This is a genomic window from uncultured Stenotrophomonas sp., assembly GCF_945952405.1.
GTDB lineage: Bacteria > Pseudomonadota > Gammaproteobacteria > Xanthomonadales > Xanthomonadaceae > Stenotrophomonas.
Window position 1 is genome coordinate 1 of sequence record NZ_CAMFIA010000026.1, and the last position, 49,361, is coordinate 49,361.

Below are 49,361 nucleotides of genomic sequence, written 5' to 3' on the forward strand. Positions count from 1 at the left end.
CCTCTGGGCGGATCCCCGGCCCGGCGCAGCGCGCCGGGCGTTCGCCGGCGGCGCGCGGTGCCTGTCGTCGCATTGATAGCCGCCTTGCGGGCGTATCTGTAGAGCCGAGCCATGCTCGGCTGCCTTGGGCCACGTTGCGGCGCCGCCCGGGCATCGGCCCGGTCGCTACGGATTATCGGTGTTCCCTGTAGAGCCGAGCCCATGCTCGGCTGCCGGCGGCCTTTTTCAGCCTTCCAGGATGAAGGCGGCCGCAACCTTGCGGCCTTCGCCGGCGAGGATGTTGAACGTGCGCGCGGCGGCCGGGTTGTTCATCACTTCCAGGCCAATGCCACGCGACAGGCAGGCGGCCATCACCACCGCCGGCGGGAATACCTGGCGGTCGCCGGTGCCAAGCACGATCAGCGCCGGATTGAGCGCCAGGATCGGCTCCAGATCGGCCAGCTGCAGCGCGGCGGCATGCAGCACCGGCCATTGCTCGACCAGCTGGTCCGGGGTCAGGAAGAAGCTGCTGCCCAGCACCTGGTCGTTGACCCTGGCCGAACGGCCGTCGGCGGCGCGCAGGCTGTAGGCGTAGTCAGGCGGTTCGTGGTTCAGCTGCATGGCAGTAGGGCGATCAGCCGCGCGGAAGCACGATCTGGCGCTGTTCCTTGCTCGGGCGGTACAGCACCGCGACGTGGCCGATGCGCTGTACCAGCGCGCTGTCGGTGGCGTCGACGATCTCGCCGATCATCACGTCACGGGCTTCACGGTCCTCGGCAGCGACCTTCACCTTGACCAGTTCGTGGCGCTCCAGCACTTCGTTCAGCTCAGCGATGAAGGCCGGGGTCACGCCCTTGCCCCCGGTCTGCAGCAGGGCCTTCAGGTCGTGGGCTTGGCCGCGCAGGAAACGGGTCTGGGAGGCGGTCAGGGCGATGGACATGCAGGAAAAGACGGTTGAATGGGGCGATCAGGGTATCATGAGGACCCCATCAGCCCCTATTTTCAATGGCTACCCGCAGCAAAAGCAGCCAGCGCTGGCTCAAGGAACACTTCTCCGACCCCTTTGTGAAGAAGGCCCAGGCCGAAGGCATGCGCTCGCGCGCGGCCTACAAGCTCGAAGAGCTGCTCGAACGTGACCGGTTGCTGAAGCCGCATATGGTGGTGGTCGACCTCGGCGCGGCCCCGGGCGGCTGGTCTCAGCAGGTTCGGAGACAGATTGGCGATACCGGCCGCGTGCTGGCCCTGGACATCCTGGACATGCCGCCACTGGCGGGCGTGGAGTTCCTTCACGGTGACTTCAGGGAAGAAGCCGTCCTATCGCAGTTTGAAGCCATGCTCGGGGATCAGCCGGTAGACCTTGTGCTGTCGGACATGGCCCCCAATAAGAGTGGTGTGGGCGCGGTTGACCAGCCGCGGATGATGCACCTGGCGGAGCTGGCCCTGGATTTTGCCGACAACCACCTCAAGACCGGTGGGGCATTCCTGATCAAGCTGTTCCAGGGTGAGGGCTTTGACGACTATGTGCGCGAAATGCGCCGCCGGTACGACAAGGTCTCCATCCGCAAGCCGGAAGCGTCGCGCAAGCGCTCTCCCGAGGTGTATGCCTTGGGTCAGGGAAAACGCGCCCACATGAAGTAAGCTCGCAACGTACGCAAGTTCGACCCCAACGCAACGCCAGCACTAAGAGGAACACCGGAGCCAATGAGGATGAACGACTTGACCAAGAACCTCCTGCTATGGGTGGTCGTCGCCGTCGTGCTGATGGTGGTCTTCCAGAGCTTCTCGCCGAAGTCCTCCGGGGCCGGGGCGCAGGGCGCGTCGTATTCGCAGTTCCTGGACCAGGTGGACAGCGGCAACGTGCAGAAGGTCGCCTTCGGCGGCGACATGCGCGGCGGCACCAGCCAGCTGACCTACACCACCCGCGGTGGGCAGTCGTCCACCATCACCGCGCCGTTCGATCGTGACCTGATCAACGTGCTGCGTACCAAGAATGTGGAGATCGTGCAGGAGGAGCCGTCCAGCGGCATCTCGCTGGGCGCGATCCTGATGAATTTCCTGCCGGTCATCCTGATCATTGGTTTCTGGTTGTTCATCATGCGCCAGATGCAGGGCGGTGGCGGCGGTGCCAAGGGCGCGATGTCCTTCGGCAAGTCGCGCGCCAAGCTGCAGGGCGAAGACCAGATCAAGGTCACCTTCGCCGACGTCGCCGGCTGCGACGAGGCCAAGGAAGAAGTGGGCGAGCTGGTCGACTTCCTGCGCGACCCGTCCAAGTTCACCAAGCTGGGCGGCAAGATTCCGCGCGGCGTGCTGATGGTCGGCCCGCCGGGTACCGGCAAGACGCTGCTGGCCAAGGCCATTGCCGGCGAAGCCAAGGTGCCGTTCTTCTCGATCTCCGGTTCGGACTTCGTGGAAATGTTCGTCGGCGTCGGTGCCAGCCGCGTGCGCGACATGTTCGAGCAGGCCAAGAAGCATGCCCCGTGCATCATCTTCATCGACGAAATCGACGCCGTCGGTCGCCACCGTGGTGCCGGCCTGGGCGGCGGTCATGACGAGCGCGAGCAGACCCTGAACCAGCTGCTGGTCGAGATGGACGGTTTTGAAGGTGGCGAAGGCGTGATCGTGATCGCCGCGACCAACCGTCCGGACGTGCTGGACCCGGCGCTGCTGCGTCCGGGCCGTTTCGACCGCCAGGTCGTGGTCGGCCTGCCGGACGTCAAGGGCCGTGAGCACATCCTCAAGGTGCACATGCGCAAGCTGCCGCTGGCCGACGATGTCGAGCCGATGGTGATTGCGCGCGGTACCCCGGGCTTCTCCGGTGCCGACCTGGCCAATCTCTGCAACGAGGCCGCCCTGTTCGCCGCGCGTGGCAACGAGAAGGAGGTCCGCATGGACCACTTCGATCGCGCCCGCGACAAGATCCTGATGGGTGCCGAGCGCCGCTCGATGGCCATGAGCGAGGACGAGAAGACCCTGACCGCGTACCACGAAGCCGGCCACGCCATCGTTGGCCGCCTGGTGCCCGAGCACGATCCGGTCTACAAGGTCACCATCATTCCGCGCGGCCGTGCGCTGGGCGTGACCATGTACCTGCCGGAAGGCGACAAGTACTCGATGAACCGCGTGGCGATCCAGTCGCAGCTGTGCTCGCTGTACGGCGGCCGCGTCGCCGAAGAGCTGATCTTCGGCGAGGACAAGGTCACCACCGGTGCCTCCAACGACATCGAGCGCGCCACCAAGATGGCCCGCAACATGGTCACCAAGTGGGGCCTGTCCGAGCAGCTCGGCCCGATCGCCTATGGCGAAGAGGACGACGAGGTGTTCCTGGGCCGTTCGGTCACCCAGCACAAGAGCGTGTCCAACGACACCGCACGCCGCATCGACGAGGAAGTGCGCAACATCCTCGACAAGGCCTATGCGCGTACCACCCAGCTGCTGACCGACAACATCGACAAGCTGCACGCGATGTCGCAGCTGCTGCTGCAGTACGAGACCATCGACGCGCCGCAGATCGACGCCATCATGGAAGGCCGCGATCCGCCGCCGCCGGCCGGCTGGAACAAGTCGAACAAGGACGGTGGCAACGACAAGGGCGGCGACGCCCGTCCGCTGCCGCCGATCGCTGGCCCGGCCGAATCGCACTGACGGCCTGCGACAGGTGACACCAGACGAGGCCGGGGCAACCCGGCTTCGTCGTTTTCGGGCCCCGGCCCATTCCGATGAACCGATCTGACGCTGGAGCCCGCATGTCCACCCCCAAGCCCGAACCGATTTCCCATACCGTCGAAATGGTCATCGCCACCGTGGTTGGCGTGGGCGTAGGCCTGGGTGCCGACAATCTGCTGCTGGGCTGCGTGGTGGGCATCGCGGTCGGCATCGTGCTGAGCATCGCCAAGACCCTGTACGTGGACCGCAAGCGCCGCCGTTGAGGCGTAACGGCCGACGGCAGGGCTGCGCGGTGGATCCACGCCATGCGTGGATGAATCTCCATCGAAATCGAATATCCCGGTATCTGTGAGATCTGGGCCGGGCATGGCTCGGCTCTACAGAATGCAAGCGTTGCCTGGGTTCTTGCCGGGGCCGCTGCCTCTGCCGGTGCAGGGCGCGGCCCTGCCCACTAAACTAGCCGCCGTTGTCCCTGCAGGATTACCCATGTTCGATACCTCGCCCCAGCTCGATTGCGCCGGCCGCATCCTGCACCTCGACCGTGCCCGGGTCATGGGCATCGTCAACGTCACCCCGGACTCGTTCTCCGACGGCGGCGCGCACGACACTGCCGAAGCCGCGGTCGCGCATGGCCTGAAGCTGGTCGAAGAGGGTGCCGATCTGCTCGACATCGGCGGCGAATCGACCCGCCCCGGTGCCGCGCCGGTATCGATCGAGGAAGAGCTGCGCCGGGTGATTCCGGTGATCGAGCAGCTGGCCGCGCGGACCGGGGTGCCGATCAGCATCGACACCTTCAAGCCGGAAGTGATGCGGGCAGCGGTGGCCGCCGGTGCCGGCATGATCAACGACATCTATGCCCTGCGCCAGGAAGGCGCGCTGGATGCCGCCGCCGAGACGGGCGTGCCGGTTGTGCTGATGCACATGCAGGGCGAGCCAGGCCATATGCAGGCCGACCCGCATTACGACGACGTGGTCGCCGAGGTGCACGGTTTCCTGGTGCAGCGGATGTTCGCGGCCGAGATGGCCGGTATCGCAAAGAAGAACCTGCTGGTCGATCTCGGCTTCGGGTTCGGCAAGACCACTACCCACAACATGACCCTGCTGGCCCGCTCCGAGCGCTTCCTGGAGCTGGGCGTGCCGATGCTGGCCGGACTGTCGCGCAAGCGCAGCCTGGGCGAACTGACCGGCCGCGACAGGCCGTCCGATCGCGTGGCGGCCTCGGTGGCTGCGCACCTGATCGCGGTCCAGCGCGGCGCGCGCATCGTGCGCGTGCATGACGTGGCCGCGACGGTCGATGCGCTGAAGATCTGGCGCGCGGTCGACGCCGTACCGGCCCCTCGTGCCGATGCCGCGCCGACAATCCGCTGGCCGGACGAAGACTGATGGCGATCGACCGGCGGCCGTTGGCGATCGCCGTGATGGGGCCGACCGCCAGCGGCAAGACCGCCACCGCGATCGCCCTGGCCCGGCAGCTGGACGGTGAGATCGTCAGCGTCGATTCGGCGCTGGTCTACCGCCATCTGGATATCGGCTCGGCCAAGCCCGATGCGGCCGAACGCGCGCAGGCCCCGCACCACCTGCTGGACCTGCGTGATCCGTGGCAGACCTATTCGGCGGCCGAGTTCGCCGCCGATGCCGGCCGCGTGGTCGCCGACATTGTGGCACGGGGCAAGATGCCGATCCTGGCCGGCGGCACCGGGCTGTATTTCCGTGCCCTGCTGCAGGGGCTTTCGCCCATGCCAGAGGCCGATCCCGGGCTGCGTGCGGCGCTGGCGGCCGAGGCCGCCGAGCGCGGCTGGGCGGCGTTGCACGCCGAACTGGCGCAGGTCGATCCGGCCGCCGCCGCGCGGATCCATGCCACCGATCCGCAGCGCATCCAGCGGGCGCTGGAGGTGCATCGCCTGACCGGCATCCCGATCACTGAGTGGCAGCGCCGTCCCGGCGTGGCGCCGCTGCCGGTGCGCACCCTCAAGCTGATCCTGGCCCCGCGTGAGCGCGCGGTGCTGCACCAGCGCATCGAGACGCGTTTCGACGCCATGCTGGCGCAGGGCTTCCTGGACGAAGTGCGGGCGTTGCGCGCAATGCCGCAGATGGCCGCCGTGCCGGCACCGCTGGACCTGCCAGCGGTGCGCGCGGTCGGTTACCGCCAGGCCTGGGAGTACCTGGACGGGGAGGGCGGCGCGGCCCGGTTCCGTGACAAGGCCATCTTCGCCACCCGCCAGCTGGCCAAGCGCCAGCTGACCTGGCTGCGTGGCGAGCTTGATGCGCGCTGGTTCGACCCCCATATCGACCAGGAGCGCCTGGCCGGCGCTGTGTCGACCTTCGTCGCACGCTGAACCCCCGCCAGCCGTGTAACATCATCGGTCGGCGGGTGGCTCGGGGGCCGTGGCAACCGTCGGCAACCCAATAAGAACAATAATCAGGAGTGTGCAATGTCCAAGGGGCAATCGCTGCAGGATCCTTTCTTGAACGCACTGCGGCGCGAACGCGTGCCGGTTTCGGTGTACCTGGTGAACGGCATCAAGCTGCAGGGCACGATCGAGTCGTTCGACCAGTTCGTGGTCCTGCTGCGCAACACGGTCAGCCAGATGGTCTACAAGCACGCCATTTCCACGGTGGTGCCCGCACGCAATGTGAAGGTCGGGCCGGGTGGTGGTTATGTGCAGTCCGGTGAAAATGGTCAGGCGGGTGATGAAGCAGACGAGTAATACCGGAGCGGTGAATGTTTGACCGCTCGAAAAAGGGCGAGCACGCCCTGCTGATCCAGCCCCATTTCGGCAAGCTGGAAGACGATGTGCTGGAAGAGTTTGGTGATCTGGCCCGCTCGGCTGGGGCCAGCATCGCCGCGACGATCACTGCGCGCCTGGACCGTCCCAACCCCTCGACCCTGATCGGCAGCGGCAAGCTGGACGAAATCAAGGCAGCGGCCGACGCCAGCGGTGCCGACCTGATCCTGGTCAACCATGCGTTGAGCCCGGGCCAGGAACGCAACCTGGAGCGCTTCCTCGAGCGCCGGGTGATCGACCGTACCGGCCTGATCCTGGACATCTTCGCCCAGCGTGCGCACAGCCATGAAGGCAAGCTGCAGGTCGAGCTGGCGCAGCTGCGCCATCTGGCCACGCGGCTGGTACGCGGCTGGACCCACCTGGAGCGCCAGCGTGGTGGCTCGATCGGCCTGCGCGGCCCGGGCGAGACCCAGCTGGAAACCGACCGGCGCCTGCTGCAGAAGCGGGTGGAACAGCTGCAGAAGCGGCTGGAAAAGGTCGAAGTGCAGCGCACCCAGATGCGCCGTGCGCGCGTGCGCAGCGAACTGCCGAGGGTGGCCCTGGTGGGTTACACCAATGCCGGCAAATCGACCCTGTTCAACGCCATGACCGGTGCCGAGGCGTACGCCGCCGACCAGCTGTTCGCAACGCTGGATCCGACCGTGCGTCGCATCGCAGTACCCGGTGGCAACGTGGTGCTGGCCGACACCGTCGGCTTCGTCCGCGATCTGCCGCATGACCTGGTCGCCGCGTTCCGTTCCACCCTGTCCGAAGCGCGCGAGGCGGATTTCCTGCTGCACGTGGTCGATGCCGCCGATCCGCACCGCGAGGAGCGCATCGCCCAGGTCGACGAGGTGCTGACCGCGGTCGGCGCCGGTGACCTGCCGCAGTTGCTGGTGTTCAACAAGATCGACCGTATCGACGGTGCCGAGGTCCGCCACGATGGCCAGGACGGCGTGCCCGACGAATCGCGTCGTGAGCGGGTGTGGATCTCGGCGCGCGACGGCCAGGGCCTGGAGCTGCTGCAGTCGGTGCTCGGCAAGCGCCTGGGCCTGCAGCACGTCACCGGGGAACTGCGGCTGCCGCCGGATGCCGGTCGCCTGCGCGCGCGCCTGCACCAGCTCGAAGTGATCCGCAGCGAACAGGCCGACGAAGAGGGCTGGCTGCTGCAGGTGGATCTGCCGATTGCTGAAGCCGAGAAGCTGGCGGCCAGTACCGACGGCGCGCCGATCCGCGCCCTGCTGCCGGAGAAGCTGCCGGAGTGGTGAACCAGCGCCGGGCGCTGCCCGGCGCTGACGTGCTGTGCGCCACCGCCATCGCGGCGGCCCGCGACATCTGCCTGTCATCTGCGGTACAACGTGCAGATTCTTCACCCCACCGTCATGCCGATGTCCATCCCCACCGACGCTGATCTCAACGCCCAGTCCGCCGCGCTCGGGCAGCGCCTGCAACAGGCCGCGCTGCAGCTGGTAACGGCTGAAAGCTGCAGTGGTGGCTGGATCGCCAAATGCATGACCGATATCGCCGGTTCCTCGGCGTTCTTCGACTGCGGGATGGTGGTCTACAGCTACGAAGCCAAGCAGCGCCTGCTCGGCGTGCGCGCGCAGACCCTGGAGCAGTTCGGCGCGGTCAGCCGCGAGACCGTGCTGGAAATGGTGTCCGGCGCGCTGGTCAATTCCGGTGCCGGCATCGCCGTGGCCGTGACCGGCATCGCCGGCCCGGGCGGCGGCAGTCCCGACAAGCCGGTGGGCAGCGTCTGGATCGGCTGGAAGCGCCGCGGCGGCTATGCGCGCGCCGAGCTGTTCCAGTTCGATGGCGACCGCGAAGCCATCCGCCGGCAGACCGTGGCGGCGGCATTGCGCGGTATCGACGCCCAGCTGTGACATGCTGCCCCGGTAAACGTCCGGAGCACGCATGATGTGGGAAACGCTGGGCACGGTCCGTGACCTGGGCCGACTGCAGGAAATCGCCGCCGTCCTGATCCGATATGGCTTCGGTGACGTGGTACGGCGCATCGGCCTGGCCACCACGCTGGAGCGGGCAGGGCGCCTGCTGCATTGGAACGAGGAGCGCCAGGAACTGCTGCGGATGACCGCGCCGGTACGGGTGCGCAGCGCGATGCAGGACCTGGGTCCTACCTTCGTCAAGCTCGGCCAGGTGCTGGCGACGCGCGTCGACCTGCTGCCGCCGGAATGGATCGCTGAACTGTCCGAGCTGCAGAACGCGGTGCCGGCGTTGCCGTACGCGGATATCCGCGAGCAGCTGGAGGCCGATCTCGGTGCGGCACCGACCGAAGTGTTCGCCTTCCTGGATGAAGTCCCGATGGCCGCCGCCTCGCTGGCGCAGGCACATCGGGCACGCCTGCATGATGGCCGCGAGGTGGTGCTGAAGGTGCGCCGCCCGGGCATCCGCGATGTGGTCGAGGCCGACCTGCGCCTGCTGGCGCGGCTGGCCGAGATCGTCGAAGCGCGCCTGCCGGACCTGCGTCGCTATCGTCCGGCCGAGGTCGTGCAGCAGTTCACCGTATCGCTGCGCCGCGAGCTCGATTTCGCCGCCGAATGCCGCAACGCCGAGCGCATCGCGCGCAACTTCAGTGGCCGCGATGACATCCTGATTCCGAGCGTGCACTGGCAATGGACCTGCGAGAGCCTGAACGTGCAGGACTTCGTCGACGGCATTCCCGGGCGTGACCTGGCCGGTGTCGACGCAGCAGGCCTGGACCGCCGCGAACTGGCCCGGCGCGGTGCCGACATCGTGCTGAAGATGGTGCTTGAGGACGGCAGTTTCCACGCCGATCCGCACCCCGGCAACATCATCTACCTGCGTGACGGCCGCATCGGCGTGATCGATTTCGGCATGGTGGGCGCGCTCTCCGAAGTGCGCCGCTTCCAGGTCGCCCAGCTGCTGCACGGGCTGGTCGAGCAGGACCCGCAGGGCGTGGCCGATGTGCTGCTGGACTGGGCCGGTGGCGTGGAAGTGGACGAGAACCGGCTGCAGCACGACATCAGCCAGTTCGTCGACCAGTACCGTGGCGTGCCATTGAAGGACCTGCGCATCGGCCTGATGCTGGGCGACATCACCCAGCTGCTGCGCAGCTACAGCCTGACCCTGCCGGCCGATCTGGCGCTGATGATCAAGGCTTTCCTGACCCTGGAGGGCATGGGCCGGCAACTTGACCCGGATTTCGACATGGCCAGTGCCGCGCGCCCGTTCCTGGAGCGGGTGGTGCTGCAGCGCTACGCACCGAAGGCGCTGCTCAAGCGTGGCCGGCGCAGCCTGCTGGGCCTGGTCGACTTCGCCGGTGAGCTGCCGCGCGACCTGCGCAAGCTGGTCCAGGCGGCACGCCGCGGGCGCCTGCAGCTGAAGGTGGAGACCAGTGCGCTACAGGGCTTCGGCGAGCAGGTGAACCGCGCCGCGAACCGGTTGGTGATGGGCATCGTCACCGCCGCGCTGATCATCGGTTCCTCGATCGTGATGCACAGTGTCGGCGGTGTTTCCAGCCGCTGGCTGCTGGCGCTGGGCGTGTGCGGTTTCATCGGCGCCGGTTTCTGCGGCGTCTGGATCCTGTTCTCGATCTGGAGAAGCGGTAAACACACGTAAGTGTGTTTACCGCAGCGGTTCCCCACGGGAACCGCGGAATCGCGCAGCGATTCCTGTAGGGCCGACCGCTGGTCGGCCGCTCCTGCGCCGCGCACGGGTCGGTTTCAGCCGGGATCACGACGCCCTCTGGTAGGGCCGACCGCTGGTCGGCCGCTCCTGCGCCGCGCACGGGTCGGTTTCAGCCGGGATCACGACGCCCTCTGGTAGGGCCGACCGCTGGTCGGCCGCTCCTGCGCCGCGCACGGGTCGGTTTCAGCCGGGATCACGACGCCCTCTGGTAGGGCCGACCGCTGGTCGGCCGCTCCTGCGCCGCGCACGGGTCGGTTTCGGTCGGGATCGCGACGCTCTCTGGTAGGGCCGACCGTTGGTCGGCCGCTGTCGCAGGGGTGTGTCGCACCCGGCACTTGCAGAGCCTGATGTTAGTAGTAATACTACTAACCATGGACCTGACCGACACCCAGCAGGCGATCCTGCAGTTGATCGCCGAGCGCATCGAGAGCGAAGGCGCGCCGCCGTCGCAGACTGAAATCGCACGTGCGTTCGGCTTCAAGGGCGTGCGTGCGGCCCAGTACCACCTGGAAGCCCTGGAGCAGGCCGGTGCGATCCGTCGCATCCCGGGCCAGGCCCGGGGCATCCGCCTGGTGCAGGCCCCGCCGCTGGAGAAGCTGGCCGAGCCGGGCCTGCCCGACAGTGTCCTGCGCCTGCCGGTGCTGGGCCGGGTCGCGGCCGGCCTGCCGATCGGTGCTGACATCGGCTCGGACGATTTCGTGGTGCTGGACCGGGTGTTCTTCTCGCCGGCGCCGGACTACCTGCTGAAGGTGCAGGGCGATTCGATGATCGACGAGGGCATCTTCGACGGTGACCTGATCGGCGTGCATCGCACCCGCGACGCCCACTCCGGGCAGATCGTGGTGGCCCGCATCGATGACGAGATCACCGTCAAGCTGCTGAAGATCGCCAAGGACCGCATCCGCCTGCTGCCGCGCAACCCCGATTACAAGCCGATCGAGGTGCTGCCGGACCAGGACTTCGCGATCGAAGGCCTCTATTGCGGCCTGCTGCGGCCCAACCGTTGACCCGTTCCAGTACGCATTACCCCGCGGTCTTTTGTGGCGATTCTCTGGTTCCACTGAGGTTGGTACGGATGTCCGATAATTCTTTTCAGAGCGCCGGGCAGAATCTCAGCCTGTGCGATACGTCCGACTTAAAGTGAACCCATGGCAAAGAAGACCCCCAAAGACAGCACCCCCAACGACATGACCTCTGCAAGGACCAATACGATGGACGAGAACAAGAAGCGCGCCTTGGCTGCTGCTCTGGGCCAGATCGAGAAGCAGTTCGGCAAGGGCTCGGTGATGCGCATGGGCGACCGCGTGGTCGAGCCCGTCGAAGCGATCCCGACCGGTTCGCTCATGCTCGACATCGCGCTGGGCATTGGCGGTCTGCCGAAGGGCCGTGTCGTCGAGATCTACGGTCCGGAATCCTCGGGCAAGACCACCCTGACCCTGCAGGCCATCGCCGAATGCCAGAAGCTGGGCGGCACCGCGGCCTTCATCGACGCCGAACATGCGCTGGACCCGATCTACGCCGCCAAGCTGGGCGTGAACGTGGACGATCTGTTGCTGTCGCAGCCGGATACCGGTGAACAGGCGCTGGAAATCGCAGACATGCTGGTCCGTTCGGGTTCGGTCGACATCCTGGTGATCGACTCGGTCGCGGCGTTGACCCCGAAGGCTGAAATCGAAGGCGAGATGGGTGATCAGCTGCCGGGCCTGCAGGCCCGACTGATGAGCCAGGCGCTGCGCAAGCTGACCGGCAACATCAAGCGTTCCAACACCCTGGTGATCTTCATCAACCAGCTGCGCATGAAGATCGGTGTGATGATGCCGGGCCAGAGCCCGGAAACCACCACTGGTGGCAACGCACTGAAGTTCTACGCCTCGGTCCGCCTGGACATCCGCCGTATCGGCGCGATCAAGAAGGGTGACGAGATCATCGGCAACCAGACCAAGATCAAGGTCGTCAAGAACAAGCTGGCACCGCCGTTCAAGCAGGTCATCACCGAGATCCTGTACGGCGAGGGCATCAGCCGCGAAGGCGAACTGATCGACATGGGCGTGGATGCCAAGCTGGTCGAGAAGGCCGGCGCCTGGTACAGCTACGGTGAAGAACGCATCGGCCAGGGCAAGGACAACGCCCGCGGTTACCTGCGCGACAACCCGACCGTCGCCGCCAAGCTCGAGGCCGAGCTGCGCGAGAAGTTCCAGCCGTCCGAAGCCGCCCGCGAGGAAGGCGACGACGACGGCGACGACGAGTAAGGCTTGCTGTGGGGCAGGGCGGCGCCGTCAGTGACGTCGCCCTGTCCCGCAGGTTCGAATCGCCCAGGGATGGGCAGGGCGCCACGGAGGGCGCCACCCTTGGAGCACCGATGTCCGACGCCGATGACATTCCCAGCGGCCGCAAGCGCCGGCCGCGCGAGCAGACCCCGGTACAGCGTGCGCTGGGCCTGCTGGTCCGCCGTGAACACTCGCGCAAGGAACTCACCCGCAAGCTGACCGCCCGCGGTATCGAGGGCGAGGCTGCGCAGGCTGCCGTCGCCAAGCTGACCGAGGCCGGATGGCAGGACGACACCCGCTTTGCCGAAAACCTGGTGCGGATGCGCGCCAACACCGGCTATGGGCCGATCCACGTCCGTGCCGAACTCGGTACCCATGGCCTGGACAGCGCTGCGATCGCTGCGGCGATGGACAGCTATGAGGGCGATTGGCAGGAAAACGCCCGCGATCTGGTCCGTCGCCGCTTTGGCGAGGCCGGTCCACAGGACCTGACGCAGCGGCGCAAGGCCGCCGATCTGCTGGCCCGGCGGGGCTTCGACGGCGACAGCATCCGCCGCGCGACCCGCTACGACCCGGATGACTGAGACTGGCGGCGCCGGGCCTGATACCCTTTAGGTTTTCGGCGGTCCCTCGCGACCCTGGCCAACGCGGCCGGTGGTCCGGGTCCGCCGGCCCGCAGACTGCCAGCCCCCAATGAACGCATCCGCCAAATTCACGACTTCCCAGATCCGCAGCGACTTCCTTGAATTCTTCAAGGGCAAAGGCCACACCATCGTGCCGTCGGCGCCGCTGGTGCCGGGCAATGATCCGACCCTGCTGTTCACCAACTCCGGCATGGTGCAGTTCAAGGACGTGTTCCTTGGTGCGGAGAAGCGCAGCTACGTGCGCGCGGCCGACGTCCAGCGCTGCCTGCGCGCGGGCGGCAAGCACAACGACCTCGATCAGGTCGGCTACACCGCACGCCATCACACCTTCTTCGAAATGCTGGGCAACTGGTCGTTCGGCGACTACTTCAAGAAGGACGCGATTGCCTGGGCGTGGGAGCTGCTGACCCAGGTCTGGAAGCTGCCGGCCGAGCGCCTGCTGGTCACCGTCTACCAGACCGACGACGAAGCCTATGCGCTGTGGCGCGACATGGTCGGCGTGCCGGAAGAGCGCATCGTGCGCATTGGCGACAACAAGGGCGCGCCGTTCGCCTCGGACAACTTCTGGCAGATGGCCGACACCGGTCCCTGCGGCCCCTGCACCGAGATCTTCTACGACCACGGCGACCATATCGCGGGCGGTCCTCCGGGTTCGCCGGATGAAGACGGCGACCGCTTCATCGAGATCTGGAACCTGGTGTTCATGCAGTTCGACCGCCAGCCCGATGGCACGCTGGTGCCGCTGCCGGCACCGTGCGTGGATACCGGCATGGGCCTGGAGCGCCTGGCGGCGATCCTGCAGCACGTGCACACCAACTACGAGATCGACCTGTTCCAGGCGCTGATCCGCAAGGCCTCCGAGCTGACCGGCACCGCTGACCTGGAGAACAAGTCGCTGCGCGTGATCGCCGATCACATCCGTGCCTGCTCGTTCCTGATCGTCGATGGCGTGCTGCCGTCCAACGAAGGCCGTGGCTATGTGCTGCGCCGTATCATCCGCCGCGCCCTGCGCCATGGCTGGATGCTGGGCGTTCGCCAGCCGTTCTTCAGCAAGCTGGTACCGACCCTGGTCGAACAGATGGGCGAGGCCTACCCGGAGCTGCCGGCGGCAGTGGATACCGTCACCCGTGCGCTGCAGGCGGAGGAGGAGCGTTTCGCCGAGACCCTCGATGCCGGCATGAAGATCTTCGAGGACGTGGCGGCCAAGGCCGGCAATGGCGTGATCCCGGGCGTTGACGCCTTCCGCCTGTATGACACCTACGGTTTCCCGCTCGACCTGACCCAGGACATCGCCCGTGAGCGCGACCTGACCGTCGACATCGCCGGCTTCGATGCGGCGATGGAGCAGCAGCGCGAGACCGCGCGCGCGGCCGGTAAGTTCGGCGGTGGCGTGACCCTGCCGGCGGAGCTGGTGGCGACCCTCAGCCCGACCCGGTTCCTGGGCTATGACCGCCTGCAGGCGGATGGCCTGACCGTGCTGGCCCTGCTCAAGGACGGCCGTCCGGCGCAGTCGGCCGATGCCGGTGATGCGGTGATCGTGATCACCGAGCAGACCCCGTTCTACGCCGAGTCGGGCGGCCAGGTCGGCGACACCGGCGTGCTGACCGGCAACGGCGTGCGCCTGGTGGTCGATGATACCCAGAAGTTCGCCGGCCAGTTCCATGGCCATGTCGGCACCCTGGCCGAAGGCGGCCTGAAGGTCGGCGACGTGCTGTCCGGCCAGGTCGATGGCGAGCGCCGCGGCGCCACCATCCTCAATCACTCCGCTACCCACCTGCTGCATGCTGCCCTGCGCGAAGTGCTGGGTACCCACGTGCAGCAGAAGGGCTCGCTGGTGGCGCCGGACCGCCTGCGTTTCGACTTCTCGCACTTCCAGCCGATCAGCGCCGAAGAGCTTGCGCTGATCGAGCGCAAGGTCAACCAGCAGGTGCGTGCCAACAACGCCGCCGAAGTGCACAACATGGGCATGCAGGAAGCGCTGGACTTCGGCGCGATGGCACTGTTCGGCGAGAAGTACGGCGAGCACGTGCGCGTGCTGAAGATGGGTGACTACTCCACCGAGCTGTGTGGCGGCACCCACGTCAACCGTACCGGCGACATCGGCCTGTTCAAGATCACCTCCGAGGGCGGTGTCTCCGCCGGTGTGCGCCGCATCGAGGCGGTCACCGGCCAGGGCGCCCTGGACTACGTGGATGCGGAGGAGGCCCGCCTGGCCGAAGCCGCCGAGCTGCTTGGCGGCAGTGCCGCCGACGTGGTGGAGAAGATCCGCGCCCTTGGCCAGCGCCAGAAGCAGCTGGAGCGCGAGCTGGAGGCCGTGAAGGCCAAGGTCGCCGCCGGTGCCACGGCCGACCTGTCCGGCCAGGCCGTCGAAGTTGCCGGCGTGAAGGTGTTGGCCGCCCGCCTGGAGGGCTTTGACGCCAAGGCCCTGCGTGACGCCGTGGACCGCCTGAAGCAGCAGCTGGGCAACGCAGTGATCGTGCTGGCCGGCGCCCAGGACGGCAAGGCTGCCCTGGTCGCGGGTGTGAACGGCAGCGCAATGGGCAAGGTCAAGGCCGGGGAACTGTTGTCCCATATCGCCGGTCAGATCGGGGGCAAGGGCGGCGGACGCCCGGACCTCGCCCAGGGTGGTGGCGAGGACGGGCCCGCCCTTGCCACTGCGCTGGCTGCAGTCGTCGAATGGGTCAGCCCCCGCCTGTGATGAACCCCGCCGTCCCCCTCCTTGTAGGAGCGGGACGGCTGACGGTACCATTGCGAAATCTTTTCCCTTTGTCGTGGTAGCGCTTCTTGACGGAGCGTCAAGCCGGTGGGGGATACCCTTCCACACGGTTCCATGGAGACTTACAAAAATGTTGATCCTGACTCGCCGCGTCGGCGAAACCCTGATGATCGGTGACTCGGTGAGCGTCACCGTGCTTGGCGTCAAGGGCAACCAGGTGCGTATCGGCATCACTGCGCCGAAGGACGTCGCTGTGCATCGCGAAGAGATCTACCAGCGCATCCAGCGCGGTGACGAAGCCGGTGGCACCGGTAGCGAAAATTCTGCCGAATAACGCTTTACCTTCGCACTCGATTAACGTTATGATTCACGCCCCGCTGAGGTGCAACGCACCAGACGCGGAGAAAACCCCGGAGTGATGCCCGAGTGGCCGAAGGGGCTCCCCTGCTAAGGGAGTATAGGGTCAAAAGCTCTATCGAGGGTTCGAATCCCTCTCACTCCGCCAGATACAAAGAAGCGCCTGCAGATCTCCGATCTGCAGGCGTTTTTCTTTGTGCGGAAACAGCCTGTGCGTCCACAAAGGGATGCGCCGGGAGTTGCGTGGGCCGGACAGCCGCCTCAGCCCGGAGGGTGCAGGGAGGCCGCCCGCTGACGACTCACGTGGCGTTCCCGTAGCAGAAGAAACAAGGGCAGCGCCAGCGACGGCCCTACCAGGAGAGCGGCCAGCGGAAGCCAGCGCTGTTTCATCGAAAGCCGTTGGCCTTCGACCAGTATGAACACCACCACGGTTGCCGCGGCCACGAGTACGTCGGCCCAGGCAAAGGCCGAGACGGGTGTGGAAACGGCGTGCGCAACCAGCAGCGGGATGTTCAATCCATGCGCACTCACCCAGGGAAGGAACTGTGAGAGTGGGAGCGCGGCTCCGACAATGCAGAGGAGGAGGTAGATCCGTTGCATGGCATTCCTTCGTCCAGAAAATCCATCGATGGCGGCCGGGATCAGGATGGCAGGTGCCTGCAGGTTACGCCCCTGCAGGCGTGCTTGCTGCAGGTGCCGCTCAGAGCTTCACGGTCAGCCCGACCTGGAAGCCGCGCCCGGGCAGCGGCGCGATGTACTTCAACGGCGAGTTGTGCGGCCGCGCTTCTTCGTTGAGCAGGTTGCTGCCGTTGACGAACACTTCCATGCCGGCGATGTAGCTGTTGCGCACCGGCAGTTCGCGGCTGAGCTGCAGGTCGACGAGGTTGAACGCCTCCAGCGGCACTTCCTCGCTGACGTTGCGACCGAGATATTTCTGCTTGCCGTAGTAGGTGCTGGACAGCTGCGCCTTCCAGCCCTGGCGCTGCCACTGCAGGGTGGCGCCGTAGCGGTTGGTGGGCATGTTCGGCAGGTACTCGCCGTCGTTGTGGGCGCGCAGTGAATCCGGGTGGTCGGCCTTGTTCTTGACCAGATCGGCAAACGCGGAGACGTTCAACGCGCCATAGCGGCCGAGGTCGACGGCCTGCGACGCGTCGATCTCGAAGCCCTTCACCGTGGTATCGGTCTGCTTCCAGTACTTCAGCGGCAGGCGGTTGGCGGTCTGCAGGCCGGAGTAGCCGAGGTACAGGTAGTTCTGGTACTTCATCCGGTAGGCGGTGGCCGACAGCTCGAAGCCACCGAGGTGGAACAGGCCGGTCAGCTCCAGGTTCTTGGCGCGCTCCGGTTGCAGGTTCTGGTTGCCTTCCTCCTGGGTCATCACCGAATAGTGCGCGTTGCTGGCATACAGCTCATTGATCTCCGGGGCGCGCTGCGACGACGAGTAGCGCAGCTTGGCGGCGAACAACGGGCCGAGTTCGACATACGAACCGAGGCTGTAGCTGTTGAGCCGGTAACTGCGGTCCTGCAGTTTCGTGTTGGCGGCATTGCGCGCGGTCTTGAAGCGGCTGGGCTGCAGTTCGTGGTCGATGCGCTCGTGGCGCACGCCGGCATCGAAGGTGGCCCAGCCGAAGTCCAGCGTCTCCTTCAGGAACACCGCATGGCTGCGGGTGTCGACGTCGGGCAGGTAGCGCTGCGAGCCGCTGCCGGTGACATCGCGCGACTGGTGGCTGAAACCGAGCACGCCACTGAGCGGGCCGACGCGCTGATGGCTCAGCAGCAGCTCGGCCTGGGTGCTTTCGAAGTCGTAGTCGTTGGCCTTGCTGGCACCCAGCCGCTCGCCCGAGGTGTTGTCCAGCCTGGAAACACGCAGCTCGGCACGCTCGAGATAGGGCAGGGGATCGCGCAGCAGCGCCTCCAGCGCGTAGCGCTGCTGCTTGATCACCACGCCCACCGGCAGTCCGTCGGCATAGTTCGAACCGAATGACAGGTTCTGCATCGAAAAGCCCGGCACGCCGTACTCGCTGTCCTTGGCATCGATGCTGACCCCGACGTAGCCGCGGTCGAAGAACAGGGTCGAGCCGAACGCCACCTGCGAATTGCGTGCGTAGCTGTTGCCGAGGCGGTGGTGGTAGTCCGGCGTGACATCGTTGTTGATCTGCTTCTGCACGTACGAAGGCGTGCCGGGGACGTAGGCCGGGTTGACCGGATTGATATAGGTGCGGCGCTGCCAGACCGAAGTCGGATTGTTGGTGTAGAAGGAGAAATCGCCGTCGGCCCAGTCCGGGTTCTCGGTCATGAACTGGTCGATGTAAGGCTGCGACGCCTTGTTGTAGATCTGCTGGACGCGCGCTTCCTTCTGGCAGCTGTCGGCGAGGGCCGAGTTGACACCACCGGAGGCCGGGAACAGCCCGCTGTTGCAGACGCCGGCCTTGCTGTTGCCGGGAATATCGTAATGCGAGATGCGCTGGCGCGAGACCTGCAGGTTGGTCGAGATATTGCGCTGGTTGTTGAAGTTCATGCGGAAGCCCTGCGCATCGGCGGCGTTGAAGCCCTTACGCAGGACCAGCTCCATCGACTGGTCCTTGTCTTCCATGCTGCGCGAGATCAGCCCCGAATCGATCTCCACGCTGCCGCCGATCGCGTTGCCGCCGTAGCGCACGGTATCGGAGGACTTGTTGACGGTGACGCTGCGTACGAACAGTGGATCGAACGGGATGTTGATGTCGCCGCTGATCGCGTTCATGCCGAGGATGGACTGGCCGTCCTGCAGGATCTGCACGCGGTTGCCGCTGAGGCTGCGGATGACCGGGGCGCCCGCATTCGGCCCGAAGGCGCTGTTCTGCACCCCGGAAACGTGTTCGAGCAGGCCGCCCAGGGTGCGGTTCTGCGCCTGCGGATTGTCGACGGTGACCCGGCTGTCGATAGGGGAAGGCTGGCTGGCCTGGACCTGGAGGGTGGGGAGGGTCGGTTCGTCCGCGGCGTAGGCGCTGTGGACGGCGAACAGAATGGCGGTAGCAAGGAGATGGCGACGCATGGCACGGTCCGTGAAATTGGTGTGAAATGTTATAACGTAACCATTTGTGTCGACAAGGGTGGTCCGGGCCTTGCGCGGAGGGCTGGATATGAGAATGGTTCGCATATGAAAATGGCGGGCGACTCTCCGCAGGACCCCCATGCACAGCCTCTCCCTTGCCGACCTCGATCGCCTCGGCCGCAGCAGCGGCTTCCGCTACCGGCTGCCCGCGACCGATATGCCGGGTGAGCGCTGCGTGGTGCAGGGCAGGGTGGAGCAGCGCTGCCTGCGCCCAGGCGTGACCCTGGCGCTGTCGGATGTGATCGCGCATCTGCCCTTCGAGGCCACCTCGGAGTCGCCACCGGCGTTCTCGGCGATCGTGATGCTGGAGGGCCGTGCCGGTGCGCGGTTGGCAGGGCAGCCCGTGCTGGGCATGGCTCCGGGAGCGGGTGCGAGGGTGCTGGCCGGCGCCGCGCCGATGACCGCCATCCATCCCGCCGGGCAACGGATGCGCAGCCTGAATGTGTCGGTGGACGCGCAGATGACGCGCGATGACCCGATGATCGCCGAGCTGCTGTCCGTCGCGCATTACGGTGCTGGTCAGGCGCTGCGCAACTGGCACGTGCCGGATCACCTGGAACGGGCCGCGGAGCAGGTGCTGTCCGGCACCTGGCATGGAGCGATGCATGCGCTGCTGTGCGAGGGCATTGGCCTGCAGATGCTGGCGTTGGCTGCACCGGTCGCGGACGCCACGCCGGACCTGCGTGTTTCAGCGCGTGACCGCCGCATGCTGCAGCGGGTGATCGACTGCCTGCAGGCCGCGCCAGCCGCCGACCACAGCCTGCAGGATCTGGCCCGGCTGGCCTGCATGAGCCCGAGCAGCCTGCGCCAGAAGTTCCAGCAGGTGCACCGCTGTTCGGTGTTTGCCTGGTTGCGCGAGCGGCGCCTGCAGCTGGCCTGCGAACAGCTGCGCCAGGGCTGCAGCGTGCAGCAGGCGGCCCATTTCGTCGGCTACCGGCACGCCACGAATTTCGCCACCGCCTTCCGTGCACGCTATGGCATCGCTCCCAGCCAGCTGCGTTGAATCCGGCTGATCGCTGGCAGCGTGCAAACACCTGCTGCGTTCGCGCATACGCGTGATCACGCTTAAATGACAATAATTCTCATCCAGCCTTTCCCTCCTGCTGGATCTTCCATGTCTGCCTGCTTCCGCCCCTGTGCCCTGGCAACCGCCATCGGCACCAGCCTGGCGCTGCTCAATCCTGCCCACGCCGCCGAGCGCACGCCCGCCGCGACGACCTCCCAGCTGCCGACCGTGCAGGTCATTGCCGACCTCGATGGCAGCACCGAAACGTCGCGTTCCTACACCACCGATTCGATGGGCAGGGCGACCGGCCTGTCGCTGACCTCACGGCAGACGCCGCAGTCGGTCAGCGTGGTCACCCGGCAGCAGATCGAGGACCGTGGCCTGCTCAGCACCGCCGATGCGCTGGCCACCGCTCCGGGTATCTCGGTCACGCGCAGCGATGCCAACCGCTACGCGTTTTCCGCGCGTGGTTTCGACATCGACAACTACCAGTTCGATGGCGTGGTGATGCCGGTGCTGTCGCCGTGGAATTTCGGCGAGAACAACCTGGACATGGTGGTGTACGACCGCATCGAGATCGTGCGCGGTGCCAATGGCCTGATGACCGGCGCGGGTAATCCTTCGGCGGCGGTGAACTACGTGCGCAAGCGCCCGCTGCGGGAGTTCGCCGCCAGTGGCGGCATCAGCCTCGGCAGCTGGGATGCACGACGCGCGTGGGTGGATGTGTCCAGTCCGTTGAGCCGGGAAGGACGCGTGCGCGGCCGTATCGTCGCTGCACAGGCCGAGGCTGACAGCTACACCGCTGGCCTGGACAGCACCGCCAGGACGCTCTACGGCGTGGTCAGCGTGGACCTGGGCGCGGACACCGGACTGATCGCCGGAATCTCCTACCAGGGCAATGACAACCGCGGCTTCGGCAGCGGCTTCGCGCTGTTCAACGCCGATGGCACGCGTACCCGCTTCGACCGCTCGGTATCGGCCACTGCGCGGTGGGCAAGGATGAACACCGATACCCGCAACGGCTTCTTCGATTTCAACCACCGCTTCGGCAACGATTGGCAGGCCCGCGTGTCCTACAGCCGCTCGCATACCGACATGGAGATGAAGCACCTCTATCGGGGCGGCTACCCCGATCCGCTCACAGGCGCCATGCCCAGCGGAAACAGCTTCACCCGCTATGACGGTCCGGTCCGGCGCGAGGCCGTCAGTGCCAGCCTGTCTGGTCCGTTCCAGCTGTTCGGCCGCCAGCACACCGCGTCGATCGGCTGGTCGCGCTCGCGCGACGAGATCGCGCTGGGCCAGTACCGCGCGCTGGCGCCTCTGCCGCCGTTGGCGAGCTATCTGGACTGGCATGGACCCGGCACGCCCGAGCCGGTGTGGGCCAGCGGCAAGACCCAGGCCGACGATCTGGACAACCAGCAGAGCGGTGCCTACGCGGTGGCCCGGCTGTCGTTGGCAGAGCCGCTGCATGTGATCGTGGGCGGTCGCCTGAGCGACTGGCAGACCGACCAGGTCTACTTCGGCGCCCAGCGCAGGTACCGCTACCGCAACGAGTTCGTGCCCTATGCCGGCGTGGTCTGGGACCTCAACGGCTACGCCAGCGTGTACGCCAGTTACACCGGCATCTTCAAGCCGCAGAACAACCGCGATGCGTCCGGGCAGATCCTCGAACCGGTCAGTGGCCGCAGCTACGAGCTCGGCCTCAAGGGTAGCTGGCTGCAGGAGCGTCTGAACGCTTCGGCGGCGCTGTTCCGTACCCGCCAGAACAACCTGGCCGAAGCCACCAGTGGGTTGGTCGAGGGCAGCACACAAGCGGCCTATCGCGCGGTGCAGGGAGCGACCGTGGATGGACTGGAGCTGGAGCTGGCCGGTGAGCCGCTGCCGGGCTGGAGCCTGGGCACCAGCTTCACCACCTTCATCGCGCAGGACGCGCAGGGCAGGACGATCAATACCGCCAAGCCGCGCAGCCTGTTCAAGCTGTTCACCACCTGGCGGCTGCCGGGTGCCTGGGACCGGCTGACCCTCGGCGCTGGCGTGGACTGGCAGAACCGCATGTACCAGACCGCCACCGCACCTGGAAACCGCAGGGTGCCGGTGCAGCAGCCGAGCTACGCGCTGGTCAACCTGATGGCGCGTTACCAGTTCAATTCCCATGTGTCGGCGGCACTGAACCTCAACAACGTGTTCGATCGCCACTATTACTCGCAGATCGGTTTCTACAACCAGGGCTGGTACGGCGCGCCCCGAAACGTGATGTTCACCGTGAAGGTCGGCTATTAAGTCACGGGGTTGCCGTTCATTCAGCGCCCCGCCTTGCGCCTGCTGCCGACGATCGGCACGATCACCGCACTGCACCCCACAACGCCTCACGCAGAGTCTTCTTCATTCAAACGGAGCCCCGTATGAAACTGTTGAAGCTGTTGACCGCTGTGCTGTTGTCCGCCCTTTCAGTGCCGGTCGCATCGGCGATGGCGGCGGAGGATTCACCTTCGCCGCTGCTGGGGCGCTGGTCGCTGGATATCTCCACCTCGGCGCTGCCGGTGGCGCAGCGCCCGAAACAGGTCGTGCTGGAGTTCAAGGATGCCGGCGGCGGGCGCTGGAGTTCACACGTGGACATCGTGCTGCATGACGGCAAGACCATGAAATCCGACGGCACGCTGGCATTGGATGGCACGCCCGGGCCGCTGTCCGGCAGTTACGGCGCGGACCGGGCCAACCTGAAGCTGCCGGCGCCGAACACGCTGGTGATGCAGCTGGTGGATCACGGCACGCCGGCCTCCACCCGCATCTACACTGTTGCCGCGGACCGGGCGACGATGACCGAGACCAAGGCGTTCTACGGCCATGACGGTACACCGATCCTGCAGACCAACCTGTTCAAGCGGATGCCGTAGCCGCACCGCCTGCGCCCCGCGCGTGCAGTGGCGCGCGGGGGGCAGGCGCTGGCTTACACCGCCGCCGGATCGCGCTTGCCGGTGTCGATGCCGTACTTGACGATGGCGTCCTGCATCCGCGAACGCTCGATACGGCCTTCATCGGCCAGCGACTTCAATGCCGCCAGCACGATGAAGTGGCGGTCCACTTCGAAGAACGTGCGCAGCGATTCGCGCGTGTCGGACCGGCCGAAGCCATCGGTACCCAGCGCGGTGAAGCGACGGTCGTTGATGAAGGGGCGGATCTGGTCGCCGACGATCTTCATGTAGTCGGTGGCCACCACGACCGGTCCTTCGTGGTCCTGCAGGCACTGCTGGACGTACGGCACGCGCGGTTCTTCGGCGGGATGCAGCAGGTTCCAGCGCTCGGCGGCCAGGCCATCGCGGCGCAGTTCAGTCAGGCTGGTCGCGCTCCAGACGTCGCTGGCGATCCCGAAGTCCTGCTGCAGCAGCTCGGCGGCGGCCAGCACTTCGCGCAGGATCGAGCCGCTGCCCATCAGCTGCACGCGCGGCTGGCCGGCGGCAGCAGCGCGCAGCAGGTACAGGCCCTTCAGGATGCCGGCCTCGGCCCCTTCGGGCAGCGCGGGGTGCGGATAGTTCTCGTTGAGCACGGTGATGTAGTAGTAGATGTCTTCCTGGTCGACATACATGCGGCGCAGGCCGTCATGGATGATCACCGCCAGCTCGTAGTTGAAGGTGGGGTCGTAGGACACGCAGCTCGGGATCACCGACGACAGCACGTGGCTGTGGCCGTCGTCGTGCTGCAGGCCTTCGCCCATCAGCGTGGTCCGGCCGGAGGTGGCGCCAAGCAGGAAGCCACGCGTGCGCGCATCGGCTGCGGCCCAGGCCAGGTCACCCACGCGCTGTAGCCCGAACATCGAATAGAAGATGTAGAACGGGATCGTCGCCAGCCCGTGGTTGCTGTAGGCGGTGCCGGCGGCGATCCACGAACAGATCGCACCGGATTCGTTGATGCCCTCCTGCAGGATCTGTCCGTCCTTGGCTTCCTTGTAGTAGCTCAGCTGGCCGGCATCCTGCGGGGTATACAGCTGGCCCAGGTAGGAATGGATGCCGATCTGGCGGAACAGGCCCTCCATGCCGAAGGTGCGCGATTCGTCGGGCACGATCGGGATCACCAGCTTGCCCAGCTCCGGATCCTTGAGCAGGGTGGTGAGGATGCGCACGAAGCCCATGGTGGTGGACTGGCCACGATCGCCGCTGCCCTGCAGCTGGGTGCTGAAGATCGACAGCGGTGGCAGCGGCAGGGGATCGACCCTGGCCAGGCGTGCCGGCAGCTGCCCGCCCTGGATGCGGCGGCGCTCGGCGAAATAGGTGGCCTCGGCGCTGCCCGGTTCCGGGCGCAGGTACGGCATCTCCTCCAGCTGTTCGTCGCTGACCGGCAGGTTGAAGCGGTCGCGGAACGCACGCACCGCATCGGCACTCATCTTCTTCAGCTGGTGGTTGATGTTCTGGCCTTCGCCGGCTTCGCCCATGCCGAAGCCCTTGACCGTCTTGGCCAGGATCACGGTCGGCCGGCCGCTGGTGCTGACCGCCTGCTGATAGGCAGCGAACACCTTCTGCGGGTCATGCCCACCGCGCGCCAGCGCCCAGATATCGTCATCGCTCAGGTGCGCGACCAGCTCCAGCAGTTCGGGGTAGCGGCCAAAGAAGTGCTCGCGTACATAGGCGCCGTTCTGCGACTTGAAGGTCTGGTAGTCGCCATCCACGCATTCCATCATGCGCTGGCGCAGCAGGCCGCTGTGGTCGCGGGCCAGCAGCTCGTCCCAGCCGCTGCCCCAGATCAGCTTGATCACGTTCCAGCCGGCTGCGCGGAACGTCCCTTCCAGTTCCTGGATGACCTTGGCATTGCCGCGCACCGGGCCGTCCAGCCGCTGCAGGTTGCAGTTGACCACGAACACGATGTTGTCCAGCCGCTCGCGGCCGGCCAGCGAGATGGCCGCCAGCGATTCGGGCTGGTCCATTTCGCCGTCGCCGAGGAAGGCCCAGACCTTGCGGCCCTGGTGCTGCTTCAGTCCGCGGTATTCGAGGTAACGCATATAGCGGGCCTGGTAGGCGGCGGTCAGCGGGCCCAGTCCCATCGATACGGTGGGGAACTGCCAGAACTCCGGCATCAGGCGCGGGTGCGGATACGAAGACAGCCCTTCGCGCCCGGCTTCGCGGCGGAAGTTGTCCATCCGTGCCGGATCGATGCGGCCTTCCACATAGGCACGGCCGTAGATGCCGGGCGCGGAGTGGCCCTGGATGTAAATCATGTCGCCATCGAAGGTGTCGGTGCGGCCACGGAAGAAGTGATCGAAGCCCACGTCGTACAGCACCGCGGCCGACTGGTAGGTAGCGATGTGGCCGCCGACGTTGGAATGCTTGCCGGCGCGCAGCACCATCACCATCGCGTTCCAGCGGATCATCGCGTTCAGGCGGCGCTCGATGGCCAGGTCGCCGGGATAGGCCGGCTGGCGCTCGGGCGGAATGGTATTGACGTAGGCCGTCCAGGCGCGGGTATGCAGGTCACCGTGCTGCTGGGCATCCAGGTCGCTCAGCTGATCGATCAGGTAGTGCGCGCGCGGCCGGCCGCCGGCCTGCAATACCGCCTCGAGCGATTCACGCCACTCGCGCGTTTCCAGCGGGTCGGTATCGAAAGGGATGAGGGCTTGGTTCATGGCTGTCTCCAGAGGGCGCCGGTCGGATCTCTGCCTGGGCGACAACACCGGCAGGGCGCACTGCGCTGGAGCGGGGTCGCAACGGCGGGGCCGTGACGCGAAGGGCGACCGTGGCGGCCACCGAGAACGCAAGCGTAGGCCTGGCCCTGCGGCTTCGATAGGCGGGCCCCGCTTGGATCTCTGGCAAGCAGGGCTTGGCGCGCAGCGCCGTATGATGGGCCGATGCGCTGGCCGCTGCCTGCGATCAGGCTGGGGACACGCCCGGGAAGAACATCGGGATGACCGCTACGCCGATGCCCAGCAGGCACCAGGCGACGATGGGCAGCCAGCCGGCGAGCTGCTGGCAGTATTCCGGCATGCGACGTCCCCCGATCCACAGCAGCAGCGTAAGCAGGCCCAGTGCGTATGCGAGGGCGACGACTACCGGATGCACGTGGATGACCCGGCTGGGCGACCACATCTGCTGCTGGTAGGCCGTGGTGTGCGCGACCAGCAGCAGGAACAGCAGGCTGCTGAGGGTGTTGATGGCGGTGCGTGCGTTCATTGAGGGGTACTCCTTGTACCGGCTGCCAGGACATTGCAGGGGGCGGCATTCTAGCGGCAGCGCCGCCGCGGCTGAAACGCCACTGTCATCAGCGGCCGTCACCCTGCGGGGCTTTCCAGCCTCGGGGTGGTTGGCCGGTCGTGAACAGCGTGAGGATCTGGGAGAAGAGCTATGCGCTGCGGCGTCGGCTGCTGCGTGGCTTCTTCCTGCGCCGCGGTTCCGCCAGCGAGGATGCTGACGACCTGGCGCAGGAGGTCTATCTGCGCCTGCTGCGCAGCACCGGTGAGCACGCTGCGGCGATCGAGAATCCGGAAGCCTACCTGTTCACCGTCGCGGCCAACCTGGCGCGCGAACACGCGCGCGCGCGATCGTCGCTGCCGCCGCTGGAGGACGTCGATCTGCTGGCTGAAGTGTTGAAGAGCGAAGAAGACATCGAGGGCGAGTTCGAGCGTGCACAGCGCTGGAACGGCATCCGCAGCACCCTTGCACAGCTGCCGGCCACCACCCGGCGGGTGATGGAACTGCATTACCGCGACGGGCTGGACTGCCCGGGCATCAGCCAGCAACTGCAGGTATCGGTGCACATGGTGCGCAAGCATATCGGCAAGGGTCTGGAAGCATGCAGGAAGGCGCTGGGCGCCAAGGAGCTGACATGAACCGGAATCCATCGCAGGCGCCCGGCGACGAAATCGCGGGCGAGGCGACCGAGTGGTTCCTGTGCAATCGCGAAGGGCCGTTGAGCGAGGCCCAGCGCCTCGCCTTCCTGGACTGGATGAAGCGTTCCCCCGAGCATGTGCGCGCCTACATGGGCGCCCTCGCATTGCACCGCCAGGTGGGTGAAGCGCTGCAGCTGCCCTTGCCCGAGGAGGCGCCGCCGCCGCCGCGGCAGGCGGCCTCGGCCAAGGTGGTTCCGCTGTTCGCCCGCACGCCGCCACCGGTGCGCGACCTGCCGCGCCGCCGCCGCACGCGCTGGATCGCCGTGGCCGCCGCGGCCTGCATCGCACTGCTGGCGGCTGGCCTGCTGCCGCAGGTGATGCCTGCCGAACAGATCTACAGTGCCGACCACGCGGAGCTGCGCGACCTGGTGCTGCCCGACCGGACCCAGGTGCGGCTCAATGCGGACAGCCGCCTGCGGGTACGCATGGGCTGGTTCAGCCGCAGGGTGGAACTGCTGCAGGGCGAGGCCACGTTCGACATCGCGCGCGACCGGCGTCCGTTCGAGGTCCGGGTCAACGGCCTGCAGATCCGTGACATCGGCACGGTGTTCGATGTGTCGCGCCGGCTGCAGGGCACGCGCGTCGGCGTGGTCTCCGGGCAGGTCGAGATATGGAGCCGGGGCGCCGGTGCCCGACGCCTGGCCGCGTTGGGCGAAGGCCGTGTGGTCGAGGTGGATGCGCGCAGCCATGCGGTGCAGTCGTTGGATATGCCGTTGTCGATGCTGTTGGACTGGCAGCAGCGCAAGGTGTCGTTCCTGGACGAGCGGCTGGATGAGGTGGCCGCCGCCTTCAACCGCCACAACGCGGTGCAGGTACGGGTACTGGACGAGGGTGCGGCATCGGCGCGGCTGTCGGGCAGCCTGGATGCACACCGCATCGGTGCGTTGCAGGCCTTCCTCGAGCGCGATCCGCGCTTTGTGGTCCGCCGCGAAGGCGACACGGTACGGGTCGGAAGTCGTTGAAGCCGGCCTGGCTGTGCACTGTCAGAAAAGATTCATCGAATCCGCGTTCTCCACTTCGGAAGAAGCGGGCTCTTACTTGGGAGAAGCCCCTGTCGAATCGTGCAGCGGCACTTGTTGCCCTCTCTCTTGCAAGGACCCGTGATGCGGAACACGCTCTACCTGTCGATCATCCTCGCCCTGTCTCCCTGCAGCGTTCCGCTGGCCTTCGCGGCCGGCGGCGATGGCCTGGATGCCCGTGTCTCCGCGCCGATCCCGGCACAGCCGCTGGCGCGTGCGCTGGAGCAGCTGTCGCGCGGTTCCGGCGTGCAGTTCCTGTACGCGGCTGGCAGTGACGCCCGCATTGGCGGTGCCGTGCCGCGCGGCGCCACCGTCAAGCAGGCGCTGGACGCATTGCTGGCCGGTACCGGCCTGGGCTACACGGTGGTCGACGGCAACGTGATTGCCATTGATCCGGCGCCGGCGCGGAGTGAGCCGAAGCCGGCCGCAGACAAGCCGCGCGAAGCCGAGGCGGTGGTGGCCCCGACCCTGGGTACGGTGAAGGTGATTGCCGCGCACGAAGTGATCGACCAGAAGAAGACCTCGCCGGTGATCAAGGACTCGGTGGTCTACGACGAGATGGACAGCTACGGTGACGAGACCCTGGCCGAGAGCCTGATGGCCGCGCCGGGTCTGAGCGCCGTGGAGGATGCCGGTGAACCCCGCTACGTGACCGTGCGCGGCGTGCAGGCCAACCTCAACTACACCACCATCGATGGCATCGCGATCGCCAGCGTGGGTGGCAGTGGCTCGGGTGAGCGCATGAACAACCTGCAGCTGATTCCCAGCGACATCGGCACCCGTACCGACATCTACAAGAGCTTCAGCGCTGAACAGGCACCGGATGCGATCGGCGGCGTGATCGACATCATCAGCCGCAGCGCGTTCGATCGATCCGGCAAGTATGTTTTCGCCGATGTTGCCGGAATCCACTCCACCGCGGAGACCAACGTCGAGCGCAGCGCAGGCGGCAATCACCAGACGCTCGGCCACTTCGGCAAGAGCGCCAAGATGGTGTTCTCCAACCAGTTTGGTGCCGACCAGGCGTTCGGCATCGTCGCCGTGGCGCGCTACGAGCAGCGCTCGCGCAACAGCATCAAGCGCTGGGTGGAATCGAACTACTACTACAACGATGCCGGCAAGTACCTCACCGACGGCAGCACCGGACCGGACCAGGCCAAGGGCTGGAATGGGCTGCGCGCACCCGGCAACTTCAGTACCGGCACCTACACCAACTTCATCACCAACTTCGGTGGCTCGGCCAAGCTGGAATGGAAGCCATCGGACGACCCGTTCTACGCGTCGCTGCTGCTGTACTCGTACCGGTTCTACGAGAACTCGACGATGAACAAGACCGACCTGTACGGCAATGCCAAGTTTCCGATCCGCAACCAGACCGCCGACAGCGGCACCACCCAGATCAACAGCATCTACATCAAGAACCGGCACGACCGCTGGGACCGCAGCAACCGGGGTGCCATCGCCAGCTTCAACTGGGACATCGGTGATCGCTCGCGGCTGACCCTGCGTGCAGGCCACACCGAGGAGACCTTCCACAACAGCCAGGTCTACTGGGGCGTGCGCGCCTACCCGAGCAATCTGTTCGTGGACTACGAGAACGACAGCCACGGCTTTCCCAACGCGGTGGCGGTCTCCGATTCCAGCCTGTTGACCACCTCGGCGTTCAAGCTCAACCCGGCACAGGCCTATGTCTCGCCGCGCGATGCCAAGGAGAGCATCGACAACCTGCGTGCCGACTTCAGCTACAACATCGATGCGGACGCACGCGGCTTCGGCCTGGCTGCCGGTGCCGAGTACCGCCATCTGAAGATCTGGCAGGACATCGATTTCGACTACTTCAAGAGCAGCGCGACGCTGAACGACTATCTGTATCCGGGATCGACCCTGCTGGGCAGCGTGCCGGGTTTCCCGCTGATCGACAACCGCAAGTGGAACGAGGAGCTGGTCCCCAGGCTGGGCAACAACAACGCGGCCTATCCGAATGCCAATTTCACCAGTGACTACAAATACGTCGAGGACATCAGCAACGCCTATGCGTCCGCGCACTATGCCTGGGACCGGCTGCTGCTGATCGGCGGGCTGCGTTACGACCACACCCGCTTCGATGCGTACAGCCCGTTCAGCAACGATGGTGGCACCACCTATACCTCGGCATTCCGCAGGACCGACGGCGGCTACAACAACCTGCTGCCGTCGCTGAATGCAACATTCAAGCTGAGCGAGGACCAGCGCCTGCGCTTCTCCGCCAGCCGCACGCTGGGCCGGCCGACGCCCAGCAACATCGCCCAGGCCAGCAGCACCAGCTGTGGTGATGACGAGGAGGGCAGGGGCTTCTGCACCATCAAGCAGGGCAACGCCAACCTGCAGCCGCGCCGCTCCACCAACATCGACCTGGCGTGGGACCTGTACTTCAACGGCAACAACGGGCTGGTCTCGGTCGCACTGTTCGACAAGGTGATCAAGGACGACATCTATACCCTGACCACCTTCGAGAACGTGGGGGATACCCGCTACCGGGTAACCCAGCCGATGAATACCGATGAATCGAAGCTGCGCGGCGTGGAGTTCGCGGTGGCCAACCGCAACCTGCAGTGGGGGCGCCAGCGCTTCGACATGTACGCCAACGCGACGCGCCTGCAGGGCCAGACCAACTACCGCATCAGCGACGGCAGCGAGCGCCGCCTGGACCGCCTGCTGTACCAGCCGGACTGGTCGCTCAATGGGTCGGTGATCTGGCGCATGCCGTGGAAGGGCGCGCAGCTGCGCATGTCCGGAACCTACCGCAGCAGGATGCTGGTCGATTTCGGCGATACCGAGTGGCTGGATTCGTACTACGACCCCTATATGACCTTCAACATGGCCTTCAGCCACAAGGTCAGCCGGCACGTGACGCTGAAGTACGAAGCCAAGAACCTGTTCAACACCCAGCCGACCTACAGCACCGGCCCGAACGGGCGCTTCCGTACCGAGATCGACGATTACGGCCGCTTCTTCTACTTCCACATCATCTACAACTGAGGAGCGCGCATGGATACCTTCAACCGCAGGCGCTTCCTGGCACTGGCCGGTCTTTCCGCCGCCGGCGCGTGGATGGGCACGGCGCGAGCACTGGCCGCGCAGAGCGATGCCACCGCGTTGAACCCACGCAATCTGCTGGCGTCGCCGCGTTTTGCCGATACGCCATTCACCCTCGGCGTGGCTTCGGGTGATCCCTCGGCCGACGGCATGGTGCTGTGGACGCGGCTGGCCACTGCACCCCTGCTGTTCGGCGGCGGCATGCCGACCCGGCCGATGCGGGTCGAGTGGCAGCTGGCGGCAGACGAGGGAATGCGCAAGGTGCTGCGGCAGGGCTCGGCGATGGCCCATCCGGAGCTGGGACATGCCGTGCACGTGGAGCTGGAAGGACTGGCACCGGGTCGGCCGTACTGGTACCGCTTCACGGTAGCGGGGCACGCCAGCGCGGTGGGCTGCACGCGTACGCTCCCGGCCGCGACCGCGGCGGTGGATCGCGTGCGCTTCGCGGTGGCCGGTTGCCAGCACTACGAAGAGGGCCACTACACCGCGTGGCGGCGTATCGCCGAGGAGCCGCTGGACTTCGTCTTCCACTATGGCGACTACATCTACGAAGGCGAGAGCCAGCCGGGCCTGCGCAGAATGAACGGCCAGCCGTTCACCAACCTGCGCAACCATGTCGGGCCGCAGACCTATACCCTGGACGACTACCGTCGCCGCTATGCGCAGTACAAGAGCGATGCCGACCTGCAGGCGGCACATGCCGCAGCACCGTGGTTCGTGACCTTCGATGACCACGAGGTGGACAACAACTGGGCCGGTGCCGAAGACCAGGACGATACGCCCAGCGAAGTGTTCCTGCTGCGCCGGGCGCAGGCGTTCCAGGCCTATTACGAGAACATGCCGCTGCGTCGCTCGGCATTCCCGCGCGACGGCCACATGCAGATGTACCGGCGCGCGCGCTATGGCACCCTGATGGACCTGCATCTGCTCGATACCCGGCAGTACCGCAGCAAGCAGGTGGACATGGCGCTGCGTGCGGTGGTGGAATCACCCGCGCGCAGCATCACCGGCACCCAGCAGGAACGCTGGCTGTTCGAAGGCCTGGCCGATGCGACGCCGCGCTGGCACACCATCGCCCACCAGGTGGCGCTCGGCAACTACATGCGCGAAAAGGACGGGGTGGTGCAGTCGTCCGAAGACCAGTGGTCCGGCTACCTGGACAGCCGCCGGCGCCTGCTCGATCACATCCAGACGGTTGGCTTCGGCAATGTGGTGACCACCTGTGGCGATGCCCATCGCCACTACGCCAGCGACCTGGTCCAGGACCATCGTGATTCCGGTGTGGTCTCCAGCGAGTTCCTCGCCACCTCGATCACCTCCGGTGCCGATGGCCAGGGTGTCGACGCGTATGCCGAGAACCAGCTGCGGCACAGCCCGCACCTGAAGGCGACCATCGACAAGCGTGGCTATGTGCTGTGTGACGTGACCCGCGATGCCTGGATCGGTGACATGAAGACGCTGCCGGCCGTGATGCAGCCGGACGCAGCCGTGCAGAGCTGGAAGCGCTACGCGGTTGAACACGGTCGGCCTGGCCTGCAGGAGGCCTGAACCGGCCACGCCTCCCTGTAGAGCCGAGCCAGGCTCGGCTCTACAGGCGGGGGTCAATCGTGCTCGAACCGTAGCGGTCCGCTGCCCATCGCCGGGTCGCTGGTGCCGGTGCGCCCGTCTTCGGCACGCCCGGCCAGGCGCAGCGTGCTTTCACCCGCGCTGACGTGCAGGTCATACCAGCCGGCGGTGGGGGCCGCATCCCATGCCAGCGTGGTTTCGGCATGGGCCGGCAGCGCAAGGGTCTGCTCGGGCATGTGCCCGGCATAGGCTGCGGCATGGATGTGCAGCGATTGTGCGCGGTCGCCAGGATTGCGCAGGCGCAACCGCAGCTGTCCATCCGCATGTTCGACCGTTGCCTGCACGGTGGGCGCGCTGGCGGCGCCCTGGAAGTGGCGGTGGAAGCCGTTGGGTCCGAGCAGCCACAGGTCATAGCGGCCCTGGGCATCCAGTGGCCAGCGCGCCTGCAGCGGCGTGCCCGGAATCAGCGTGTAGCGGCGTGGCACGGCCCCCAGCCGCAGCCGGTCGTAGACATGCAGCACCGCCGCCGCGCCGTCGCACGACAAGGTCAGGTCCAGGCCTGATTCATCGATGGCGGCGATCGCGGCCTGTGGCCGGTAGGGCAGGGCGCGCGCCGGGCGGACGCCGGGTTCCTGCTGGGCGGGGTGCAACCCTTCCGGCAGCGCCGGTACGGTGCGCCCCGGCAGGGCCGCGGCACGTGCCGCCACCGCGCTGATGTCGGGCAGGCCGCGCACGAACGGGCGGGTATCGCGCTGGGCGAAATCGAACGCGTTGCTCAGGTCGCCGCAGATCGCACGGCGCCACGGGGAAATGTCTGGTGCGGCGACGCCGAAGCGGCGTTCGATCAGGCGCAGTACCGAGGTATGGTCGTATACCTGCGAATCGACCCAGCCGCCCCGGCTCCAGGGGGAGATCACGTACAGCGGCACGCGCGGGCCGAGTCCGTAGGGGCGGCCGCGAAGCTCGGCGGCGTCATGCTTCTCGTCACCCGGTGCAGGATGGTGATGGTATTCCCCTGCGGTACTGACCGACGATGCACCTGCCCAGCCACCGGGCACGGCCGAAGGCGGCGCCGGCGGTGGCATGTGGTCGAAGAAGCCGTCGTTCTCGTCGAACATCAGCAGCAGGGCGGTGCGGCTCCAGACGTCCGGATCGGCGGTCAATGCATCCAGCACCCTGGCGGTGTATGCAGCGCCCTGGGCCGGGCTGGACGGGCCGGGATGCTCGCTGCCGGCTGCGTCGGCGATGATGAAGCTGACCTGCGGCAGGTGCCCGCCAAGCACGTCCTGGCGCAGCTGTGCCAGGCCCCGCGTGCTGATCCCGCGTGCGCGCAGCTGCGGGTCATGCCCTGGTGCGGCGCGATAGGCCTGGCGGAACGCTTCGAAGCCGGCGAGCGGATTGTCGGTGAAGTTGTCGGCCATGTCCTGGTAGATCTGCCAGGACACCCCTGCCTTCTGCAGCCGTTCGACGTAGCTGGTCCAGCGATACGATGCCGGATGCCCGCCATGCTCGGGGAAGTTGTCGTGCGAGTTGGCGATCACCGGTCCACCCGCGCGCGCGGCTGCATCGTTGTGGCCGGTCCACAGGAACACCCGGTTCGGGTTGGTACCGGCCTGCATCGCGCAGTGGTAGGCGTCACAGATCGTGAAGGCGTCCGCGAGGGCGAACTGGAAAGGCAGGTCGCTGCGCTGGAAGTAGCCCATCGAGTGGTTCTGCTTGGCCTTCGGCCACTGCCCCATGCGCCCGTGGTCCCAGGCACGCTGGGCATCGGGCCAGGTGTGCGGAGTGCCTTCCACCCGCATGTAGCCGAAATGCGCGGCGGTATCCAGCGGGAACGGCGCGATCGCGCGCTGGCCGCTGGCGTCGGGTTGCAGCCACAGGCTGCGCGTGCGGCCGCCGGGTTGCAGCGCCGACGCCGGCGCGACGAAACGATCGCCGAAGCCCCGTACACCCGGCAGCGTGCCGAAGTAGTGGTCGAACGAGCGGTTCTCCTGCATGAACACCACGATGTGCTGCAGGTCTTCGAGGCTGCGCGTCTGCGCGGCGGGGGCGATCGCCGCGGCCCGGGCGATGCTGGGCAGCAGCGGGGAAAGGCCGGCGGCAACGCCGGCCTGCAACAACCGGCGTCGGCCGATATCGGTCACGGGCTCACTCACAGGTCCACACGGAAGGAGATGCCGACGGTGCGCGGGGCGCCGATGAAGGCGTTGTCGCGGCCGTCCACCCCTGCAAGATACCGCTTGTCGGTGAGGTTGCTCACCACCAGGTTGGCACCCATACCCTTCAGCCGCGGCGAAAGTCCCTGCAGGTCGAAGCCGATGTTGGCATTGAACACGGTGGCCGAGGGCAGCTTGTTGACGTTGGCGGCATCGAGATAGCGCGTGCCCAGGTAGCGGCCGGACAGGCCGAAGTTCCAGTTCGCGCCCTGCCAGTCGGCCGACAGCACCAGGGTCTGCTCGGGTTGGCCGATCACCTTGGCACCGTCGACGATGCCCAGCTGGGTATCGCGGGCGGCATTGCCGCTGCCCAGGTACTTGGAGCGGTTGTAGGTGTAGGCCGCGTTGAGGCGCCAGCCGTTGTCCCAGCCGTAGCCGAAGGCCGCTTCGAGGCCATTGCTCTCGACGCCGCCGAAGTTCTCGTAGACGCCGTCGGTCTCACCCAGGTAGTCGATGCCGCTGACGAAGCCGGCCGGCAGGTAGACGATGCGGTTGTCGAACTTGATGTTGTACAGGGTGACCGAAGCGGTCAGCGGCCAGCGGCTGATGCGCATGCCCACTTCGATGTTGTCGGCCGTCTCCGGCTCGACATTGCGGAAGCGCTGCGGGTCGGTCTCGCCGAGCACGCCGGAGGGAATGGCGGCGAAGTTCTGCGAGAAGCCGGCGAACAGCTCCATGCCCTCCACGCCCGGTGCCCAGGTGAAGCCGGTGGACAGCAGCGGATCGGACTTGGAATCGGACTTCACATGCTCGCTGGCGCCGATCACGCGGCGGCGCGACTGGTCGACGAAGAACTGCTTCACGCCCAGGCGGGCGCTGAACGGCCCGAAGCGGGCCACGTCCTCGACGTAGTACATCTGTTCGTCGACCTTGTACTTGTCCTCGAACTGCACCCAGTACGGCTGGTGGTCGAAGCCGATGTCCTGGCCGACGTTGAGCAGGCGATGCCAGTCACGCCGCGCCGAACGGTCCAGCTTCTCCACCCACAGCCCGCCACGGATGGTGTTGTCGACCGCACCGAAGGCCTGCCGCCACTCGATGTCGGCGGTGACGCCCTTGCGGTTGTTGTCGTAGTGGGTATGGCGGTAGGACTGCGCGCCCAGCACCTTGCCGGCATAGCAGTTCGGATCGTACTCGGCACTGAAGCCCAGCCGCGGCGTGCAGCTGGCCAGGCGCTGTGCGGCGCTGCCATCGGGGTTCACGAAGAAGATCTGGCCGCGGTTGCTGCCGCCATACACGGTGCTGCCACCGAGGTATTCCGACTCGGGGCGGCCCGCACCGTCATCGCTGACCTGCGCCAGGTACGGCGGCAGCCAGTCGCCGCGGCCTTCCATGCGGTGCCCGTAGGCCGCGACCGAGGCCTTGAAGCCATTGCCGCCGTCAAAGGCCGCGCGCAGGTAGCCGAAGGTGTTCTCGCGCAGCGCACGTGAACCGGAACGGTAGTTCTGGTCCAGGTAGGGGATGCCGGTGAGGGTGCCGACCAGGTTGTCGCGGTCCGGATTGGTGGCGAAGCCCTTCGGCGAAACGCTGGTGTATTCCGGCTCGTCGGCATCGTTGTAGGACAGGTAGCCGGTCAGCGTCCAGCGGTCCAGTTCGGTGATGAACTTGCCGGCGATGTGGTCGTTGCTGGTGTGGCCGCTGCCGTCGATCCAGTCGTGCACGCGTGCCGAGGAGGCACTGACCCAGGCGCGGGTGTGGCCGCCGAGCATGCCGGTGTCGTAGCGCACATAGTACTTGCGTGCCTCGTTGTCGCCGGCACCGACCACGAAGCGCAGGCGGCTGTCCTGCAGCGGATCGCTGGTGAGGAAGTTGAGCGTGCCACCGAGGGCTTCGTTCGAGCGCGACGAGATATCGGCGGTGCCCTGGCTGACTTCCACCGTCTCCAGGTCCAGGGTGTCGATGTAGCGGTTGGCCAGCGAGCCGCCGCCGTAGCCGGAGCCACCATTGGGCAGGCCGTCGATGGTGGTGCCGATCTGCTGGGTATCGCGGTTGGTGACGAAGCCACGCATGCTGATCTGCGTGCCCCAGACCGAAGAACCGGTGGCATCAGCCTCGCTGACCACCACGCCCGGCACTTCATTGAGCGCATCGTTGACGCTGCTCATCACGGTCTGCCGGTTCAGCGTTTCCGCGCGCACCGAGGTCTTGGCGTAGCTGGTGGCCTGGCCGATCACCTGCACCTGGTCGAGGGTGCGCGCTTCACTGCCGCGCGTTTCCGCGGTATCGCCCTGCGGTGCTTCAGCCAGGGCGTCCAGTGCGGGGGCGATCAGCAGGGCAAGCAGCGAGACACGGGGAAAGCGCGCAGTCGTTCGCATCGAAACCGGACCTTCAGAGGAGGAAGCCCCGGAGTGTCGGCAGCGCCAATGACATGGGCATGACGTGGCGGCGCACGAACGATGGCACTGTGGGGGCGGTCACGACCTTCGGGTATGCTCGGCGCTTCAATGGACCTGAGGCGGTAGCGATGCAGAAGCGATCAAGGATCTGGCTGGGGGGCGCGGCACTGGTGCTGCTGGCAGGTTGCAACCGGGCACCCACGGGCGAGCAGGCCGTCGTGCCGGCGGCGCCTTCTGTTGCAGGCGAAGACGCCGCACCGGCGGCTGCAGCGTCCGCTTCTTCCGCAGCGGCCGACGGCGCTGCAGTGACCGACCGCGATGGCAAGGCGGTGCCGTTGGTGCCGTTCGACACCAGCAGCGTGCCGCTGAGCGATACCGCATTGGGTGCGCTGCCGTTCTTCAGCCTGCCACAGGGCTATGCAGCGCAGAACGCACCGAACGCGCGGGCATGGGCACGCTTCCCGTTCCGGATGGGGGAGGGCGTGCATTGGGTGGAAGGCCCAAGCTGGTCGGCACGTATCGTGACCGACAGCAAGACCGCGCCCGACAAGGCCTTTTCCGCGCTGGAAGTACAGCGCAACTTCGATGGCGTGATCACTGCCGCCGGTGGCCGCAAGGTGTTCGAAGGCAAGCTGCTGCGTGACATCTACTATGGCCCGCAGCTGGAAGGCGAGATCGGCGGGGGCTTCATCGATGCGGTGAACGGCGAACAGGAGGCGCCGACCACGGTCTACGTGCTGCGCCAGGCCAATCGCAGCGTGTGGGTGCAGCTGGCGGTGGACAGCAACGGTGCCGGCCTGGTGGTGGTGGATGAAGTGCCGTTCAAGGCCAGTGCGCAGTGGTCGGACAGCTTCCCGCACCTGTCACTGCCGGCCGGCTATCGCGACCGCAACAAGGCCCAGCAGCGTGACTTCGACGCCTTCCCGTTCTGGACCGGCGACCATTTCGAGCAGGTCGAAGGCCGTACCTTCGCGGTCGACTTCGACAAGGGCGAGCGCGAGTACTCGATGCACGAAGTGCGTCGCAACCTGGCGGCGATGATGGCCCAGGTCAACGCCACCCAGGTGTTCGAGGGGCGCATCCCGCGCGAGGCGGCCGAGGGCGTGCCGAAGCAGGTGCAGTCGACCTACGGCGACGCAGCCAGCTACAACTGGAACACCTACGACGCCGTGGTCTATCGCGTGGACCTGGCCGATGGCCGCCAGGTGTGGGTGCATGCCCGGCTGGAGTATCTGAGCGCGGGCTGGGTGGTGGCCGAGCGCAAGGGCTTCACCCAGACCGCGACGCTGCTGCCGGCTGACACGCTGAAGAAGAAGCTCGACAGTGATGGTCGGGTGGCGATCCAGGTCAATTTCGCCACCGACAAGGCGGAGATCCTGCCGAGCTCTGATCCGCAGCTGCTGCAGGTGCTGGAGCTGCTGCGTGCGGACCCATCGCTGAAGCTGTCGATCGAGGGGCACACCGACAACAGTGGTGCCGCCGCGCACAACCGCAGCCTGTCGGAGGATCGCGCCAGGTCGGTGCTGGCGGTGCTGACCGCGCGGGGCATCGCTGCCGAACGCTTGCAGGCGGCCGGCTTCGGCGCTGGCACGCCGGTGGCCGACAACGGCAGTGAGGAAGGCCGGGCACGCAACCGCCGGGTCGAACTGGTCAAGCGCTGAGCAGGCGCTTCCTCAGTACCGCGCGTCCTTGGGTTTCGGGTCGCGCGGCCAGTCCTTGCCCTTGTTGGCGAAGTCCGGCCGCGGCTGGTTGATGAAGTAGCCGGCGATGTCCACCGCATCCTGGTCGGGCATCACCTGCTGCCCCAGCGGTGGCTCACGGGTCACCGCCGGCGGCATGTTGTGCTTGATGAAGCCGGCGGCCTTGTACAGGCGTGCCATGCCGGCACCGATGTTGAAGCTGTGGTCGCCCCACAACGGCGGGAACGCGATGTCGCCACTGGCATCGCGGCGGCCTTCGCCGTTGTCGCCATGGCAGGCGGCGCACTGCACGGCGTACAGTGCCTGGCCGCGGATCGGGTCCGGCGTCAGCGTGCTGTCGATCGGCCCTTCGCTGGGCGCGGCAACGCGTGCACCCTCCGGCACCGGACGGTTCAGCCACGCCATGTAGTCGAGCATCGCGCGCATCTGCTGCGAGTCCTTCGGCAGCGGCTTGCCGTTCATCGAGCGCTGCAGGCAGCCGTTGATGCGCTCGGCCAGCCCGATCACCTTGCCCGGCCGCGGCATGTAGCGCGGATAGGCACCGCCACCGGTGTTGAAGTAGTGGTTGCCGAACGGCCGCTTGCCTTCGGCCATATGGCACGAGTTGCAGTTCAGATCGTTGCCGACATTGTCCGGCAGCAGCCGCGCGGTCTCGTTGAGGATGCGGCGGCCGAGCATCACCGATTCGGCATTGCCCAGCCCGGCGATCTCCTCTGCGCTGGGAGCGTGGTACTGGCCGACCACCGTGCCCTTCGCATCGAGGATGTCGAGCGTGCTGGCGACGGCGGCGTCCAGGTCCGGGTAGAGATGGCGATAGGCGAGGGTACCCACCGTGGCCAGCAGCGCGGCGGCGATGGCAGCGCCGAGCAGCAGGCGGGAACGTCTGCGTGAACGCTTCATCGTGCAGCCTCCTGCGGAACGTAGTGCACCGGTTTGTCGCGCACCACCCGGCGCATGCGCGCCACGTCGACCTCGCTCACCGCGCTGGCCTGGTTGCCCCAGCTGCTGCGGATGAAGGTGAGGATCTGCGCCAGCTGCGCGTTCGGCAGCTGCTCGAAGCCCGGCATGGTGAACGCCATGCGGTCGTGCGGGGTATGAGGCGTGCGACCGCCGATCAGGGTCACCTGCACCAGCGAGCTGGGATCATCGGCGAACACGATCGAGTTGCCGGCCAGCGCCGGATAGACGCGGGGCATGCCGCGGCCGTCGGCGCGATGGCAGGCCTGGCAGTGCTCGGCATAGGCCAGCGCGCCGGCCACACGGTAGTCACCGCTGCGCAGTGCTGCCGTGGTGGTGTCGGCAGCAGGTGACCACTGCGCGCTGCGGCCTTCGCGCGCCGGCAGCTGCTTCAGGTAGCGTGCCATCGCCAGCAGGTCGGCGTCGGACAGGTACTGCGTGCTGTGCTCGACCACGTCGGCCATGCCGCCAAAGGCTGCGGAGCGGTCGGTGCGGCCGGTACGCAGGAAGTCGACGATCTCGCCCTCGCTCCAGCTGGCCAGGCCGGTCGATTCGTTGCGCAGGTTCTTCGCGTACCAGCCCTCCAGTACCGAGCCGGACAGGAACTGGCGGCTGCCGTCGTCGGCCATTGCCTTTTCCTGGAAGGCCAGGCCGCGCGGCGTGTGGCAGGCGCCGCAGTGGGCCAGGCCTTCAACCAGTTCGGCGCCGCGCTGCTGGCCGGCGTCCAGCGACGGATCCGGGCTGAAGGTGCGCGGGCGTGCGAACAGCAGCTGCCACCAGGCCAGCGGCCAGCGCATGTTGGCCGGCCACGGAATCGTGCTGTCGGCGTTGCCCTGCTTCACCGGTTGTACCGAGCCCATGAAATAGGCATACAGCGCCTTGATCTCGGCATCGCTGGCGATCACGTACGAGGCGTACGGCATCGCCGGATACAGCGGCTGGCCATCATGGCGGATGCCACGGCGCACGGCGCGTTCGAAGTCGGCGTAGTCGTAGGCACCGATGCCGGTTTCCGGATCGGGCGTGATGTTGGTCGAGTAGATCGTGCCCATCGGCGTCTGCATGCCAAGCCCGCCGGCGAACGGCTTGCCGCCCGGAGCGGTGTGGCAGGCCGCACAGTCGGCGGCACGTGACAGGTACTGCCCCTGCGCGATCAGCGCCGGGTCGTGGATGTCGACCTGCGCCGTCTGGCGTGGCGCGAACCAGTAGGGCGTGGTGCGGGCGATGCCGTAGGCGGCGGCCAGCGTGGCGGCCAGGGCAATGGCGAGCTTGAACGAGGTGCGCATGGCGGCACTGTGGGCATTGCCGCGCGCGCGTTCATTGATCCGGATCAATGACTGAACGGATACAGGCTGTACACCAAGCTGAATCGTTCCTGCGTTGTCATCAAGCCGTCATCCGCGCGCGATAGATGGCGGGCCTGCGCGGCGTTAACGTCGCAGCCTGTCGGATTCACCCCTTTGACGTGATATGAAGCGCCTGCTGCTGCTGTTGCTGGCGTGCGCCGGCCTGTGGCTGGCTGCATGCTCCTCCTCGATCAATGCCTCATCCACCTCGCTCGCCGATCGCCTGATCGCGCCGGGTGGCGTGTCGACCCTGCTCGACCGTCCACGTATTGCCGCGGCCATCGCCGAGTTGCCCAACCGCCACGGCTTCGCACCGGGGCGCGATGGCGTGCCGATCTTCTGGCGCGTGTTCGATCCCGGCGACTACGGCGCACGCTACCGCTACCTGCCGCAGCGCCATGAGAATGGCCTGCCGCTGGATACCGGCCTGAGCCTGTCGGTGCCGCAGCCATTCCGTGCGCAGGCGCCGCGTGGCACCGTGGTGCTGCTGCATGGGTGGATGATGAACGGTGATTCGATGTTGCCGTGGTCACTGCAGCTGGCCGAATCCGGCTACCGCGTGGTCACCCTCGACCTGCGCAATCATGGCCAGTCAGGCTCAGGCCCGTCGGGCTACGGCACCTACGAATCGGATGATGTGGTCGATGTGATCGGCGAGCTGCGCGCACGCGGTGAAGTGACCGGGCCGCTGTACCTGTTCGGTGTGTCCTACGGTGCGGCTACTGCGGTGTTCACTGCCGACAAGCTGGGCGACCAGGTGGCCGGCGTGGTGGCGATGGAGTCATTTGCCAATGCAGGCGTGGCGATCCGCACGATGATCCCGCACCTGATGGGCTTGCAGCCGGAAGGACTGAAGGCGCAGGCGGTGGCGTCGTACGCGCGCTGGCGCTATGGCGGGCAGGACATCAACCAGGTGATCGCCGCCGCCAGCCGTCGTATCGATGTCGACCTGGACCGCGTGGACGTCGCCCGCGCGCTGGCCGATACCCGTGCCTGCGTGCTGCTGCTGCACGGGCAGGGCGACCAGCACATTCCGGTCAGTCAGGGCCGTGAGCTGGCTCAGGCCAACCCGCGCGCGCACTACATCGAGATGCGTGGCGAAGACCACATCACGTTGCCGCTGCGGCTGGACCTGCTGGCCGGGGTAGTCGATGACTGGATGGCCCGCGACGAACATCACCCGCAAAGCGCCTGCCCGGCCCCGCAGCTGCCGGCCCAGGCCGAATGGCTGGTGCACGGCACCGCCACCGCGCCCCCCGCCCGCAGCTGAAAAAAGGGGACGGAGGGGATTAAGTCGCAAATCGACAGGGCGAAAACGGCTTAATCCCCTCCGTCCCCTTTTTCTGTCAGGGCAGGCGGCGTGACAGGGTGTGGGCCGAGGCGGCGACGCCGAGCAGCAGTGCGGCGACGCACAGGAAGGCGAAGCCGAGGCTGGTGGCATGGGCCAGCGCACCGATCGCTGCCGGGCCGGCGAGGATGCCCGCATAGCCCAGCGTGGTGACGGCGGTGATGGCGATGCTCTCCGGCATCACCCGCTGCTGGCCGGCCATCGAGAACAGCGCCGGCACGATGTTGGCGCAGCCCAGGCCAACCAGTACGTAGCCGGCCAGCGCCACCGGGAACGACGGCACCAGCGTGGCCAGGGTGAAGCCCGCCGCAGCGGTGATGCCGCCGATGACCATCGTGCGGGTGCGGCCGAGGCGCTCGACAATGCCATCGCCGAACAGGCGCATCGCGGTCATCGCCAGGGTGAACAGCGCGAAGCCGGCGCCGGCCTGGTCGCGCGGTACCTGCCTCATCTCGGCCAGGAACACCGCGCTCCAATCCAGCATCGAGCCCTCGGCGAGGAACACCACGAAGGCCAGCACGCCGATGAACAGCACCACGCCATGCGGTACTGCCAGCAGCGGCCCTTCGTGCAGGATCCGCTGCGGCCGCCAGTGCGGTGCCGACAGCACTGCCACCAGCAGCAACGCCGCCACCGACAGCAGCGCGGCCAGCCAGAGCGGCGTGCCCAGGATCAGCAGGCCGGTCATGCAGCCAGCGCCGACGAAGCCGCCGATGCTGTAGAACGCATGGAAGCCGGACATCATCGCGCGCCCGGCGTCGCGCTCGACCGCCACCGCCTGCATGTTCACCGTGCAGTCCATCGCCCCCACGCCGGCGCCGAACAGGAACAGGGCGGCACCCAGCGCGAGCGGCGAGGGCGCCAGCGCCAGCATCGGCAGTGCCAGCAGCACCATCGCGCAGGTTGCGATCAGCAGTCGACGGCATCCCAGCCGTCCTGTCAATGCACCCGCCAGCGGCATCGCCAGCAGCGAGCCCAGGCCAAGGCACAGCAGCACGGCACCGAGGCTGGCATCGGACAGCCCGGCCTTGGCCTTGGCGTAGGGCACCATCGGCGCCCATGCCGCCGTGGCGAATCCGGGAATGAAGAAGGCGGCACGGGTCGCGTGCTGCTGGGCACGTGGGGATGAAGGCGTCATGCGCGATGGGAAGCTCCAGGGAACCGCCATGAAAACGTTTCCAGCGAGGATCGGCAAGTGCCATGCGGAGCATTGGGCAACGCATACGATTGCAGGGGTGAGAGTGACCCGGAGGCGTCACCAGTGATTGACGCCGCGCACGCACAGTGAGGGCACGGCCCGCATTCCGCCGGCCGCTGCCGGAGACCCGCACATGAGCACCACACCAACCATCCTCCTTGTCCATGGATTCTGGGGCGGGGCCGCACACTGGGCCAAGGTGATCCTGGAGCTGCATCGCAACGGCCATGACCGCGTGCAGGCGGTGGAACTGCCACTGACCTCGCTGGCCGACGACGCAGGACGCACCCGCGCCATGATCCGCCAGATCGACGGGCCGGTGCTGCTGGTCGGCCACTCCTACGGTGGCGCGGTGATCAGCGAAGCCGGCAACGAGGCCAACGTGAAAGGACTGGTGTACATCGCCGCGTTCGCCCCCGATGCCGGCGAGAGCCCCGGCGGCATCACCCAAGCAGCACCTGCCGGAGGCAGCACCGAACCTGGCACCGGACAGCGATGGTTACCTGTGGCTGCGCGTGGACAAGTTCCACCAGAGCTTCTGCCAGGACCTGAGCGACGACGAGGGCCGGGTGATGGCCGTGACCCAGAAGGCGCCGCTGGCCAGCACCTTCGGCGATGCGATCAGCGATCCGGCGTGGAAGCACCGGCCGAGCTGGTACCAGCTGTCCCGCCATGACCGCATGATCGCTCCCGGCAACCAGGCGGCCATGGCTGCACGGATGCAGCCCAAGCGGCTGCTGGAACTGGATGCCAGCCATGCCTCGCTGGCCTCGAAGCCGAAGGAAGTGACCGCGCTGATCCTGGAAGCCTGCGCCGCCATCGGCGGCTGAGCCCGCGGCAGCGGCGCGCACGACAGGCGCGGCGCAGGGGAGTACACTCCTGCGCCGCGGCCGTCCGGCCGCGTCCCTCTCTTCCCTCCAGCCGCCGCCAGAGGATCCCACCTGTTCGTGGAGGTCCCGTCGTGCTGCCTGTTGTCCGTGTTCCGTCCTCATTGCCGCGCCGCCGTGTACTGCCGCAGGCGCTTGCGCAAGGCCTGCTGATCGCCGCACTGGCCGGCAGTGGTATTGCCGCTGCGCAGTCCACCCCCGATCCGGACAAGGCGCCACCGGCGTCCGCATCACAGACCCTGCAGACGGTGCAGGTCACCGCCAACCTGCTCGGCACCATCACCGAAGGCAGTGGCGCATACACTCCGGGGACCATCGCCACCGCCACCCGCCTGGTGCTGACCCCGCGGCAGACGCCGCAGACCATCAGCGTGATCACCCGCGCGCAGATGGACGACTTCGGCCTGCATGGCATCGATGATGTGATGCGGGTGACGCCGGGCATCAGCATCGTCACCTACGACAGCGAGCGCACCGAGTACTACGCGCGTGGCTTCGCGGTGCAGAACTTCCAGTACGACGGCATCCCGATGTCGCGCAACTCGGCGTACTCCGCCGGCAACACGCTCAGCGACACCGCCATCTACGATCGCATTGAAGTGCTCAAGGGTGCGACCGGCCTGCTGACCGGCATGGGCGATCCGGGGGCGACCATCAACCTGGTGCGCAAGAAGCCGGGCAAGGATTTCGCCGGCAGCGCCACGCTCGGTGTCGGCCGCTGGGACGACTATCGTGCCGAGCTCGACGTGGGTGGCCCGCTGACCGCCGATGGCCGCGTGCGTGGTCGCGCGGTGGGGGCCTGGGAAGACAAGCATTCCAACCTCGATCACTACCAGCGCACCAGCAAGGTCGGCTACGCCGTGCTGGAGGCCGATCTGGGCGAGCGCACGCTGCTGTCGGTCGGTGGCGATGTGATGGACAGCGATCCGAAGGGCTCCACCTGGGGCGGCATTCCATTGCTGGACAGCGCCGGCAACTTCAACCGCATGCCGCGCTCGTTCAACAACGGCGCGCGCTGGGCGGGCTGGCGCCAGTATGTGCGTACCGGTTTCGCCACGCTGGAGCACACCTTCGCCAACGACTGGGTGGCCAAGCTGCAGCTCAACCACCAGGTCAACGGCTATGACGCGGCCCTGGCCGGCGCCGCCGCCGGCAACCCGGATCCGCTGACCGGCGAGGGCGTCAGCCTGTGGCTCGGCAAGTACGTCGGCAAGACCGTCAGCAATGCTGCCGATTTCTATGTAAGCGGCCATTTCGGCCTGTTCGGCCGCGAGCATGAGCTGGTGGTCGGTGGCAGTGCATCGCGCAAGCGCTGGACCAACACCGGCTATGGCCCGCAGCCGGGCTTCCCGGACACCGTGCCGGACTACCGCAGCTGGAGCGGCGATATTGCCGAGCCGCAGTGGCAGCGCAGCTACGACAACAACGAAGTGACCCGTGAGAACGGCCTGTACGTGGTGGGTCGCTTCGATGTGGCGGATCCGTTGAAGCTGATCGTCGGCAGCCGCCTGGCCAGCTACCGTTCTCCGGACACCCGCGAGACCGGCGTCTACGTACCGTATGCCGGCGTGGTCTATGACCTCGGCGAGCACTATTCGGTGTATGCCAGCTACAGCACCATCTTCAAGCCGCAGGGTGAGCGTGACGAGCAGGGCAGAACCCTGGACCCGCTGGAGGGCCGCAGCTACGAGATGGGCCTGAAGGCCGAGTTCCTCGATGGCCGCTTCAATGCCAGTGCGGCGCTGTTCCAGCTTGACCAGGACAACTTCGCGCAGGCCACCAGTGGCCGCACACCGTCCGGCGACATCGCCTATCGCGCGTTGATGGGGGTACGTACCAAGGGTTACGAGCTGGAGCTGTCCGGCCAGCTGGCCGAGGGCTGGCAGGTGCAGGGTGGTTTCGCCCACAAGATCGCCCGCCAGGCGGGCACCAAGGTGTCGACGCTGGAGCCGGAAAACCAGTTCAGCCTGCATACCAGCTACCGCCTGCGCGGCGCCTGGGAAAAGCTGACGCTGGGTGGCGGCGCACGCTGGCAGGACTCGACCTTCGGCGACATCACCGATCCGGCCAGCAAGGCGACGGTGGTGCATCGCACCGAGCCGTACTGGCTGCTGGATGCGATGGCGCGCTACCAGTTCAATGATCGCCTGTCGGCCACGATCAACGTCAACAACCTGCTCGACAAGCGCTACTACACCATCTTCAACTGGTACAGCACCTATACCTGGGGCGAGCCGCGCAACGTGCGGCTGAGCTTGAACTACAGGTTCTGATGCGGGTCTTGTAGAGCCGAGCCCACGCTCGCCTGGCTGTCAAACCGCAGCCGAGCATGGGCTCGGCTCTACAAATACGCCCGCGATGCGCTGCGGCATCGCGGGCGTTGTGGTTACAGCGGCAGGTCGAACACCAGTACTTCGGCATCGTTGCCGTTCTCCAGGGTCAGCTGCGCTTCGTCGCTGACCTGCAGCGCATCACCGGCTTCCAGGGTGATGCCATTGACCTGCAGCTGGCCACGAGCCACCTGCACATAGGCGCCACGACCGGTGCCGAGCGCGTGGTGCAGCTTCTGGCCGCCATCGAGGATGGTGGCGAAGATGCGGGCATCCTGGTGGATGCGCAGCGAACCATCGGCGCCATCCGGCGAGGCGATCAGGCGCAGCTGGCCGCGCTTGCTGTCCGGGGTGAAGTGGGTCTCCTCGTAGGACGGGGTGATGTTCTCGCTGTCCGGGAAGATCCAGATCTGCAGGAAGTGCACCGTTTCGTCGGCCGAGTGGTTGAACTCGCTGTGGGTGACGCCGCTGCCGGCACTCATGCGCTGCACGTCGCCGTAGCGCAGCACCGAACCGGTACCCATCGAGTCCTTGTGCTCCAGTGCGCCGCCCAGCACATAGGAAATGATCTCCATGTTGCTGTGGCCGTGGGTACCGAAGCCCTGGCCGCCGATCACCTTGTCTTCGTTGATCACCCGCAGCGGGCCGAAGCTGACGTAACGGGGATCGTAGTAGCTGGCAAAGGAGAAGGTGTGGCGCGAGGACAGCCAGCCATGCTCGGCCAGGCCACGGGTAGCGCTCTTGCGGATCTGCAGCATGATGGAATCTCCTTGTTCGATGGTTTCGATGGGGCGGGGTGGGCCGGTAGCCGCTGTGTTTCCCCGTTGAAGAGAAGTATCCGCTTGCGCCCTGGGTTTGAAAAACGGATAGTTTTGACAGCCATCATCGAAAAATTCGAATGCTCAAGCTCAGCCTCGATGCCCTGCAGATCCTGGATGCCATCGACCGCCGGGGCTCGTTTGCCGGCGCCGGCAAGGCCCTGCACAAAGTGCCTTCGACCATCTCCTACACCGTGGCCAAGCTGGAGGAGGACCTGGGCGTACAGCTGTTCGACCGGGTCGGTCCGCGCGCCGAACCCACCGAAGCCGGCCGGGCCCTGCTCGACGAAGGCCGGCACCTGCTGCGGGCGGCCCGTGAACTGGAGCTGCGGGTGCGCCGGGTGGCGTCCGGCTGGGAGACCGAACTGACCCTGGCGGTGGATTCGGTGTTCCCGACCTGGCTGCTGGGGCCGGATATTGCCGCATTCCGTGAGGCCGAGGCGCCGACCCGGCTGCGGCTGATCGGCGAGGCGCTTTCAGGCACCTGGGAGGCGCTGCTTGATCGGCGTGCCGATCTGCTGGTTGGTGCACCGGGCGAGGGTCCCAGTGGCGGCGGCTACGTGGTTGAGCCGCTGGGCACGGTGGAATTCGTGTTTGCGGTCGCACCCGATCATCCGCTGGCCGCGGTGCCGGGGGTGCTCGGTCGCGAGCAGCTGGTCGAGCATTGCGCCATCGCCGTCTCCGATTCGGCGCGCCGGCTGTTGCCGCGCACGGTCGGCCTGCTGATGGGGCAGGAGATGCTGACCGTGCCGGACATGGCCAGCAAGCTGAAGTTGCAGTGTGAGGGCGTGGGCTTCGGCTTTCTGCCAGAGCCCTGCGCGCGCGCGGCGGTGGCGCGTGGCCAGCTGGTGATACGCGAGGTGGAGGAGCACAAGCCGGAAGAAACGTTCTGGCTGGCCTGGCGCACCGGCGAGGATGGCGCGGCCCTGCGCTGGTGGCGCGAGCGCCTGCGCAGGCCGGAGCTGCTGTCGCAGTGGTGGCAGGCAATGGCAAGGGGGTAGGGGTACGGCAGGGCTGCGCCCTGCACCCGCTACGAGCTGGAGCAACAGCAACAGCAACAGCAGAAGCTGGTTTGCTGTGGGGACCCACCCCGCCTTCGACAGATCTCCGCAAACGGTCTGCACGTCTGTAGAGCCGAGCCATGCTCGGCTCAGATCTCACAGATAGCGAAATAGTCGAACTCGATGAAGATTCATCCACGCATGGCGTGGATCTACCCGATCGCGGAAATCTGTCAGAGGTGGGGCGGTATGGGTAGGCAGGACCGTTGGCGGCATGGATGCCGTCATCGAGCCCCCATGGATGGGTTTACGGCGTGTCCTGCCTACCCATACCGTCCCACCATCCCACGAAACCCCAGCTTCTGCTGATGCCGTTGCTCCGGCCGTTGCTCCGGCCGTTGCTTCGGCGGAGGCAGGGCGCAGCCCTGCCGAAAAACACGCATAAAAAAAACAGCAGGCCGAGGCCTGCTGTTTCGGTGTAATGGTGCGCCCGGAGAGATTCGAACTCCCGACCGCCTGGTTCGTAGCCAGGTACT

Annotated in this window: 37 protein-coding genes, 1 tRNA gene and 1 pseudogene; 27 read left to right on the forward strand and 12 right to left on the reverse strand. The window is 66.8% G+C overall.

Features of this window, described 5'->3' with window-relative positions; translation table 11 throughout:
* Positions 1–225: 225 nt before the first annotated feature.
* Positions 226–600 (reverse strand): Mth938-like domain-containing protein, encoded by a 375-nt coding sequence (locus Q0P60_RS18620; protein WP_294996975.1) that lies wholly within the window; start codon positions 598–600, stop codon positions 226–228.
* Between the two features lie 13 nt (positions 601–613).
* On the reverse strand, positions 614–919 hold the full coding sequence (yhbY, locus tag Q0P60_RS18625) for a ribosome assembly RNA-binding protein YhbY (protein ID WP_294996977.1): 306 nt from the start codon (positions 917–919) through the stop codon (positions 614–616).
* 65 nt (positions 920–984) lie between these two features.
* Between yhbY and rlmE the strand changes: the two genes are divergently transcribed.
* The 15 genes from rlmE (at position 985) to Q0P60_RS18700 (ending at position 16,208) form a co-directional block, all read left to right on the forward strand.
* On the forward strand, positions 985–1,617 hold the full coding sequence (gene rlmE, locus Q0P60_RS18630) for a 23S rRNA (uridine(2552)-2'-O)-methyltransferase RlmE (protein ID WP_006431652.1): 633 nt from the start codon (positions 985–987) through the stop codon (positions 1,615–1,617).
* A gap of 69 nt (positions 1,618–1,686) precedes the next feature.
* The gene (ftsH, locus tag Q0P60_RS18635; RefSeq protein WP_164171323.1) at positions 1,687–3,621 is read left to right on the forward strand and encodes an ATP-dependent zinc metalloprotease FtsH; all 1,935 of its coding nucleotides are present in this window, start codon (positions 1,687–1,689) and stop codon (positions 3,619–3,621) included.
* 101 nt (positions 3,622–3,722) lie between these two features.
* Positions 3,723–3,905 carry a hypothetical protein gene (locus Q0P60_RS18640; protein ID WP_294996982.1) on the forward strand — a complete coding sequence of 61 codons (183 nt, stop codon included), beginning with the start codon at positions 3,723–3,725 and terminating at the stop codon, positions 3,903–3,905.
* A 223-nt stretch (positions 3,906–4,128) separates the two neighbouring features.
* Positions 4,129–5,025: a dihydropteroate synthase gene (gene folP, locus Q0P60_RS18645; RefSeq protein ID WP_294996984.1), complete on the forward strand. Its 897-nt coding sequence runs from the start codon at positions 4,129–4,131 to the stop codon at positions 5,023–5,025.
* Positions 5,025–5,978 (forward strand): tRNA (adenosine(37)-N6)-dimethylallyltransferase MiaA, encoded by a 954-nt coding sequence (gene miaA / locus Q0P60_RS18650; RefSeq protein ID WP_294996986.1) that lies wholly within the window; start codon positions 5,025–5,027, stop codon positions 5,976–5,978. The genes folP and miaA overlap by 1 nt, the downstream gene beginning before the upstream one ends.
* A 96-nt stretch (positions 5,979–6,074) precedes the next feature.
* Positions 6,075–6,350: an RNA chaperone Hfq gene (hfq, locus tag Q0P60_RS18655; protein ID WP_079221450.1), complete on the forward strand. Its 276-nt coding sequence runs from the start codon at positions 6,075–6,077 to the stop codon at positions 6,348–6,350.
* A 14-nt stretch (positions 6,351–6,364) separates the two neighbouring features.
* Complete coding sequence (hflX, locus tag Q0P60_RS18660) at positions 6,365–7,675, forward strand: ribosome rescue GTPase HflX (protein ID WP_294996989.1); 1,311 nt, start codon at positions 6,365–6,367, stop codon at positions 7,673–7,675.
* A gap of 120 nt (positions 7,676–7,795) precedes the next feature.
* Positions 7,796–8,290, forward strand: a complete 495-nt coding sequence (locus Q0P60_RS18665; protein WP_294996991.1) for a nicotinamide-nucleotide amidohydrolase family protein — start codon at positions 7,796–7,798, stop codon at positions 8,288–8,290.
* 34 nt (positions 8,291–8,324) lie between these two features.
* Positions 8,325–10,007 (forward strand): 2-polyprenylphenol 6-hydroxylase, encoded by a 1,683-nt coding sequence (ubiB, locus tag Q0P60_RS18670; RefSeq protein ID WP_294997036.1) that lies wholly within the window; start codon positions 8,325–8,327, stop codon positions 10,005–10,007.
* A gap of 440 nt (positions 10,008–10,447) precedes the next feature.
* Positions 10,448–11,083, forward strand: coding sequence for a transcriptional repressor LexA (gene lexA, locus Q0P60_RS18675; protein WP_294996993.1), 636 nt, complete (start codon positions 10,448–10,450; stop codon positions 11,081–11,083).
* Positions 11,084–11,287: 204 nt separating this feature from the next.
* Complete coding sequence (gene recA / locus Q0P60_RS18680; protein WP_294997038.1) at positions 11,288–12,325, forward strand: recombinase RecA; 1,038 nt, start codon at positions 11,288–11,290, stop codon at positions 12,323–12,325.
* Between the two features lie 110 nt (positions 12,326–12,435).
* Positions 12,436–12,927: a recombination regulator RecX gene (recX, locus tag Q0P60_RS18685; protein ID WP_294996995.1), complete on the forward strand. Its 492-nt coding sequence runs from the start codon at positions 12,436–12,438 to the stop codon at positions 12,925–12,927.
* A 109-nt stretch (positions 12,928–13,036) separates the two neighbouring features.
* A complete protein-coding gene (gene alaS, locus Q0P60_RS18690) occupies positions 13,037–15,685 on the forward strand; it encodes an alanine--tRNA ligase (RefSeq protein ID WP_294996997.1) in 2,649 nt (882 codons plus the stop codon).
* Between the two features lie 148 nt (positions 15,686–15,833).
* Positions 15,834–16,037, forward strand: coding sequence for a carbon storage regulator CsrA (gene csrA, locus Q0P60_RS18695; protein ID WP_004152909.1), 204 nt, complete (start codon positions 15,834–15,836; stop codon positions 16,035–16,037).
* Positions 16,038–16,115: 78 nt separating this feature from the next.
* A tRNA-Ser gene (locus Q0P60_RS18700) sits at positions 16,116–16,208 on the forward strand.
* A 113-nt stretch (positions 16,209–16,321) separates the two neighbouring features.
* Here the strand turns inward: Q0P60_RS18700 and Q0P60_RS18705 are convergent.
* Positions 16,322–16,660, reverse strand: a complete 339-nt coding sequence (locus Q0P60_RS18705; protein WP_294996999.1) for a DUF2834 domain-containing protein — start codon at positions 16,658–16,660, stop codon at positions 16,322–16,324.
* A 100-nt stretch (positions 16,661–16,760) separates the two neighbouring features.
* Positions 16,761–19,091, reverse strand: a complete 2,331-nt coding sequence (locus tag Q0P60_RS18710; RefSeq protein ID WP_294997001.1) for a TonB-dependent receptor — start codon at positions 19,089–19,091, stop codon at positions 16,761–16,763.
* Positions 19,092–19,230: 139 nt separating this feature from the next.
* Between Q0P60_RS18710 and Q0P60_RS18715 the strand changes: the two genes are divergently transcribed.
* The 3 genes from Q0P60_RS18715 to Q0P60_RS18725 all read left to right on the forward strand — a co-directional run bounded on the left by Q0P60_RS18715 (position 19,231) and on the right by Q0P60_RS18725 (position 23,051).
* Positions 19,231–20,154, forward strand: coding sequence for a helix-turn-helix transcriptional regulator (locus Q0P60_RS18715; RefSeq protein ID WP_294997003.1), 924 nt, complete (start codon positions 19,231–19,233; stop codon positions 20,152–20,154).
* Positions 20,155–20,265: 111 nt separating this feature from the next.
* Positions 20,266–22,437 carry a TonB-dependent siderophore receptor gene (locus tag Q0P60_RS18720; RefSeq protein WP_294997005.1) on the forward strand — a complete coding sequence of 724 codons (2,172 nt, stop codon included), beginning with the start codon at positions 20,266–20,268 and terminating at the stop codon, positions 22,435–22,437.
* Between the two features lie 131 nt (positions 22,438–22,568).
* Entirely contained in the window at positions 22,569–23,051 is a 483-nt protein-coding gene (locus tag Q0P60_RS18725) for a LuxR family transcriptional regulator (RefSeq protein ID WP_294997040.1), read from the forward strand.
* 53 nt (positions 23,052–23,104) lie between these two features.
* Here Q0P60_RS18725 and aceE read toward each other — a convergent pair whose 3' ends face one another.
* Together aceE and Q0P60_RS18735 are read right to left on the reverse strand one after the other, a co-directional pair.
* Positions 23,105–25,768, reverse strand: coding sequence for a pyruvate dehydrogenase (acetyl-transferring), homodimeric type (gene aceE, locus Q0P60_RS18730; RefSeq protein ID WP_294997007.1), 2,664 nt, complete (start codon positions 25,766–25,768; stop codon positions 23,105–23,107).
* Positions 25,769–26,012: 244 nt separating this feature from the next.
* Positions 26,013–26,312, reverse strand: coding sequence for a hypothetical protein (locus tag Q0P60_RS18735; RefSeq protein ID WP_294997009.1), 300 nt, complete (start codon positions 26,310–26,312; stop codon positions 26,013–26,015).
* A gap of 140 nt (positions 26,313–26,452) precedes the next feature.
* On the opposite strand from Q0P60_RS18735, the gene Q0P60_RS18740 reads away from it, so the two are divergent.
* The 4 genes from Q0P60_RS18740 (at position 26,453) to Q0P60_RS18755 (ending at position 32,670) form a co-directional block, all read left to right on the forward strand.
* A complete protein-coding gene (locus Q0P60_RS18740) occupies positions 26,453–26,968 on the forward strand; it encodes a sigma-70 family RNA polymerase sigma factor (protein WP_294997011.1) in 516 nt (171 codons plus the stop codon).
* Positions 26,965–27,990: a FecR domain-containing protein gene (locus Q0P60_RS18745; RefSeq protein ID WP_294997013.1), complete on the forward strand. Its 1,026-nt coding sequence runs from the start codon at positions 26,965–26,967 to the stop codon at positions 27,988–27,990. Before Q0P60_RS18740 ends, Q0P60_RS18745 begins: the two co-directional genes overlap by 4 nt.
* Before the next feature lie 141 nt (positions 27,991–28,131).
* On the forward strand, positions 28,132–31,065 hold the full coding sequence (locus Q0P60_RS18750; protein ID WP_294997015.1) for a TonB-dependent receptor: 2,934 nt from the start codon (positions 28,132–28,134) through the stop codon (positions 31,063–31,065).
* A 9-nt stretch (positions 31,066–31,074) separates the two neighbouring features.
* Positions 31,075–32,670, forward strand: a complete 1,596-nt coding sequence (locus Q0P60_RS18755) for an alkaline phosphatase D family protein (protein WP_294997017.1) — start codon at positions 31,075–31,077, stop codon at positions 32,668–32,670.
* A gap of 53 nt (positions 32,671–32,723) precedes the next feature.
* Here Q0P60_RS18755 and Q0P60_RS18760 read toward each other — a convergent pair whose 3' ends face one another.
* Positions 32,724–34,832, reverse strand: coding sequence for a phospholipase C, phosphocholine-specific (locus Q0P60_RS18760; protein WP_294997019.1), 2,109 nt, complete (start codon positions 34,830–34,832; stop codon positions 32,724–32,726).
* 8 nt (positions 34,833–34,840) lie between these two features.
* Positions 34,841–37,219 (reverse strand): TonB-dependent receptor, encoded by a 2,379-nt coding sequence (locus tag Q0P60_RS18765; RefSeq protein WP_294997020.1) that lies wholly within the window; start codon positions 37,217–37,219, stop codon positions 34,841–34,843.
* A 149-nt stretch (positions 37,220–37,368) separates the two neighbouring features.
* Here Q0P60_RS18765 and Q0P60_RS18770 point away from each other — a divergent pair, with 149 nt between their 5' ends.
* Entirely contained in the window at positions 37,369–38,901 is a 1,533-nt protein-coding gene (locus Q0P60_RS18770) for an OmpA family protein (protein WP_294997022.1), read from the forward strand.
* A gap of 12 nt (positions 38,902–38,913) precedes the next feature.
* Here the strand turns inward: Q0P60_RS18770 and Q0P60_RS18775 are convergent, their stop codons facing one another.
* Complete coding sequence (locus Q0P60_RS18775; protein WP_294997024.1) at positions 38,914–39,840, reverse strand: c-type cytochrome; 927 nt, start codon at positions 39,838–39,840, stop codon at positions 38,914–38,916.
* Complete coding sequence (locus Q0P60_RS18780) at positions 39,837–41,183, reverse strand: cytochrome c (protein ID WP_294997025.1); 1,347 nt, start codon at positions 41,181–41,183, stop codon at positions 39,837–39,839. The genes Q0P60_RS18775 and Q0P60_RS18780 overlap by 4 nt, the downstream gene beginning before the upstream one ends.
* Positions 41,184–41,367: 184 nt before the next feature.
* Between Q0P60_RS18780 and Q0P60_RS18785 the strand changes: the two genes are divergently transcribed.
* Positions 41,368–42,513 (forward strand): alpha/beta fold hydrolase, encoded by a 1,146-nt coding sequence (locus Q0P60_RS18785; protein WP_294997027.1) that lies wholly within the window; start codon positions 41,368–41,370, stop codon positions 42,511–42,513.
* A 76-nt stretch (positions 42,514–42,589) separates the two neighbouring features.
* Here Q0P60_RS18785 and Q0P60_RS18790 read toward each other — a convergent pair whose 3' ends face one another.
* A complete protein-coding gene (locus Q0P60_RS18790) occupies positions 42,590–43,729 on the reverse strand; it encodes an MFS transporter (protein ID WP_294997029.1) in 1,140 nt (379 codons plus the stop codon).
* Between the two features lie 193 nt (positions 43,730–43,922).
* Here Q0P60_RS18790 and Q0P60_RS20640 point away from each other — a divergent pair.
* Positions 43,923–44,619 (forward strand): annotated as a pseudogene (locus Q0P60_RS20640) (alpha/beta hydrolase).
* A gap of 131 nt (positions 44,620–44,750) precedes the next feature.
* On the forward strand, positions 44,751–46,949 hold the full coding sequence (locus tag Q0P60_RS18805) for a TonB-dependent siderophore receptor (RefSeq protein ID WP_294997031.1): 2,199 nt from the start codon (positions 44,751–44,753) through the stop codon (positions 46,947–46,949).
* Between the two features lie 113 nt (positions 46,950–47,062).
* Here the strand turns inward: Q0P60_RS18805 and Q0P60_RS18810 are convergent, their stop codons facing one another.
* Entirely contained in the window at positions 47,063–47,764 is a 702-nt protein-coding gene (locus Q0P60_RS18810; RefSeq protein ID WP_294997033.1) for a pirin family protein, read from the reverse strand.
* A 140-nt stretch (positions 47,765–47,904) separates the two neighbouring features.
* Between Q0P60_RS18810 and Q0P60_RS18815 the strand changes: the two genes are divergently transcribed.
* A complete protein-coding gene (locus Q0P60_RS18815) occupies positions 47,905–48,825 on the forward strand; it encodes a LysR family transcriptional regulator (RefSeq protein WP_100443621.1) in 921 nt (306 codons plus the stop codon).
* Positions 48,826–49,361 lie beyond the last annotated feature (536 nt).

Bases quoted from the DNA above. Each gene is read 5' to 3' on its own strand.
- Q0P60_RS18620 (WP_294996975.1), bottom strand. From the start codon at position 600: ATGCAGCTGAACCACGAACCGCCTGACTACGCCTACAGCCTGCGCGCC.
- yhbY (WP_294996977.1), bottom strand. From the start codon at position 919: ATGTCCATCGCCCTGACCGCCTCCCAGACCCGTTTCCTGCGCGGCCAA.
- rlmE (WP_006431652.1), top strand. From the start codon at position 985: ATGGCTACCCGCAGCAAAAGCAGCCAGCGCTGGCTCAAGGAACACTTC.
- ftsH (WP_164171323.1), top strand. From the start codon at position 1,687: ATGAACGACTTGACCAAGAACCTCCTGCTATGGGTGGTCGTCGCCGTC.
- Q0P60_RS18640 (WP_294996982.1), top strand. From the start codon at position 3,723: ATGTCCACCCCCAAGCCCGAACCGATTTCCCATACCGTCGAAATGGTC.
- folP (WP_294996984.1), top strand. From the start codon at position 4,129: ATGTTCGATACCTCGCCCCAGCTCGATTGCGCCGGCCGCATCCTGCAC.
- miaA (WP_294996986.1), top strand. From the start codon at position 5,025: ATGGCGATCGACCGGCGGCCGTTGGCGATCGCCGTGATGGGGCCGACC.
- hfq (WP_079221450.1), top strand. From the start codon at position 6,075: ATGTCCAAGGGGCAATCGCTGCAGGATCCTTTCTTGAACGCACTGCGG.
- hflX (WP_294996989.1), top strand. From the start codon at position 6,365: ATGTTTGACCGCTCGAAAAAGGGCGAGCACGCCCTGCTGATCCAGCCC.
- Q0P60_RS18665 (WP_294996991.1), top strand. From the start codon at position 7,796: ATGTCCATCCCCACCGACGCTGATCTCAACGCCCAGTCCGCCGCGCTC.
- ubiB (WP_294997036.1), top strand. From the start codon at position 8,325: ATGTGGGAAACGCTGGGCACGGTCCGTGACCTGGGCCGACTGCAGGAA.
- lexA (WP_294996993.1), top strand. From the start codon at position 10,448: ATGGACCTGACCGACACCCAGCAGGCGATCCTGCAGTTGATCGCCGAG.
- recA (WP_294997038.1), top strand. From the start codon at position 11,288: ATGGACGAGAACAAGAAGCGCGCCTTGGCTGCTGCTCTGGGCCAGATC.
- recX (WP_294996995.1), top strand. From the start codon at position 12,436: ATGTCCGACGCCGATGACATTCCCAGCGGCCGCAAGCGCCGGCCGCGC.
- alaS (WP_294996997.1), top strand. From the start codon at position 13,037: ATGAACGCATCCGCCAAATTCACGACTTCCCAGATCCGCAGCGACTTC.
- csrA (WP_004152909.1), top strand. From the start codon at position 15,834: ATGTTGATCCTGACTCGCCGCGTCGGCGAAACCCTGATGATCGGTGAC.
- Q0P60_RS18705 (WP_294996999.1), bottom strand. From the start codon at position 16,660: ATGCAACGGATCTACCTCCTCCTCTGCATTGTCGGAGCCGCGCTCCCA.
- Q0P60_RS18710 (WP_294997001.1), bottom strand. From the start codon at position 19,091: ATGCGTCGCCATCTCCTTGCTACCGCCATTCTGTTCGCCGTCCACAGC.
- Q0P60_RS18715 (WP_294997003.1), top strand. From the start codon at position 19,231: ATGCACAGCCTCTCCCTTGCCGACCTCGATCGCCTCGGCCGCAGCAGC.
- Q0P60_RS18720 (WP_294997005.1), top strand. From the start codon at position 20,266: ATGTCTGCCTGCTTCCGCCCCTGTGCCCTGGCAACCGCCATCGGCACC.
- aceE (WP_294997007.1), bottom strand. From the start codon at position 25,768: ATGAACCAAGCCCTCATCCCTTTCGATACCGACCCGCTGGAAACGCGC.
- Q0P60_RS18735 (WP_294997009.1), bottom strand. From the start codon at position 26,312: ATGAACGCACGCACCGCCATCAACACCCTCAGCAGCCTGCTGTTCCTG.
- Q0P60_RS18745 (WP_294997013.1), top strand. From the start codon at position 26,965: ATGAACCGGAATCCATCGCAGGCGCCCGGCGACGAAATCGCGGGCGAG.
- Q0P60_RS18750 (WP_294997015.1), top strand. From the start codon at position 28,132: ATGCGGAACACGCTCTACCTGTCGATCATCCTCGCCCTGTCTCCCTGC.
- Q0P60_RS18755 (WP_294997017.1), top strand. From the start codon at position 31,075: ATGGATACCTTCAACCGCAGGCGCTTCCTGGCACTGGCCGGTCTTTCC.
- Q0P60_RS18765 (WP_294997020.1), bottom strand. From the start codon at position 37,219: ATGCGAACGACTGCGCGCTTTCCCCGTGTCTCGCTGCTTGCCCTGCTG.
- Q0P60_RS18770 (WP_294997022.1), top strand. From the start codon at position 37,369: ATGCAGAAGCGATCAAGGATCTGGCTGGGGGGCGCGGCACTGGTGCTG.
- Q0P60_RS18775 (WP_294997024.1), bottom strand. From the start codon at position 39,840: ATGAAGCGTTCACGCAGACGTTCCCGCCTGCTGCTCGGCGCTGCCATC.
- Q0P60_RS18780 (WP_294997025.1), bottom strand. From the start codon at position 41,183: ATGCGCACCTCGTTCAAGCTCGCCATTGCCCTGGCCGCCACGCTGGCC.
- Q0P60_RS18785 (WP_294997027.1), top strand. From the start codon at position 41,368: ATGAAGCGCCTGCTGCTGCTGTTGCTGGCGTGCGCCGGCCTGTGGCTG.
- Q0P60_RS18790 (WP_294997029.1), bottom strand. From the start codon at position 43,729: ATGACGCCTTCATCCCCACGTGCCCAGCAGCACGCGACCCGTGCCGCC.
- Q0P60_RS18810 (WP_294997033.1), bottom strand. From the start codon at position 47,764: ATGCTGCAGATCCGCAAGAGCGCTACCCGTGGCCTGGCCGAGCATGGC.
- Q0P60_RS18815 (WP_100443621.1), top strand. From the start codon at position 47,905: ATGCTCAAGCTCAGCCTCGATGCCCTGCAGATCCTGGATGCCATCGAC.